The following is a 55893-nucleotide window of genomic DNA, read 5'->3' as shown; positions in this document are numbered from 1 at the left end:
CGATCGCGGTGACCTACAAGACCTACGACGTCAACACCGTCGAGGGCCTCGACCGTCGCCTCGGCACGGAGGCCGCGGCCCGGGTCGAGGCGCAGAGCCCCGGGGCCGTGCGGCAGGGCATCGACCCCGACCAGGCGACCGAGTGGCTCGAGGAGACCGGGAGCGGTCCGCTGGACGCGGCCGGAGTGCGGGCCATCATCGGCGACCGGCCGGTGCTCTCCGTCGACGACTACGGTCTCGACGTACGTACGGACAAGGGTGTCGCGTGGGCCAGCGGTCTGCGGACGGATCTGTCCGACCCCCTCGCCGCGGGCCTCACCAGGCTGACCGACGGACGGCTCCCGCAACACGCCGACGAGGTCGTGGTCAATGCGGCGCTCGCCGCGCGTGGCCCGGGTCTCGGCGAGGAGCTGCGGATCCCGAACGGCGGCGCCGAGGAGGTCCGCAAGGTCGTCGGGATCGTCGAGTCGGCAAGTGTGCGCAACGAGGCCTTCGTGGCGGGCGCGACGCTGCCGGAGTCGAGCTCCGGCACAACCTCGACCTGGCTGGTCGGCGGCGCTCCGGTGACCTGGGGCGACGTCGAGAAGCTGAACTCGAAGGGAGCGTTCGTGCTCTCCCGGTCGGTCGTCGAGGACCCCTCCGCGGCCGCCTTGGCCGCCGATCGTGAGCTCCGCTCGCCCGGGGGTGGGCCGGACGCCTCCGAGACCGTGATCGTCGTGCTCATCGTGGTCATGGTGCTCCTCGAGGTGGTCCTGCTGGCCGGGCCGGCCTTCGCGGTGGCGGCCCGGCGACATGCGCGCGACCTCGCCCTGATCGCCGCCTCGGGCGGCACGGCTCGCCAGGCTCGGCGCGCCGTCCTCGGGATGGCGATCGTCATCGGCGCGGTGGCCGCAGGTGTCGGCTCCGTGCTCGGGATCGGGCTCGCCCGACTGCTCCAGCCGCTCGCCCAGGATCAGGTCTCGGCCTGGTTCGGCCCGTTCGAGGTGCCGTGGTTGCAGCTCCTGACGATCGCCGTCATCGGGTTCGGCGCCGCGATCTGCGCGGCCATCGTGCCGGCCTGGATCGCGTCGCGACAGAACGTCGTCGGCGTACTGTCCGGGCGTCGCTCGGAGAGCCGCCCGTCGAAGCACTCGCCGGTCATCGGGCTGGTCCTGATTCTCGCCGGCGCCGCGTTGTCCGCCTTCGGGACGCGAGGAGCCTACGAAGGGATCCCGATCGCGCTCGGTGTGCTGCTGTGCGTGGCCGGTCTGCTGTTCATCCTGCCGGTGCTCGTCGCTCTGGCCGCCCAGTTCAGCGCCCGGCTGCCGCTGGTGGTCCGCTTCGCGACGCGCGACGCGGACCGGCACCGCACCCGGACGGTGCCGGCGGCCGGTGCCATCGCGGTGACCGTGGTCGGTGCGGTCACCCTCGGGATCGCCTTCGGCAGCGACCAGGAGCAGAACCAGGCGACCTACCAGCCGTCGTTCGCCTACGGAGACGGTGCCGTGCGGGTCGACGCGAGCATCGGCTCCTTGGGCAACCCGGACGCGGCGATGTGGCAGGGCGTCGCGGACCAGGTCGCGAAGGAGATCCCGACGGCGACGATCGCGCCGGTCTCGGCGGCCGTGTTCCCCGACCCCGGGACGTACTTCATGATCCAGACCGCAGACGGTGCCGACGTCACGCCGGGCGCCAGCAACGGAACCTTCGGCGAGGTCCTCGTCGCGGAGGCGGACGGCACGCTTCCGTCGGCCGTGACGCGCGTGCTCGGCGACGCGGATGCCGCGTCGGCCGAGCAGACGGTTCGCGCCGGTGGTGCGGTCGTGTTCACCGACGGCGAAGGACCGGTTTCGAAGGAGGCGCGGTTCGACGTCCAGAAGTGGGACGAGGAGGCGCAGTCCGAGCAGAAGCTGGCCTCGGTCACGGTGCCGGCGACGTACCTCCACGTCGAGGACTCGTACGCACCTGCGTACGCCGTCGTGCCGGCCTCCGTCGCGAAGAAGCTCGGTGCCGAGCCGCAGGTGAGTGGTCTCTACCTCGAGGATGCACGGATCAGCCCAGCCGCCGAGCAGGACCTCGCCGAGGCCCTCGCGGCCGGGCAGATCCCGACCTCGATCACGGTTGAGCGTGGGTTCCAGCAGGACGACGAGGCGGTGATCGTCTGGCTCCTCCTGATCACCCTGTCTGCGGTGCTGATGATCGGCGGCGCGCTGACCGCGACCTACCTCGCGCTCAACGATGCTCGCCCCGACCTGGCCACGCTGTCGGCCGTCGGTGCGCCGACGCGTACGCGTCGCGGGGTTGCTGCTGCGTACGCCCTGGTCATCGCGCTCCTCGGCGCCATCCCTGGAGCCTTGATCGGCTTCGTGCCGGGCATCGCGGTCAGCTTCCCGCTCACCGCCGAGGGCTGGCCCGAGCGCGAGAGCGTCGCCTCGCACTACCTCGAGGTGCCCTGGGACCTGGTCGGGATCGTGGTCGTCGGTCTGCCGCTGCTGATCGCGCTCATCGTCGCGGTCACCACCCGCAGCCGGCTCCCCATGGTCGCCCGCGTCGAATAGGGACTTCTGGCGCGCCGAATCCTCAGTTGTGGGTGACGAAACTCGAGTTTCGTCGCCCACAACTGCATTCTCGGCTCGCCACTTCTGCGGATTCGGCGGGGCTCGTCAGGCCTGGCAGAGGCAGAAGGGGTGACCGGCGGGGTCGAGGAAGACGCGGAAGGTCTTGCCGGGCTGGACCTCGTGCTTGGTGGCGCCGAGGGCGATGGTGGCCTCCTCGGCGGCGTCGAGGTCGTCGACCGTGACGTCGAGGTGGCTCTGCTGGGGTACGTCCTGGGACGGCCACTTCGGGGCGCGGTAGTCCTCGACGCGCTGGAAGTCGAGGGCGCCGCCCTCGCCCCAGGCGCTGGCCCAGCTGCCGTCGTCGTCGACCTTGGTCTCCCAGTCGAACAGCTTTGCGTAGAAGGTGGCCAGGGCTGCCGGGTCGGGGCAGTCGATGACCCATTGCGGATTGCGTGCGATAGCCATGCGTCCGACGTTAGAGCGGGTTCCGGACGTTCGGCTTCCGCCTGTCGTGAAGCCGTCTCAGAAATATACAGTCAGGGTTGACTGTTTGTTTCTGGCCCGGCAGAGTGCCTGCCTGTGAGCCAGGCCACCCGCGTACCCCAGGAGGAGCGCACCCGCGCGATGCGGGCGCGGCTCCTCGACGCCACCGTCGAGCTGCTGGCCGAGCGCGGCTTCGCCGGCACCTCGACCACGCTCGTCTCCCAGCGCGCCGGGGTCTCCCGCGGCGCGCAGCTGCACCACTTCCCGGCCAAGAACGACCTGGTCGTGGCGGCGGTCGAGCACATCACCGAGGCCCGCGGCGAGGCGCTGAAGGAGGCGGCCGGCGCGCTCCCGGAGGGCGGGCAGCGTACGCGGCACGTGCTCGCCATGCTCGCCGAGCAGGTCACCTCCCCGGTCTTCGCCGCCGCCCTGGAGCTGTGGGTGGCGGCGCGCACCGACCAGCAGCTCGCCGCTGCGGTGGGTCCGCTCGAGCAGCGGATCGGCCGCGAGCTCCACCGGGCCACGGTCGAGCTGCTCGGTGTGGACGAGAGCAAGCCGGGCGTACGCGAACTCGTGCAGGCCACGCTCGATCTGGTCCGTGGCCTGGCCCTGGCTGACACGATTACCGACGACGCCGCCCGACGCGAGCGGATCCTCGATCACTGGGCCGAGGTCCTGGAAAGAGAGCTGCGATGAGCCTGCTGGATCAACTTCTCGAGGACCTCTCCATGGAGGGGTTCGAGCTGCGCCAGGTGGTGGCGGGGCTGAGCGAGGCGGGCTGGCGCGAGCCGACGCCGGCCGAAGGCTGGGACGTCGCCGCCCAGATCGCTCACCTGGCCTGGACCGACGAGGCCGCGCTCGCCGCGACCGAGTGGGTGGCCGGTGACGCGACCGCCTGGGACGAGCTGGTCAACGAGGCCATCAAGAACCCCGAGGGCTACGTCGACGAGTCCGCCCTGGCGATGGCCGCGATGCCGGCGACCGAGCTGCTGCAGCACTGGGACGGCGTACGCGGCGAGCTCGCCGGTGCGCTCGCGAACGTCCCGGACGGGAAGAAGCTGCCCTGGTTCGGGCCGCCGATGTCGCCGGCCTCGATGGCGACCGCGCGGTTCATGGAGACCTGGGCCCACGGGCTGGACGTGCGTGAGGCGCTCGGTCACACGTACGAGCCCAACGACCGCATCAAGCACGTCTGCCACCTCGGCACCCGCACCCGCGACTTCTCCTACGGCGTGCACGGCCTGACGCCTCCTGCCGACCCGTTCCGGATCGAGCTCACCGCGCCGTCCGGCGAGCGGTGGGAGTGGGGGCCGGAGGATGCGGCGCATAGCGTCCGGGGACCGGCGTACGACTTCGCCCGCCTCGTCACCCAGCGCATCCACCGTGACGACACCGCCCTGGAGGCGACCGGCGACGACGCCGAGAAGTGGCTGACCATCGCGCAGGCGTTCGCCGGACCCACCGGGGGCGGGAGGCCCAAGAAATGATCACGATCGGCAACTGCTCCGGCTTCTACGGCGACCGGTTCTCGGCGATGCGCGACATGCTCGAGGGCGGTCGGCTCGACGTGCTGACCGGCGACTATCTCGCCGAGCTCACCATGCTCATCCTCGGCAAGGACACCCTCAAGGACCCGACGACGGGCTACGCCAAGACGTTCCTGCGGCAGCTCGCCGACTGCATCGACCTCGCCCTGCAGCGCGACGTCAAGATCGTTTCCAACGCCGGCGGCCTCAACCCTGCCGGGCTCGCGGCCGCCATCGAGGCGCTCGGGACCTCTGCGAAGGTGGCGTACGTCGACGGCGACGACCTCCGGGGTCGTCTCGACTCCCACCCCGACGCGCTGACCGCCAACGCCTATCTCGGCGCCTTCGGGATCGCGCACGCGCTCGACGCGGGCGCCGACATCGTCGTCACCGGCCGGGTGACCGACGCGAGCGTCGTCGTCGGGCCGGCGATCGCCCACCACGGGTGGAAGCGCGACTCCTACGATGAGCTCGCCGGCGCCGTGGTCGCCGGGCACGTGATCGAGTGCGGCGCCCAGGCCACCGGGGGCAACTTCTCCGGGTTCCTGACCATGTCGCCGCAGGCCCGGGCGCGCCCGCTCGGGTTCCCGGTCGCCGAGATCGCCGTCGACGGCTCCTCGATCATCACCAAGCAGGACGAGACCGGCGGCACCGTCACGGTCGACACCGTCACCGCGCAGCTGCTCTACGAGATCCAGGGGCCGCTCTACCTCGGCCCCGACGTGACCACCGACCTCACCTCGATCCGTCTCTCCGAGGTGGGGATCGATCGCGTGGCCATCTCGGGCGTCACGGGCACCCCGCCGCCGGCCACGCTCAAGGTCGCCGTCAACTCGCTCGGCGGCTACCGCAACGCCATCGAGTTCGTGCTCACCGGACCCGACATCGACGCCAAGGCCACCTGGCTGCGTGACCAGCTCGACGCCGAGCTGCCGATCGGGCCCGACTACACCTGGTCGACCTACCGCATCCCCGCACCCGACTCCCCGACCGAGGAGGGCGCCGCCTGCATCCTGCGGCTCAACGCCCGCGCCGCCGACGCCGACGCCGTCGGGCGTGCACTGACGGCCCCGGCCATCGAGCTTGCGCTCGCCTCCTACCCGGGCTTCCACGTCACCGCGCCCCCGGGACGGCCGACTCCGTTCGGCGTCTACAAGGCTGCGTACGTCCGGCGCGACCGCGCGCCGGAGACCGTCCATCTCCCCGACGGTTCGACCTACGAGGTTCCTGCTCCTCTCGCTTATGCCGAAGCGTCACGTACGTCGGCCGAGACGTCACGCGCGTCGGCCGAGGGGACCACTCGATCGACGGGAGCGACGCCTCGGCCGACGGGGGCGACGTCTCGGCGAGAGCTGGGAGAGCTGGTCTACGCGCGGTCCGGGGACAAGGGCGGCGACGCCAACCTCGGGCTCTGGGTGCCGCAGGAGCGGCCGGAGGCTGCCGTGGAGTGGCTGCTCGAGACCGTCACCCCGGAGTGGGTGCGGGAGCTGCTGCCCGAGGCCGAGGACCTGGCGATCGACATCACGCCGCTGCCGCACCTGCGCGGCGTGAACATCGTCATCCACGACCTGCTCGGCGAGGGCGTGGCCGCCTCGACCCGTTTCGACCCGCAGGCGAAGGGGCTGGGCGAGTGGGCGCGGAGCCGATTTGTCGACATTCCTGTTGAGCTCAGCCCGGAGGGAAGCCAGTGAGCGACGATCTTTTCCAGCTGGGCGCCGAGTTCGCCCGCCGCGAGATCTTCCCCGACCTCCAGGTCTGGGAGGACAACCAGGAGATCCCGCGCGAGGTCCACCAGGCGGCCGCGAAGCAGGGGCTGCTGGGGATCGGGTTCCCCGAGGAGGCCGGCGGCGAGGGTGGCGGACTGGCCGACACCGTCGCGGTGACCGAGGGGCTGATGTCCGAGGGCGCCTCGTCCGGCCTGCTCGCGGGCCTGTTCACCCACGGGATCGCGCTGCCGCACATCGCCAAGCACGGCTCGCCCCACCTCATCGAGACGTACGTCAAGCCGACCCTGGCCGGGGAGAAGATCGGCAGCCTCGCCATCACCGAGCCCGACGGCGGCTCCGACGTCTCCCACCTCCGCACGACCGCGGTCCGCGACGGCGACGAGTTCGTCGTCAACGGTGCGAAGACGTTCATCACGAGCGGCGTACGCGCCGACTTCGTCACCACCGCGGTCCGCACCGGCGGGCCCGGGGCCGGCGGCATCAGCCTGCTCGTGATCGACAAGGACACGCCGGGCTTCACGATCACGCGCAAGCTCGAGAAGATGGGCTGGAAGTGCTCCGACACGGCGGAGCTCGCCTTCGAGGACGTACGCGTCCCCGCCGAGAACCTCGTCGGCGAGGAGAACGCCGGCTTCGTCTACATCGCCGAGGCGTTCGTGACCGAGCGGATCGCGCTGGCCGTGCAGGGCTACGGCACCGCCGCCCGCTGCCTGGCGCTGACCGCCGACTACGCGCGCCAGCGGCAGACCTTCGGTGAGTCGCTGATCAAGCGCCAGGTCGTACGCCACAAGCTCGTCGAGATGCACCGTCAGATCGAGGTGGCCAAGGCCTACACGCACGCGGTCGTCGCCCGCTACGACCGCGAAGGGTCGACACAACAGACGATCGCCGAGGCGGCGCTGGCCAAGCAGACAGCGGTCGAGGCCTGCTCCTGGGTCGTCGACCAGGCCGTCCAGCTCCACGGCGGGACGGGATACATGCACGGGACCGAGGTCGAGCGGCACTACCGCGACGCCCGGATCCTGCCGATCGGAGGAGGAGCCACCGAAGTGATGACGGACCTGGCCGCCAAGCTGTTGGGACTGGACCGATGAACAACCGAGAAGCTCTCCTCGAGAAGATCGAGGCCCTCGACGCCGAGCACGCGAAGGCGGCGGCCGGCGGCGGCGAGAAGTACGTCGCCCGCCACAAGGCCCGCGGCAAGCTGCTCGCCCGCGAGCGGATCGAGCTGCTGCTGGACGAGGGCAGCCCGTTCCTGGAGACCCAGCCGCTGATCGGCTGGGGCAGCGACTTCCCGGTCGGCGGCTCGATCATCACCGGCATCGGTGTGGTCGAGGGTGTCGAGTGCATGATCGTCGCCAACGACCCGACGGTGAAGGGCGGGGCGCTCAACCCGTACTCCCTCAAGCGCTCCTTCCGGGCGGCCGAGATCGCGGAGAAGAACGGTCTCCCGACGATCAACCTGACCGAGTCCGGCGGTGCCGACCTACCGACCCAGAAGGACATCTTCATCCCCGGTGGCAAGGGCTTCCGCGACCTCACCCGCGCCTCTGCCCGCAAGCAGCCGACCATCTCGGTGGTCTTCGGCAACTCCACCGCCGGCGGTGCGTACGTCCCCGGCATGAGCGACTACGTGATCATGGTCAAGGAGGGCGCGAAGGTCTTCCTGGCCGGCCCGCCGCTGGTGAAGATGGCCACCGGCGAGGACACCGACGACGAGTCGCTGGGCGGCGCCGAGATGCACTCGCGCATCTCCGGCTCCTCCGACTTCCTCGCCGTCGACGAGCACGACGCGATCCGGCAGGCACGACGGGTCGTCGCCCGGCTCAACTGGCGCAAGCGCGGTCCGCAGCCGAAAGCCGTCTATGAGCCGGACGCAGACCCTGAGGGCCTGCTCGACCTCATCCCGACCGATCTCAAGGAGCCCTTCGACCCGCGCGAGGCGATCCTGCGGATCGTCGACGGGACCGGGCCGGACAACGAGGTGCCGTTCGACGAGTTCAAGCCGCTCTACGGATCGAGCCTCTGCGTCGGCTGGGCGCGACTGCACGGCTACGAGATCGGCATCCTCGCCAACGCGCGCGGCGTGCTCATGTCGGAGGAGGCCCAGAAGGCGGCGCAGTTCATCCAGCTCGCCAACCAGAAGGACACCCCGCTGCTGTTCCTGCACAACACCACCGGCTACATGGTCGGCACGGAGTACGAACAGGGCGGCATCATCAAGCACGGTGCCCTGATGATCAACGCGGTCTCCAACTCGACCGTCCCGCACCTGACCGTGATCATGGGCGCGTCCTATGGCGCGGGGAACTACGGCATGAACGGCCGAGCCTATGACCCGAGATTCCTCTTCACCTGGCCCTCGGCCAAGTCGGCGGTGATGGGGCCGCAGCAGCTCGCCGGGGTGATGGAGATCGTCGCCCGCGAGTCCGCCGAGAAGAAGGGCGAGATCTTCGACGCCGAGGGGTTCAAGGGCGTCAAGGACATGGTCGAGGCGATGGTCGAGGAGCAGTCGCTGCCGATGTTCCTCTCCGGCCTCGGCTACGACGACGGGGTCATCGACCCGCGCGACACCCGCACCGTCCTCGGCCTCTGCCTCTCCGCCATCGCGACGAAGGAAATCGAGGGGGCGATGAACTTTGGTGTCTTCCGCATGTGACCAGCCACCGTTGGTCGAGCCCGCGAGCGCAGCGAGCGGTGTCGAGACCAACACAGTCGACTCTGTTGGTCTCGACACGCCTCCGCCTAGCGGCTCCGGCGGCTCGACCAGCGAAAGGGAATGTCCATGATCAACCGACTGCTAGTCGCCAACCGTGCCGAGATCGCCTCGCGCGTCTTCCGCACCGCCCGCAGGCTCGGCATCGAGACCGTCGCGGTCCACTCCGACGCCGATGCGGCCCTGCCGTTCGTGGCCGAGGCGGACCATGCCGTACGCCTCCCCGGCAACACCCCTGCGGAGACCTATCTCCGTGCCGACCTGGTGATCGAGGCGGCCAAGGTGGCCGGTGCCGACGCGATCCACCCGGGCTACGGGTTCCTGTCGGAAAACGCCGACTTCGCCCGTGCCGTCGAGGCGGCCGGGCTGGTCTGGATCGGGCCCGCGCCCGAGTCGATCGAGCAGATGGGCTCGAAGATCGAGGCCAAGAAGATCATGGCCTCCGCGGGGGTCCCGGTCCTGGAGGCTCCGGCCTCCCCGGCCGAGTCCGACCTGCCGCTGCTGGTCAAGGCCTCTGCGGGCGGAGGTGGCCGCGGGATGCGGATCGTCCGGACGCTCGACGCGCTCGCCGCGGAGATCGCCGCCGCCGAGGCCGAGGCCGCCTCGGCGTTCGGCGACGGCACCGTCTTCGTCGAGCCGTACGTCGAGGCCGGCCGTCACGTCGAGGTCCAGGTCGTCGGCGACGGTGCCGGAGGTGTCGCCGTCTTCGGTGAGCGTGACTGCTCGGTGCAGCGCCGCCACCAGAAGGTCGTCGAGGAGTCTCCGGCGCCGCTGCTGCCTGACCCTGTCCGCGAAGCACTCCACGAGGCGGCCCGGAACGCGGCCGCCGCGATCGACTACCGCGGGGCCGGGACCGTCGAGTTCCTCTATGACGCGGCCTCGGAGCGGTTCTGGTTCCTGGAGATGAACACGCGGCTCCAGGTCGAGCATCCTGTCACCGAGCTGGTGCACGGGGTGGATCTGGTGGAGCTGCAGATCGCGGTGGCAGAAGGTCGATGTGTTGGTTTCGACACGCCTTCGCCTAGCGGCTCCGGCGGCTCAACCAGCGGGGTCGATGGGCATGCGATCGAGGTGCGGCTCTATGCCGAGGACCCGTCGGCGGACTATCAGCCGCAGTCGGGGACGCTGACGAAGCTCGAGTTCGCGGGCGACGCCCGGATCGACGCGGGTTACACCTCCGGCTCGGAGGTCAGCACCTTCTACGACGCGATGCTGGCGAAGGTGATCGTGCACGCGCCGACGCGCGAGGGGGCGATCCGGCGGCTGCTCTCGGTGCTGCGTACGGCCAAGATCCACGGCCTGGTGACCAACCGGGAGCAGCTGATCGGGATCCTCGGCTCGGACGCGTTCCGCAGCGGAGAGGTCACCACGTCTCTGCTCGCGGACGAAGCCTTCCTCTCGTCCGTCGACGACCCCGGCGCCGCCGTGGCCGCCGCGGTCGCCCTGGCCGAGCGGACCCGCCGCCCCGGGATCCCGGTCGCCTGGCGCAACGTCACCAACCAGCCCCAGCGGACCGTCTTCGAGGACGGGTCCGAGGACGGCCTGACCGTCGAGTGGTACGGCACCCGCGACGGCTACCGCATCGACGGCTTCGAGGTCATCGAGGCGGGTCAGAGCCGGGTCGTGCTCGAGAAGGACGGTCTGCGCACGACGTACGAGATCGCCGTCGACGGCGACCGGGTCGATGTCGACTCGGCCTTCGGGCACACCGCGCTGCGGAAGCGTCCGCGGTTCGTGGACCCGGCCGACCAGGTCGCCGAGGGGAGCCTGTTGGCGCCCATGCCGGGCAGCGTCGTCTCGGTCCACGCCGAGCCCGGTGAGAGCGTCACCGCAGGTCAGAAGCTGATCGTGCTGGAAGCGATGAAGATGCAGCACACGGTGACCGCACCCACCGCGGGCACGGTCACCGAGATCGACGTCAGTCCCGGAACACAGGTCGCCGCGGGTCAGGTGCTCGCGGTCGTAGAGGAGGAGACCGCATGACCGCGAATCCATTCACGGAGCCCGAGGAGCGGACCGCGCTGCGCGAGGCGGTGGCGAAGCTGGCCGGGAAGTACGGTCACGACTTCGTCGCCAAGCAGGCCCGCGAGGGCGGCAAGATGACCGAGATGTGGCTGGAGATGGGCCGCAACGGGTTCCTCGGCGTCAACATCGCCGAGGAGTACGGCGGCGGTGGCGGCGGTATGAGCGACCTGGCCGCGGTGCTCGAGGAGGCCGCGACCGCCGGTGCCCCGCTGCTGATGATGGTCGTCAGCCCGGCGATCTGTGGCAGCATCATCGGCCGCTGCGGCACCGACGAGCAGAAGAAGCGCTGGCTTCCCGCCATCGCGGACGGGTCCCACCTGATGGCCTTCGGGATCACCGAGGCCGACGCCGGCTCCAACTCCCACAAGATCACCACCACCGCGTGCCGCGACGGCGACGAGTGGATCCTCAACGGCCAGAAGACCTTCATCTCCGGCGTCGACGAGGCCGACTCGGTCCTCATCGTCTCCCGCACCGAGGATGCCAAGACGGGCAAGCTCAAGCCCGCGCTCTTCGTGGTCCCGACCGACGCGCCGGGATTCGAGAAGCAGGTCATCCCGATGGCCTGGGAGGCGCCGGAGAAGCAGTTCACCCTCTTCATCGACGACGTACGCCTCCCTGCCGACGCCCTCGTCGGTGACGAGGACGGCGGTATCTGGCAGCTCTTCGCCGGCCTCAACCCCGAGCGGATCATGGGCGCCGCCCTGTCCTGCGGGATGGCGCGCTTCGCGCTCGGCAAGGCCGTGGAGTACGCCGCCAACCGCTCGGTCTGGAAGGACGCCCCGATCGGCTCCCATCAGGGCATCGCGCACCCGCTGGCGAAGGTCAAGATCGAGCTGGAGCAGGCCCGCCTGCTGTGGCAGAAGGCCGCCGCCCTCTACGACGCCGGCGACGACGCCGGTGCCGGGGAGTACGCCAACATGGCCAAGTACGCCGCCGGCGAGGTCGCCTGCAACGCCACCGACGCCGCGGTGCACACCCACGGCGGCAACGGTCTGACGGTGGAGTACGGGCTGGCCAACCAGCTCGTCGCCGCCCGTCTGGGCCGGATCGCCCCGGTCAGCCGGGAGATGATCCTCAACTACATCGCCATGCACACGCTGGGGCTCCCGAAGTCCTACTAAAACGTCGGTCGAGCCGCGAGCGCCAGCGAGCGTGTCGAGACCAACACGGTCGCCTATCGCACACGATGGGGCTGTGTTGGTCTCGACACGCCTCCGCCTAGCGGCTCCGGCGGCTCGACCGACGGGATTACTTCTTCGGCTCGACGACCACGATGGTGCTGAGGATCTTGTCGGCGAAGGTCTGACGCTTGTCGTCCCACAGCGGCCACAGGTAGCCGATGTAGCAGGCGAGCTGGTCGAGGTAGTGGACGAAGAAGCGTCCGATCGAGAGCCAGGTGCCGAGGACCTGGCCGTCGGCCTCCTTGACGACCTTGATACCGAGGACGCCCTTGCCGATCGAGTAGCCGGTCTTGCCCTGCTTCAGGCCGTAGTTCCAGTACAGGAAGGCGAGGGACACGAGGAAGCCGATGAACATGAGCAGGCCGCCGATGGCCATGAGTGCCCCGTTGGGCTCACCGGCGGACGTGTACATGCCGGTGTTCGGGTCGTACTCCGAGACTCCGCCCGCGGCGGCCCCGCCGATGAGCAGGCCGTAGCCGATCCAGAACGGGATCATCGCCACCATCGCGACGAGACCGTCGATGATGGCGGCACCGACGCGCGCACCCCAGGAGGCGTACGGACGGGTCGGGGCGCCGTAGCCGTAGCCGGCCGGGGCGGCGCCGTAGCCGGTGGGAGCGGCGGGAGCGCCGTATCCCGATGCCGGCGGAGGCGGAGGAGCGCTGGGCTGGCCATAGGCCGGCGTGGGCGGCGGGGTCGGCGGCAAGGGCTGACCGGAGGGGTCCTGCGGGGCGCCAGGAGGCGGGCCGTAGTTAGACATGGGGCAGAGTATGGCGACAACGCAACGTAAAAGTCAGCCCCCACGCCTTGGGCGCGCCGCGGCAGCGAGCGCGGCTACGAGCGCGGCTCGACGACGACCACGGTGCCGACGATCTTGTCGGCGAAGGTCTGCCGCTTGTCGTCCCACAGCGGCCACAGGAAGCCGACCATGCAGAACCCGTCGAGGACGTGGAGAAACTGCCGCGCCAGCGCGACCGGGACGCCGACCGTGGCCTCCGAGTCGCGGCGGACCAGCTTGATCCCGACGACGCCCTTGCCGATGGTGTAGCCGGACCGGCCCTGCTTGAGGACGTGGTTCCAGACTGCGAAGACCACGCCGCCGACCCACCCGGCCAGGGTCACCAGGAGCCCGAACGCGGTGACGAAGAAGCCGGACTCCTGCGCCAGCCCGCCGCCGACGCCGGCGACCAGGTAGAACGGCAGCAGCAGCGCGACGTCGATCAGGGCACCGCCGGCACGGCGGGCCCAGGTCGCGAGCGGCGGCCCGGAGGGGACGTACGACTGCTGTGCCCAGGGTGGCATCTGGGGCTGCTCGCCCGGTCCACGAGCGGGGTCCTGCGGTGCGCCTGGCGGCGGCCCGGTCGGCGGGCCGAAGTTGGACATGTGGTGGGTCATCTCCTCGAGTGTGCTGGCCTGCTGACCTGACCGACGTTCAATCTATAGGGTCACGCAGGGGTTAGCCTGACCCTTATGGCTGGAGCGGCGAAGGCGATGGATCGGGCTCAGCGCCGGTTTCCGCCGGTCGCGTTCCCGATCGCCGTCATCTACAAGTTCTACGAGGACCAGGGCAACAACCTCGCCGCGATCATCACCTACTACGCCTTCGTCGCGGTCTTCCCGATCCTGCTGCTCGCCTCCTCGATCCTCGGCTTCGTGCTGGAGGGCAACCCGGCCCTGCAGGAGGACGTGCTCGACACGGCGCTGGCGCAGTTCCCGATCATCGGCGACCAGCTCGGCCGCAAGGAGCTCACCGGATCGACCGGCGCGATCGTCGTCGGTGGTCTGGCGGCCCTCTATGGTGCGCTCGGCCTCGGCCTGTCGATGCAGAACGCCGTCAACACCGCCTGGTCGGTGCCGCGCAACAGCCGGCCCAACCCGATCCTGCTGCGGGTGCGGTCGCTGTTCATGCTCGCCGCCGGTGGCCTGGCCATCCTCTCGGTCACCGCGCTGTCGCTGGTGCTGAGCCACACCGACTTCCTCGGCTTCAAGGCGGTCGACGTCGGCTACTGGCTGGTGATCTTCGGCACCGTCCTGATCGTCACCGGGATGCTGTGCGTCGTCTTCCGGATGGCCACGACCCGCGACCACTCGCTCGCGCACGCCCTCCCGGGGGCGTTCACGTTCGGCCTGCTGTGGCAGGTGCTGCAGTACTTCGGCGCGGAGTTCGTCCAGCACGTGCTCGCCGCCACCCGCGGCATGAACCAGACCTTCGCGCTGGTCCTCGGTCTGGTCGCGTTCCTCTACATCGCCGCGCTGATGGTGGTGATCTCGATCGAGGTCAACGTCGTCTACTCCCGCCACCTGTGGCCGCGGGCGCTGCTCACCCTCTTCACCGACGACGTCGAGCTGACCGAGGCCGACCGTCGCGCGTACGCGAGCTATGCCCTCATGCAGCGCCACAAGGGCTTCGAGACGGTCGCAGTCACCTTCGACGGCCCCGACGGCAACACCCACGAGATCGTCATGGACCCCTCCTGGCTCCGCAAGACCGCGCGGAGGATCCGGCGCCGCGACGAGTTCAGCCGCCCGCTGCCGCCGACCAAGCCGCCGCCTCCGGTGCCGCCGGGCAAGCTGCGCGCGGTGCCGCACCCTGACGAGGGCGAGCGGCAGCGGCGTACGGGGCCTTAAGGCCTTCTCCGCAGCGGCACGAAGCGATACCAGCCGTGGCTGCTGAGCCGCACCGTGCCCGTCGGGTTCCTCTCGGCCAGCATCATCAGGCCGGCGACCGGCACCACCATCCGGCCAGGAGCGGCGAGCTGCTCGATCAGCTCCTCTGGCAGCGCCTGGGCCTCGGCGGAGACCAGGATGCGGTCGTACGCAGCGTCTTCGGGCCACCCGAGCACGTCGGGTTTCGCCTGCTCGATGCGGGCCCACGGTTGGTCGGTCGCGGCCAGGTTCCGGCGGCCGAACCGGACCAGGGACGGCTCCAGCTCGACCCCGACGACCATTCCCTCGGGGCCGGTCAGATGCGCGAGCAGCGCAGTGGTCCAGCCCGATCCGGAGCCGACGTCGAGCACCTTGTGGCCCGGTGCGACCTCGAGGAGACGGAGCATGTCCGCCACGGTCCGCGGCTGTGAGTTGGTCTGCCCGTGGCCGATCGGGAGCGGCTCGTCGAAGCCCGCGAAGTCCCGCTCCTCGGGCGGCAGGAAGCCCTCCCGGGGAATGGCGGAAAATGCAGAGCGGACCGCGTCCACGTACCCCAGTCAAGCACGTATGGTCTGCCCCATGACTGAGTCGCCTGAAACCCCCGCTGAGCTCGTCCACCTCGACGTCGTCGACGGAGTCGCCACCATCACCCTCGACTCGCCGGCCAACCGGAACGCGCTCTCCCGCCAGCTTGTCACGGAGCTGTTCGAGGCTCTGCACGCGGCCGACAAGGACACCTCGGTCAAGGCGGTGGTGCTCCAGGCGACGGGCACCGTCTTCTGCTCCGGCGCCGACCTCTCCGAGGCCGCGACGGTGCCGATGGAGGAGGGCACCCGCGGGATCGTACGTCTCCAGCGCACCATCGTCGCCCTGACCAAGCCCGTGGTGGCGAAGGTCCAGGGACCTGTGCGGGCCGGTGGCCTCGGGCTCGTCGCCGCAGCCGACATCGCGATCGCCGCCGACACCGTCTCCTTCGCGCTCACCGAGGTCCGCCTGGGCCTGGCCCCCGCCGCCATCTCCCTCTCGATCCTGCCCCGGATCGACTCGCGCGCCGCCTCCCGCTACTTCCTCACCGGCGACAAGTTCGACGCCGCCGAGGCCGCCCGCATCGGCATCCTGACCGCCGCCGTCCCCGCCGACTCCCTCGACGACGAGGTCGCCGCCATCACCTCCTCGCTGCTGGAGGGATCGCCTCAGGGCCTGCGCGAGACCAAGCGCCTCATGGTCCGCGGCCTGGTCGAGCACATCGACGCCGGCGGCGAGGAGATGGCCGCCCTCTCCGCTCGCCTCTTCGGCTCCGACGAGGCCCGCGAGGCGATGACCGCCTTCCTGACGCGGAAGAAGTAGTCCAAGAAAATGAGAACGGCGTGAGGCAACCATCCTGGCCTCCCACATGGTCAGGGTGGGCATGACGACGGATGCCATCGTGCCGACCCGGCGTGAGCGTGAGGTGAGCGTCGCGGCGGTCGACTTCGACGACTTCGTCGCGGCGCGCTCGGGTGCGCTGCTGCGTACCGCGTATCTCCTCACACGTGACCACGCGCTCGCCGAGGATCTGCTCCAGACGGCGCTGACCAAGGCGTGGTTCGCCTGGTCGAAGATCGAGAATCACGAGGCGTACGTCCGCAGGATCCTCGTCAACACCTACACCTCGTGGTGGCGACGGAAGTGGAACGGTGAGCAGGCCGTCCTCGAGTTCGTCGAGAACTCCGTAGATCATCCCGAAGAGGGCGCCCACGATCTGTGGACCGCGCTCGGGAGGTTGCCGCGCCGCCAGCGCGCGGTCGTCGTCCTCCGCTACTTCGAGGACCTCACCGAGGCCCAGACCGCCGATCTGCTCGGCTGCTCCGTCGGGACCGTGAAGTCCCAGACCTCCAAGGCCTTCGCCAAGCTCCGCATCGACCCCGCCCTCGCTCCGGTGCAGGAGGAGAACTGATGAACACCATCGAAGACCTCCGTACGATGCTGGCCGCTCACGCCGACCAGGCCGGCGCTCCGACGGTGGCGCGCAGCGTGGCTGTTCGTGTGCGGATCCAGCAGGTTCGTACGCGGCGGGCGGCCGCAGCGGCCGTCGTCGCCGCCGTGGTCGTGGCCACTGGCCTGGTGGCGCTGATGCCCGGCTTCGCCCGCGTACCCGTGGCGGGGCTGCCGGGGGAGGTGAAGGCCCTGCACTTCACCTACCAGCTCGCCGATACCGAGGCGCTGGAGGTCGGTCCCGATCATGATCAGATCGAGGTGCCCACGCCGAGCGACGACGGACAGTGGGGAGTCGTCGTACGAGGAACCGGCCTGGGCGCAGGCACCGCCACAGTCTTCATCAACGACGAGCCGGTGCTGCGGATCAGCGGCGACGAACGCTCGGCGCTGCACCCGATCCCGTTCCATGCGGGCGGACACATCACCGTGAAGGCGACGAACGCTCCTGACGGTGGCGAGGTGTCACTGGGCCTCTACGAGAGGACCGGGGGCATCGCGGGCGATGCGGTGAGCCACGCAGGACGGATATTTCCGGCTACCTACGGCGGCGCGTCGCTCCTCGGCGGCGAGTTCGGCGATCCGGACGACACGGTGGTCCGCTACTCGTTCTACGCCAGTGGCCGACCGATCGTGGTGGCACCGGTCTGCATGGACCCGACGGGCATGTTCGAGGTCAGCTATCAGATCGACGGGAAGACGGTCGGAAGCGGCGGCTGCAGCGCGGACTCGTTCGTCATGCCGACGCCTGATCTGGCGATCAGCCAGCTGTGGCAGCCGGACGGATCGCTGTCGCCCGGCCGTCACACCGTGAAGCTGGTCGCCATGCGCCGGGACGGATCGACCAACCCACCGGAGCATGTCGCCGTCCTCATGGGGATCGCGGTCTACGAGGCCGGGGAGCAGATTCAGGTGGGTGCCACGAAGATCGACGAGATCACCGAGCACGACGGTCGGCGCTGGCAGTTGGACCGGGTCATCCCGATCTCGAAGACCCGTGCGTTCTCGACCGAGATCGCCACCGGCGATCGCCCTGCCCTGGTCGGCTATCAGACCTGTGGCGGGTCCGTCACGATCCGCGCGACGTCCCGAGAGCTCGGTCGACGCACGGACGGTTCGACCTCCACGGACAACGCCGGGGGCTGCGGCTTTCTGGTCGGCGACCAGCTGTTGGCGTACGACACGTACGACGTCGCTCTGGAGACGGCCGAGGACGACCTCGCGAGGAGCGGCAACAGCCACGGCACCTTCGACGGAGCACTGGTGGTCTACCGTCCGGTCGACTGATGGCACCTGTGCCCGCGTTACCCCACGTCGGGGTAGAGTTGTCTCCTTGCCGTGCGCCATGGGGGGCGCACGGCGGGTGTGGATCTTTGTGACGGGGGAACATCCAGTTGAACGACAAGCTGGCTGAGCGCGAGATCGCTCAGGAGCAGGGGTTCGTAGATCGTGTCTACCTCCAGCTGGGGGAGTCGGCGCGCGCTGCGCAGGAGCTGGCCAACGAGGGCCGCGACCGTGGGCGCCTGGGACACGAGGGCGGGCTGGTCGAGCGCGACGCGTTCGCCTTCCAGGCGGCGCGACGGATCGCGCAGCTCGACGCTGCCCACGAAGGGCTGGTCTTCGGCCGCCTCGACCTCGACCCGGAGGTCGACCCCGAGCCTCGTTACGTCGGCCGCATCGGCCTGCGCAACGCCGAGCGCGACTCGCTGCTGATCGACTGGCGTGCCCCGGCGGCCGCGGTGTTCTACCAGGCCACCGCGGTCGAGCCGAAGTCGGTGATCCGGCGCCGCGTGCTCCGCTCCGAAGGCCAGACCGTCGTCGGGATCGAGGACGAGCTGCTCGACGCCGAGGCGCTGGAGCGTTCCGGCGCCGACCTCCCGATCGTCGGCGAGGGTGCGCTGATCGCCCAGCTCAGCCGTGCCCGTGACCGCACGATGCACTCCATCGTCGCCACCATCCAGGCCGAGCAGGACAAGGCCATCCGGGCGCCCGGCAAGGGCGTGACCACGATCTCCGGTGGTCCCGGCGTGGGCAAGACCGTGGTGGCCCTCCACCGCGCGGCGTACCTGCTCTACACCGAGCGCCGCCGCTACGAGTCCGGCGGCGTGCTCATCGTGGGCCCGTCGGGCGTCTTCATGCGCTACATCGAGCGCGTCCTGCCCAGCCTCGGCGAGACCGCGGTGGCGCTGCGTTCGCTGGGCGAGGTCGTGGACGGCGTACGCGCGACCTGGCACAACGATCCCGCCGTCGCCGACGTGAAGGGCTCGATCCGGATGGCCGAGGTGCTGCGTCGGGCGTCGCGCCAGCAGGCGCCGGGCTCCCCGCGTGAGTTCAAGGTCTTCTACCGCGACGACTCGCTGCGGCTGGACGGCAAGCGGCTCGGTGAGCTGCGGCGCCAGCTGATGAGCCAGGGTCGCCGCAACCAGCAGCTCCGTCGCGTACCCCAGATGCTCCTCGACATCCTCTGGCGTCAGGTACGCGGTGAGCGCGGCCGCGAGCGAGGCCGCGAGGTCTTCAACGACGAGATGCTCGACAACCCCGCCTTCCTCGAGTTCGCCGCCGCCTGGTGGCCGGCACTCGAGGCGCGCGAGGTGCTCGGCTGGCTGCGTGAGCCCGAGTTCCTGGCTCGCGTCTCCGAGGGGATCCTGACGTACGACGAGCAGCAGCTGCTCCTCAAGTCGTGGGCCGGCCGTGGTCTGACCGACGCCGACCTGGCGATCGAGGACATCCCGCTGCTCGACGAGCTCCGCTACGCGATCGGCGACATCCCCGAGCAGGTCGCCGACGAGCGCGACGCCGACCAGAGCGGCATCGACATCGCCGAGTTGATGACCGCCTCCGACCGTGAGTTCTCCTCGGGTCGGGGCTGGCGGCCGCCGACCTACCGGATCGACGACGACCCGTTCGCCCACATCCTCATCGACGAGGCCCAGGACCTCACCCCGATGCAGTGGCGGATGGTCGGTCGCCGGGGACGTACGGCCTCCTGGACCATCGTCGGCGACCCGGCCCAGTCCTCGTGGCCGGTGCCCGCAGAGGCGGAGGAGGCGCGTGCCAAGGCGCTGGAGGGCAAACCGGTCCATTCCTTCCACCTGTCCACGAACTACCGCAACTCGGCCGAGATCTACGCCTTCGCCGCCGCGTACGCCGAGCGGGTCGGGCTCGACGCCGACCTGCCGACCGCGGTCCGCTCCACCGGCGTCGAGCCGCAGGTCATCGAGCACGCGGTCGACCTGGAGAAGGCCACCCGCGAGGCGGTCGGCGAGATCGCGTCCCAGGTCGGCGGCACCGTCGGCATCGTGGTCCCGGTCGCCCGCCGCTCCGAGGTCAACTCGTGGCTGGCGTCGTGGACGGAGTTCGCGGCCGACGCTCCATCGGCCGCTGCGTCCGCCGCCGACCCCACCTCGGTGCCCTCCGGCGAGGACCGCATCGTCGTCCTCACTGGCCTGGACACCAAGGGCCTCGAGTTCGACGGCATCGTCGTGGTCAGCCCCGACGAGATCGAGCGCGAGTCCGCCACCGGCCGAGCCACGCTCTACGTCGTCCTCACCCGCGCCACCCAGCTGCTGACCACCGTCTCCTGACCTCTGGCCGAGTCGGCGCGTCTGCCCCAAGAACAATCGCCGAGTCGGCGCATCTGTCTCAGACCGTTGAGACAGATGCGCCGACTCGGCGGGCTTCGGCGGGACAGTTGCGCCGACTCGGCTCAGCCGTGGGACGGCTTGGCGTCGGCGGTGACGTCGATGCCCTCGGCGAACTCGACGAGCTGCTTGTCGGTGAGGTCGATGCTCTCCCACACCTGGATGACGACGGTGAGGTCGCGGTAGGCGTACTTGAGCGTCGTCGTGCCTTCGGAGTTGGTGACGATGGTGGCCGGCTGGCCGTTGACGGTGGTGTCGGTGGCGCCCTCGGTGGGCGACGAGGGCGCCTCCAGCATCACGACGATCTTGTCCTGGAAGTCGCTGATGGAGGACGTGTCGTCGGGTCGGGCGACGGCGAGGACGTACTGGTCGGAGCCCTGCAGGACGAAGCCCTCGGGCACCTTCGCCACGGTGTAGCCGGGCACCTGGGTGCCGTCGTAGTCGACGAGGCGTACGTTGTCAGCGGCCTGGGTGATCGGCGTGACCTTGTCGTCGGAGGTCAGGGCGATCCCGCCGAACGCGCCGCCGACCACGAGGGTCAGGGCCGCGCCGCCGAGGGCGGCGCGCTTGATCCGGCGGCGGGAAAGGGCTCGGTGGCCGCGGCGGAGGTCGGCGGCGGTGGCGTCCGTCGGCGAGGCGGCGGGAGTCAGGCGGGCGAGGCGGTCGATCACGTCGTTCATCGGGAGTCTCCTGTCAGTTGGGTGGGGGTGAGCAGCGCGCGGAGCTTGTCCAGGCCGCGCGCCGTCTGGGACTTCACGGTTCCGGTCGAGCAGCTCAATGCGTCGGCGACGTCGTCGACCGAGAGGTCGTGGACATGGCGGAGCACGACCGCTGCACGCTGCCGGGGTGGGAGCTCGGCCAGTGCCGCGACCAGCTCGGGATCGACCATCGCCGGGTCCTCGACCGCAGCCTCGGGCAGCGTGACCGCGCCGTGCTCCCGTCGGAAGAACGGCCGCCTGCGGTGGTCGGTCAGGCAGTTGACCAGGGTGCGCCGAGCGTACGCAGCGGGCTGCTGCGACGCTCGCCCCCAGGCCAGGTAGACCTTGACCAGGGTCGTCTGGACCAGGTCCTCGGCCAGGTGGGCGTCGCCGGCGGTCAGCAGCCGGGCGGTGCCGACGAGCTGCGCTCGGTGGCGGCGTACGAAGGCCTCGAATTCGGCGTCTTGGGAACGTCTCACGCTCTCTCAACGGATCGGGAGCGCCCCCGGGTTGCACGTGGCCCACCATCCGAATCGAATGGGTCGCGCGCGAGCCTGCGGATTAGGCTCATCCCATGACGACCAAGAGCCCTGCCAAGACCGCGATCGAGGAGATCACGGGGCACGAGGCCTGGGCGATCATCCGACGCTCCTCGCGGGCCGGCGACCGGGACACCGTCGGGGTGCTCGCGGGCACGCGATCGGTGGTCGAGTCGCTGCTCGACGTACCTCTCGAGGAGGGCACTCCGGAGCCGGGCAAGGTCGCCGATCGCCTGCTCGCGGTGCCGTTCCGGCAGGTGCGTGAGCGGGGCTTCGAGGCGCACGACGACGGCACCCCGCTGGTGGTCGTCGACGTCGAGCGCGAGTGGGAGTTCTCGGTCGCCGAGGTGATCGAGGCGCTGCCGGACGTGCCGGTCGAGTTCACTGACCGCGGTGGGTTCGACGTGGACGACGACACCTATGCCGACCTGGTCAAGACCGTCATCGAGGACGAGATCGGCCAGGGCGAGGGCGCCAACTTCGTGATCGGCCGCCACTACCGCGCGCAGCTCGACGACTGGAACCACGACCGCGCGCTCACCGTGCTTCGTCGGCTGCTGGAGCGCGAGCGCGGGGCGTACTGGACCTACTGCTTCTTCACCGGCGACCGCTACCTGATCGGCGCCTCGCCCGAGCGGCACGTGAGCGTCCACGGCGGCGACGTACGGATGAACCCGATCTCCGGCACGTTCCGGCTGCCGCGCGACCTGGAGGGGACGCCGGAGAAGATCGCCCACGACCTCAAGGGGCAGCTGACCGACTTCCTGACGGATCAGAAGGAGGTCTACGAGCTCTTCATGGTGGTCGACGAGGAGCTCAAGATGATGTGCGACATCTGCGACCAGGGTGGCCAGGTGCTCGGGCCGTTCCTGAAGCCGATGTCGCGGCTGATCCACACCGAATACCTGCTCGCCGGCCGCTCCGGGCGTGACCCGCGCGAGATCCTGCGCGACACGATGTACGCCGCCACCGTCACCGGCTCGCCGGTCGAGAACGCGTGCCGGCTGATCAAGAAGTACGAGCCGGAGGGCCGTGGCTACTACGGCGCCGCGCTCGCGCTGCTCGGGCGTGACGAGTCGGGCGCGCCCACCGTCGATTCGCCGATCGTGATCCGCACCGCTGATGTTTCTGTCGACGGCCGGCTGAAGGTGAGCGCCGGGGCGACCCTGGTGCGCGACTCCGACCCCGACTACGAGGTCGCCGAGACGCACGCCAAGGCCGGCGGGATCCTGTCGGCCTTCGGGCTGGTCCCGGCCGCGCCCGCACTCGCGCAGGACGTCTCCGAGCTGGTCAACGACGAGGACCTGCTGCTGACCCTGGCTGCCCGCAACCGCCGGCTGTCGTCGTTCTGGCTCACCGACCAGGCCGACGAGGAGCCGTCCGCCCACCTGGCCGGCAAGCACGCGGTGATCCTCGATGGCGAGGACGACTTCGTACGCATGCTGCGCCACATCCTCCGGGTGCTCGGCATGACGTCGTCCGTGGTCCGCCACGAGGACTATGTCGCCGGGGCCTTCGAGGGTGCGGACCTGGTGATCGTCGGACCCGGGCCGGGTGACCCGCGCGATGGTGCCGATCCGAAGATGGCCAAGCTGCGTGCCGCTGTCGCGTCGCTGCTCGACAGCGGGCAGCCGTTCCTGGCGGTGTGCCTCGGCCACCAGGCGCTGTGTCACCAGCTCGGGATCGGGCTGCACTACAAGGACATCGTCTTCCAGGGCACCCAGACCCGGGTCGGCCTCGGGTTCGGCGGGCGGCCGCGGCGCGAGCGGGTCGGGTTCTACAACACCTTCGTGGGGCGGCTGGGATCGACGGAGCTGCCCGCAGGTGTGTCGGTGGACGCCGATCCCGAGTCGGGTGACATCCACGCGATCTCCGGGCCTCACTACGCCGGCATCCAGTTCCACGCGGAGTCGGTCCTCACCGAGCGCGGGTACGACCTCATCCACGACGTCGTCAGCGACCTTCTCGCCCAATGAGCACGCGGGTGGTGGTGGTCGATCACCACGACTCCTACGTGTGGAGTCTCGTCCACATGATCGCGCAGGTCACCAGGGAGATGCCGGATGTCGTCGAGCACGACGAGGTGAAGCTCGACGACCTCGCCGGCTACACCCACGTGGTGCTCTCGCCCGGGCCCGGCCACCCGGCTGATCCGGCGGACTTCGCGGTCGGGCGTGACGTACTCCTGGCGGCGGGGCGGCCCGTCCTCGGGGTGTGCCTGGGGATGCAGGGTCTGGTGACCGCCTACGGCGGCGTCGTCGACCGGGTCGAGCCCGCCCACGGCGAGGTCGCGCAGGTGACCCACGACGGACGCGGGGTCTTCGCGGGCCTCCCGTCCCCGCTCGAGGCGGTGCGCTACCACTCCCTCGCAGCCGTCTCCGTGCCGGAGGTCCTGGAGGTGACGGCCCGGTCCGAGGACGGCGTCGTGATGGGCGTACGCCACCGGTCGCTGCCGCTGGAGGGCGTGCAGTTCCACCCCGAGTCGGTGCTCTCCCAGCACGGTGCGGCGATGGTCGCGAACTTCTTGAACCAGCAGAGCCTGAACCGACAGGGCCTGAGGCAGCGGTGAGCGTCGAGGACCTCTTCGCCGAGGTGGCCGCCGCGCACCCGCGCTGCGTCTGGCTCGACGGCGGTGGCGCGCGCGAGTGGTCCGGCACCCGGTCCCTGATCGGCTGGCTGGAGGACGACGACGTCTCGCTGACGTACTCGGCCGCGCGGCGTGAGGTGCTGCGCCACACCGGCGGCCGTTCCGAGGTCGTCGGCGACGACATCTGGGAGGCCCTCGAGCGTGAGGTCGGCCCGGGGGAGCAGTGGTTCGGCTACCTCGGCTACGCCTGCCGTACGGATCTCCCCGCCGCTCCGTCGCAGGACGTTCCGGACGCGGTCTGGATGCGGCCGTCGCACATCCGCCTCTTCGAGCACGAACTTCTCGGGCAATCCCTGCACTTCTCGGGTGTTGCAATGCCAGAGAAGTGCAGCGATACCCGGTTAACCGGGTATCCCTCCCCGCCGTCCCCCGCCTACCGCGCCGCCTTCGCCCAGATCCAAGAGGCCCTCCATGCCGGCGACACGTACGAGGCCAACCTGACCTACCGCACCACGGTCGAGGCCGAGGCCGACCCGGTGACGACCTATCTGCGGCTCAGAAGCATCAACCCCGCCCCGTACGCCGGGTTCCTCCAGCACGCCGTCGCGGGTCATGCGGCGTGGTTGCTGAGCTCGAGCCCGGAGCGGTACGCGGTCATCGACGAGGACCGCACGATCGAGACGAGGCCGATCAAGGGGACGACCCCGCGGGGCGCCACCGTGGAAGAGGACGCCGCCAACGCGGAGCTGCTGCGGACGGATCCCAAGCTCCGCAGCGAGAACCTGATGATCACCGACCTGCTCCGCAACGACCTGGCGATGGTGTGCGAACCGGGAACGGTGGCGGTGCCGGGCCTGATGCAGGTGGAGTCCTACGAGACCGTGCACCAGCTCGTCACCACGGTCCGAGGACGCCTCAGCGACGGGATCACCACGATCGAGGCGCTGCGCAGGCTCTTCCCCGCCGGGTCGATGACCGGTGCGCCGAAGCTCCGCACCATGGAGGTCATCGAGCGGGCCGAGCGCGACCTGGGCGGCCCGAGGGCGGCGTACGCCGGGGCCTTCGGCTGGATCTCGGGCGACGGCCCCGCTGACCTGGGCGTCGTCATCCGCACCCTGACGACCCACGACACCCGCACCTGGCGCATCGGCACCGGCGGCGGGATCACCGTCAGATCGGATGTCGACGCGGAGGCCGCCGAGGCGCGGTTGAAGGCCGATCGTGTGCGTGCTTCCCTCGGTAGATGATCAATCAGGTGAAAAGACGGCGACACGTTGAGACGGCGGTCGTTGTCTATTGGATCGTTCATAAAACGAGGACTACCGTGGACTCATCATGGCGACCATCGACGACAAAGCCCTGCCACATGTGATCGTGCTCTTCGGTGCGACGGGTGATCTGGCGCGCCGCAAGCTCCTGCCCGGCCTGCTCCGGCTCAACGAGGCCGGGCTGATGACGGATGCCCAGATCGTCGGCACGTCCCTGGAGGAGATGTCCGACGAGCAGTTCGTCGCCTTCGCTCGCGAGGCGTGCGAGGAGTTCGGCAAGGGGGACATCACCGACGAACGGTGGAAGGCGTTCGCGGGGATGCTCTCCTACGTCTCCACCAAGGAAGGCCCGCACGCGCTCGCCGACGCGGTGAAGCTCGCCGAGAAGAAGCTCCAGGGGGTCGCCAGCGACGTACGCCGCCTCCACTACCTCAGCGTCCCGCCCAAGGCCGCCCAGGACGTGATCCGCCAGCTCGAGGAGGCCGACCTCGTCGAGCGCGCCCGGATCATCATGGAGAAGCCGTTCGGCACCGACCTCGAGTCGGCCAAGGAGCTCAACGCGAAGATCCACGAGGTCTTCACCGAGGAGCAGATCTTCCGGATCGACCACTTCCTCGGCAAGGAGGCCGCGCAGAACATCCTGGCCTTCCGCTTCGCCAACGGTCTCTTCGAACCGATCTGGAACCGCAACTTCATCGACCACGTCCAGATCGACATCCCCGAGACGCTGGGCCTGGAGGGACGCACCGCGTTCTACGAGAGCACCGGCGCCTACCGCGACATGGTCGTCACCCACCTGATGCAGGTGCTGGCGTTCATGGCGATGGAGCCGCCGACCACCCTGGCTCCCGGCCCGATCAGCGAGGAGAAGAACAAGGTCTTCCGCTCGATGCAGCCGATCAAGCCGAAGAACGTCGTGCGCGGTCAATACTCCGGCTACCGCGGCAAGAACGAGGTCGCCGACGACTCCGACACCGAGACCTTCATCGCGCTCAAGGTCACCATCGACAACTGGCGCTGGGCCGGCGTGCCGTTCTTCCTGCGCACCGGCAAGAAGCTCGCCGAGGGCGCGCGGATCATCTCGATCGCGTTCAAGGAGCCCCCGCTGACCATGTTCCCGGCCAACTCCGGCGCCGGCACCCAGGGTCCCGACCACCTCACCTTCGACCTGGCCGACCAGTCGAAGATGTCGCTCTCCTTCTACGGCAAGCGCCCCGGCCCCGGCATGAAGCTCGAGAAGCTGTCCATGCAGTTCTCCACCCAGGACACGACCTCCTCGACCAGCGTCCTGGAGGCGTACGAGCGTCTCATCCACGACGCCATGCGCGGCGACCACACGCTCTTCACGACCGCCGAGGGCATCGAGACGCTCTGGGAGATCTCCCAGCCGCTCCTCGACAACCCGCCGCCGGTGCGCCTCTACGCGCCGGGTTCGTGGGGTCCCAACTCGATCCACCAGCTGATCGCCCCGCACGCCTGGCGGCTGCCGTTCGAGCGCTCCTGGCGGGAGACGAAGAAGAGCTAGCTGGCTACGGCGCGTTGGCGCTGAGCTGCTCGAGCAGAGCCTGGGCGGCTCGGTCCATGGCCTTACCGTCGTAGGGCTCCAGGTCCACCGAGTTGAAGCTCTGGATCAGTGCGCCGTTCTGGACGAATCCGGTGACGGCGTACGAGCTGACGCCCTGCTGCTTGACCAGCCGGGCGTCGTCGGCCCCCGAGACCTCGGGCTCGCTGACCTCGCCCGACTGCACGTCCATGGTCTTCCACGCGTCCGCGAGGGTGCCCTTGAAGGGCAGGTAGTTCAGCTCGTACGCGGTCCCACCCGACTCCTCGGGCAGCAGCGCACAGCGGGGTGCCGCCGAGGTGCCCTTCTCGACACGGAGCTGGGCGCCGAGGGCCTTCTCGACGGGAGCGATGTCGAGCCCGTCGCACGGGTTGAACGTCTCCTGGGCGGAGTGGTCCGAACCTGATGCCGACGCGGACGCGGAGGGGGCGGCGGTGGGCTCCCCGGTTCCGCAGGCAGCGAGAGACAGCAGCGCCAGCAGACCGGGCGCCAGGACGGCGTATCTCAATGGTCCAACCCTTCATTCTTCGACACGGCCGCGGGCGGTTCGGTCGGCCGGGGTGAGGCCGAGCCGGGCAGACGGAGGGTCATCCGTGCGCCCCCGTACGGTGAGCGGGCCGCGGAGACGGACCCGCCGGTGCGCTCGGCGACCTGACGGACGATAGCGAGGCCGAGCCCGGACCCGGGCATCGAGCGTGCCTCGGTGGAGCGGTAGAACCGGTCGAAGACGTACGGGATGTCGTCGTCGGCGATGCCCGGTCCCTCGTCGTCGACGCTGAGCACGCCGTTGCGGAGCGAGACGTGCACCGTGCCGGACGCCGGCGACCACTTGGCGGCGTTGTCGAGCAGGTTGGTGACCGCACGCTCGAGCGAGCTGGCGTCGCCCATGACCCACCACGGCGTCATCTCCTCGGAGAAGGTAACCGACGGCGCCCTCAGGCGCACCCGCGAGAGCGCCCGGTCGACCACGTCGGAGAGGTCGACCGTCTCCAGCGTCGGCTCGGCCGGCTCGTCGCGGGCCAGCTCGACGAGGTCGCCGATCAGGTTGGTGAGCTCCTCGATCTGGGCGCGGATGTCGCCGAGCAGGTCGGCCCGCTGCTCGCCCGAGATCGAGGCGTCGGCCTGGGTGAGGAGCTCGACGTTGGTGCGGAGTGAGGTCAGCGGCGTACGCAGCTCGTGGGAGGCGTCCGCCACCAGCTGCCGCTGCCGGTCCCGGGACGCGGAGACCGCGGACAGCATCCGGTTGAACGAGGTCGCCAGCCGGGCGATCTCGTCGTCGCCCTCGACCGGGAGCGGGGTCAGGTCCTCGGTGGTCGCGATCCGGTCCACCGACGCGGTCAGGCGCCGCACCGGACGCAGACCGCCTGCTGCCACGACCCACCCGGCGAACGCTGCCGCGACTACTCCGGCGCCGCCGAAGAAGAGCACGACGAATCCGAGCCGTTTGTACATCGCCTGCTGCGGCTCTAGTGATTGCGCCAGCATCAGCGCCTCGTCCGTGCCCGAGATGGGCACCGTGGCAGCGCGGAACACCTCGCCTTTGTCGGTGGTGATCGTCCGGACGGCGTAAGGCTCCTTCCTCTGCGCGACGTACGCCTCCGCTGCGCCGGGGACGGGGAAGTCGTCATCGGCTCGCTTCTGAGGATTCCAGTAGTCGCCGTTCTGGCCGACCGACATGAGCGCGATGTCGCCAGCGTTGAGTGCGAAGACCGGGAAGTAGCTGCCGTCCCGGGCATCGTGGATGTACTGCGGGTTCGAGGCAGCGGCGTGCGCCCGCTTCAGCAGCGACTCATCCATGTTTGCCTGCAGCTGGATGCGTACGACGAAGTAGAGCCCGATCGCGATCATCGCGATCGAGCCCGCGACGGCGAGGGTGGTCAGCAGGGTGACCCGGCCCGCCAGGGAGCCGCGGTAGCGCGAGCTGGTGGCCGTCGCGGTCACGGCGCTGCTCACGGCTCCTTCAGCACGTAGCCGATGCCGCGTACGGTGTGGATGAGCCGGGGCTCGCCATCGGCCTCGGTCTTGCGGCGCAGGTAGCCGACGTAGACCTCCAGCGAGTTGGCCGTGGTCGGGAAGTCGTAGCCCCAGACCTCCTCGAGGATGAACGACCGGTCGAGTACGCGGCGGGGCCGGCGCAGGAACATCTCCAGGAGCGTGAACTCGGTGCGGGTGAGCTCGATCGCCCGATCGCCCCGAGTCACCTCGCGGGTGGTGGTGTTCATGGTGAGGTCGGCGAAGGACAGGGTCTCCTCGTCCTCCTCGCCGATCGGGGCGGCGCGGCGCAGCAGCGCACGCAGCCGGGCGAGCAGCTCCTCGAGCGCGAACGGCTTGGTGAGGTAGTCGTCGGCGCCGGCGTCCAGGCCGTCGACCCGGTCACCGACGGCGTCGCGCGCGGTCAGCACCAGGATGGGTACGTCGTTGCCCGCCGCCCGCAGCGCCTTGGTCGCCTCGATCCCGTCGAGGCGCGGCATCATCACGTCCATCACGACCACGTCAGGACCGTGGTTGGCGATGCCGGCCAGTGCCTCGGCGCCGTCGCCGGCCAGGGCGACCTGGTAGCCGTTGAACTCCAACGACCGGCGCAGCGACTCGCGCACGGCCTTGTCGTCGTCGACGACCAGCACGTGCGGCTTCTCGCCGGGGCCGTCGCTCGGGGTGGCAGGGCTGTTCACACTCCTACCCTGCCACCCCTCGCTGAGCCGCCGCTGAGAGACGGCCCGTGTCTTGCTAAGCGTTCTCCTTGCGGAACGTGGAGATGCCCCACCACACCGACAGCGCGAACAGGACCAGGGTCCAGCCGACGCCCCAGCCGATGTCGGCGATGCCGAGGTCACCGAAGAACGAGGCTCGCACCGCGTCGACGATGTGCTTGGTCGGGATGATGTCGGCCAGCGTCTCGAGCCACTGGGCGCCGAAGCTCATCGGCAGGAAGATGCCGGAGAGCAGCAGGATCGGCATGAGCAGCATGTTGGTCACCGGCGCCATCACGTCCTCGCTCTTCACGAGCAGCGCGAACGCGTTGGAGGCGGCGGCGCCGGCGCCACCGATGAGCACCGTGATCGCGATGCCGACGAGGATCCCGACAGGCTTGAAGTCCATGCCCATCACCAGGCCGAGGACGACCAGGATGATCGCCTGCACCAGGATCTGCAGCAGGTCGCGGTAGAGGCGGCCGAAGAGCAGCGCCCCGCGCGAGGCGGGGGTGACCCGCTCCGCCTCGATGACGCCCTCGCGCCACTCGCCGATGAGCGAGAACCCGGCGAACATCGCGCCGAAGACGCCGAGCTGGACGAGCATGCCGGGGACGAACCAGTTGTAGGCGTTGCCACCGAGCTGCTCGATGAGCGGCTCGAGCAGCGGGCCGAAGAGCACGAGGTAGAGGATCGGCTGCATCACGCCGATGAGCACCCAGGCCGGGTTGCGGAGGTTCATCCGCAGCTGCCGGTTGAAGACGACCAACGACTCCCGCAGGAAGCCGGACTTGAGGACGGGCTGCTGGAACTCGGTCATGCCGTGGCCTCCTGGCTCTCGTTGTCGGCCTCGGGTGCGCCCGCCTCGGCGTCGCGCAGGGTGCGACCGGTGAGCGTCAGGAAGACGTCGTCCAGGGTGGGACGGGCGACCTCGATCGACTCCAGCGAGACGCCGTTGGACTCCAGGTCGCGCAGCAGGCCGGGGACTGCCTTCCCGGCGCGCGGCACCCGGCCGCTGACCAGTCGCTCGTCGACCTCGACGTTCTCCGAGATCGAGCCGAGCTTCTCGCGCGCGATCGCGACCTGCTCGTCGGTGGCGACCTCCAGGGAGACCAGGTCGCCGGAGACGGCCGCCTTGAGGTTCTCCGGGGTGTCGTCGGCGACGATGCGGCCCTGGTCGATGACCATCACCCGGTCGGCGAGGGTGTCGGCCTCGTCGAGGTAGTGGGTGGTGAGGAAGACCGTCGCCCCGTGGTCCGTACGCAGCGAGGCGATGTGGTCCCAGAGGTTGGCCCGCGCCTGCGGGTCGAGGCCGGTGGTGGGCTCGTCGAGGAAGACCAGCCTGGGGGCGTGGATGAGCGCCATCGCGATGTCGAGGCGGCGCTTCTGGCCGCCGGACATATTGCGCGGCTTGCGGCGCCACAGCCCGTCGAGCTGGAGCCGCTCGAAGAGCGCCTGCCCGTTCGCGGTGGCGTCCTTCTTGGACATCCCGTAGAGCATCCCGTGGTCGACGACTTCGTCGCCCGCGTAGGCCCCGGAGAAGGTCGATCCGACCTGGGAGCAGTAGCCGATGCTGCGCCGGACCTCGACGGACTGCGTGGCGACGTCGAAGCCGGCCACCGTGGCGGTGCCGGCCGTGGGCTTGAGGAGGGTGGTGAGGATGCGGAGGGTCGTGGTCTTGCCGGCGCCGTTCGGCCCCAGGAAGCCGACCACCTCACCCTCGTCGACGTCGAGGTCGACCCCGTCGACCGCGACGACTTCTTTCTTCTGCTTGCCATGGCCGGAGGCGAAGGTGTGCCTCAGGCCGCGTGCGTGAATCATGTGTCACTCCCTTGTGCGTGCGAGTCCAGACAAGCACGGACCACGGACAACAATCACCCGATTTACCGGGCTATTCAAAGTTGAATACCCGGAGTGCTCAATTTTGATCACCAGTTGTCAAACCAGTTCCGTCCGACCGCCCCGGCTCAGCGGCGCAGCATCTCCCGGTAGCGCTTCCGGTCGGCGTCCATCTGCCACCCGGGGTCGTCATCGGCAGGCGTCCAGCCGGGAGAGTCGCCGGCGAAGAAGTGCTTGCCGCTGCGTACGTCGTCCAGCACCTCCACCAGCCACGACCGCTCGGCGCGGAGCTTGTCGATCTGGAGGTGCAGGCCGGCGACGGTGTGGGGCGGCGCAGTTCGGACGTTCACCCGGGCGGCCGCGTCGAGCTCCTTGATCGTGCGCTCGAGGTTCTTCAGGCGGACGCTCAGGTGCCGGACCGCGGCCGGCCGCTCCAGCAGCGGCATCAGCGAGAACCCCGCGTAGAAGGAGACGCCGTGGTAAGCGTCGACGGCCTCCAGGGATCGGGTGACCAGGCGCTCCAGCTCCGCGCGGCCGCTGTCGCTGATCTCGTAGACCGCGACCGTACGCCCGTTGTCGACCAGGTCGTGCCTGGTCAGATGGCCCTTCTCGGAGAGCGAGGTCAGCGCGTGGTAGATCGAGCCCGGGTTGATGTTGGCCCACTGGTCGACCTGCCACGACATCAGCTCGCGCCGGATCTGGTAGCCGTTGACGGGCTCGAACAGCGCCACCGCCCCCAGCAGCAGCATCCGTGTGTCGTCTCCGGCCATAGGGAGATTCTAGGGGCGGCACGACCGGGCCTCAGTGGGACGTCAGCTGCCAGAGATGGCCGTCGGGGTCCGCGACGACCGCGCGGTACTCGCCCCAGGGTGCCGCCTCCGGCCCGAGCACGCCGCGGCCGAGAGCCGTCGCGGCCGCATAGCGATCCTCGACCTCCTCGCGCGAGCCGAGCTGGATGGTGACCAGGCACTGCTTCAGATCCTCGGGAGCGGGCAGGGTCGCTGCGTCCATCGGCTCGTCCCCGAGCTGGCCGGTGACCCACTTGAACCCGCCGGTCGGGATCATCATCACCTCGCACGTCTCCGACAGCGTGGCGCGGAGCGGCTCGGGGACTCCGTCCTCGGCGGGGTCGCCGGGAGTCTCGAGGCCGAGGCCGTCGCGGAGGAAGACGTGCGACCGGGTCCGGTCGCGGGTGGGCAGGGCGATCGTCGTACGCATCCGGGTTCTCCTCAGTGGCAGCAGCGGTCGGCGGCGAGGGCGTCTCCGGCACGGGTGTGCGCCTTCTCGCGGTCGAGGAGCGCGTTGCGCTCGTGCAGACAGGTCGTCCGGTCGGTGACCGGCGGAAGCGGGATGGACATGCGCACTATGTTAAACATAGTTGGTACTCTTGTGAAGAGAGTTGGGAGGATCGATGCCGAAGAAGCGGACGTACGCCGACCTGGGCGATGCCTGCGCGACCGCGCACGCGATGGATGTCATCGGCGACCGGTGGAGCATGGTGATCGCGCGCGAGCTGCTGCTCGGTCCGCGCCGGTTCGCCGACCTGGCCTCGGCCGTCGTCGGGATCACGCCGGCCGTGCTCACCTCCCGGCTGAGGGCGCTACGGGACAGCGGCGTCGTCGAGCAGGCCCAGCTCGACGACCTCGGGCAGACTCGCGTCTACCGGCTCACCGAGTGGGGGCAGGGGCTGGAGGACGTGATGCGGTCGCTCGGCCGCTGGGCCCAAGGCTCGCCAGGCTTCCCGGTGCCGGAGGGCAGCATGACCCCCGACGGAGTGATCGTCGCGATGCGCACCATGGCTCCCTACGCCGCCGCGCCGGAGTGGGACGACGGCCCGGTCCGGATCGCGATCCAGCTGCACGACGAGCGGCGTCCCGCCGCAGGCGTACGCCGCTACCGGCTGCACTGGGACGAGGACCGTTTCGAGCTGACCGAGGGCGCGGACGATGCGCCCGAGGTGACCGTCTCCGGCGACTCCTCCGCGTGGGCCGGCGTGGTCTTCGGCGGGGAGCCGGTCGGGACGATGAGCGTCGAGGGCGACCGGCGTGCGGTGGAGCGGGTCGCTGCTGCGTACCAGGCCATCGCGTAGCGCCGGATTTCACCGGGACGCCGGGACTTCTGGCACTGACGACGTGTAGTTCGGGCTCACTACTCTCGATGGGATCGAATGACTCGGAGAGGATCGACGTGACCCTGAACCTGACCTACGGGGACCTCGGAGACGCGTGCGCAGCCGCGCACGCACTGGACCTGATCGGCGACCGGTGGAGCCTGATCGTCGTGCGCGAGCTGATGTTCGGGCCGCGCACCGCGCGTGACCTGGAATCATCCGTGATCGGGGTCAGCACCGACGAGCTCAAGGACCGGTTGCAGTTCCTCGAGCACGCCGGTGTCGTGGTCGAGACCGAGCTCGGTTACATCACCAAGACGACGGCCTACGCGCTCACGCCGTGGGGCCGCGAGCTCGAGACCATCCTCGGCGCGCTCGGACGCTGGGCCCACGGCTCGTCCCGCTTCCCCGTCATGTCCGCCGGGATGACGCCGAGCGGCGTGATGGTGGCGATGCGCACGATGGTGCCCGCCGGCAGCGCGACGACCTCCGAGCCGATCAGCGTCGCCTGGGAGCTCACCGACGTACGCCGCCCCGACGCCGACCCGCAGCAGTTCCGGCTGATCTGGAAGGGCAACGACTTCGACCTCGCCGAGGGCACGCTCGAGGACGCCGACGTGACCATCGCGGGCGACTCGACCGCGTGGACCGGTGTCGTCTTCATGGGTTTCCCGGTGGATGCCGCGATCGCCGAGGCCGGGCTCGAGGTCGAGGGCGACCGCGCCGCGCTGGACCGCGTGCTCGGGCTGTTCGCGAACACCCTCGCCGAGGCCAGCTGACCCCGCGCGGCGACCTCTTAGGGGGTCGCCGCGACCGGATCGGCGCAGAAGGCGACCAGCTCGCCGCGGGCCTCGCCCTTCTCGATCATCTGGCCGACGTCGAGGGTGACGTGCTTCAGCTCGCCGAGGGGCGAGCGGATGATGGCGCTCTCCCGGCGCCAGGGCGCGATCGTCGGCGGCGCCACGCAGTGGTGCTGCTCGAGCATCGCGGCGAGTTCGGGCTGCTCCCGCTTCGCCAGCGATCGCGGCTCGGATGGCGTGGTGATGGCAACCAGACAGAAGGCTGCGAGCGCCGTCAGCGCGCAGACCTTCATGGCGACGGCGACCAGCGTGAGCGATCGCGGCGTGTCCGAGTGCACGACGTACCTAACGACCGATCGGTGCCACGGTGACGGCCCCGACCGACACTATGACGAAAGTCCCACCCGGACACCGGGAGCGCACTCGGAGCAGACTCGCTAGTGTCGCGTCATGCCTTCGCGTACGTCGTCCTGGTTCTCCTCGCCCACCGAGGCCGTCACTCGCCTGGGGGACGTCGGCTACCTCGCGGACGACTCGACGGCGCTGACGACCTACCTCGCCGGGGCGCTGGAGAAGCCGGTGCTCATCGAGGGGCCGGCCGGGGTGGGCAAGACCGAGCTCGCCAAGGCGATCACCCGGGCGACCGGGGCTGAGCTGGTGCGGCTGCAGTGCTACGAGGGTCTGGACGAGGCCCGGGCGCTGTACGAGTGGAACTACAAGAAGCAGCTGCTCCGCATCCAGGCGGCCGGTGACGGTCAGGCGTGGGAGGAGACCCACGACGACATCTTCTCCGAGGAGTTCCTGCTGACCCGGCCGTTGCTGACCGCGATCCGCCGTTCGGAGCCCACTGTTCTGCTGATCGACGAGGTCGACAAGACCGACGTCGAGGTCGAGGGTCTGCTGCTCGAGGTGCTCTCCGACTTCCAGGTGACCATCCCCGAGCTCGGCACGATGGCCTCGACCCGCCGTCCGCTGGTCGTGCTCACCTCCAACGCCACCCGCGAGCTCTCCGAGGCGCTCAAGCGACGCTGCCTCTACCTCCACCTCGACTACCCCGACGCCGACCGGGAGCGCGAGATCGTGCTCTCCCAGGTGCCGGGGCTCGACGACAAGGTGGCCCGCCAGCTGGTCGCGGTCGTCGGAAGGCTCCGGGAGCTCGAGCTCAAGAAGTCGCCCTCGATCGCCGAGTCCGTCGACTGGGCGCGCACCCTGATCGCGCTGGAGATCACCGACCTGTCCGACAAGGCCGTCGCCGACACCCTCGGCGTCGTCCTCAAGCACTCCTCTGACGTCGACCGTGCGGTCCGAGAGCTGCGGTTGAAGCGGTGACCCTTCTCGACCGGCACATCGAGTTCCTCGAAGCTCTTCGGGGAGCCGGGCTGCCGGTGTCGCTCTCCGAGGGACTGGACGCGGTCACCGCCCTCGGTCTGATCGGCTGGAACGACCGCACCCAGGTCAAGGAGGCGTACGCCGCGACCCTGGTCAAGCGCGCCAACCAACGGGCCACCTTCGACGGTCTCTTCGAGCTCTACTTCCCGCGGATGGTCGGGTCGGGCGTCGACGCAGACGCCGAGGCCGCCGGGGTGGCGAAGGACGGGCCCGAGGCGCTGGCCGAGTTCACCTCGCGATTGGCCGAGGCCTTGGAGGCCGACGACGTCGAGCTGCTCCGTCAGCTGGCCGCCGAGGCGGTGGCGCGGTTCGGGGCGATGCCCGGACGCGGTCCCGGACTGAGCTCGTGGTCGTCCTACACGGCGTTGCGCCGGCTCTCGACCGACGAGCTCACCGCGCGGCTCATCGAGGGCCTCCAGCAGGGCGGATGGACCGAGGAGGAGGCGGCGCGCGTCGGCACCCGCCGCGTGGACCGGTTCAGCGGCCTGGTCGAGGCCGATGCCCGCCGCCGGATCGCTGAGGAGAAGGGCCCCGAGCAGATCGCCAAGATCGCCGTACGCCCCACCATCGAGAAGCTCGACTTCCTGCACGCGCGGCGCACCGACCTGGAGGCGCTCCGGCGCGAGATCTACCCGTTGGCGCGCCGGCTGGCGACGCGGCTCACCCAGGAGCACCACGCTCGCCGGCGAGGAGCGGTGGACCTGCGGCGTACGCTCCGGTCCTCGATGTCCACCGGCGGCGTGCCCGTCGACCTGAGGTTCCGGCCCAAGCGGCCGCACCGCACCGAGCTGGTGATCCTGTGCGACGTGTCGGGGTCGGTGTCCAACTTCGCGACCTTCACGCTGATGCTCGTCTTCGCGCTGCGCGAGCAGTTCGGCAAGGTGCGTGCGTTCACGTTCGTCGACGAGATCCACGAGGTCACCTCCTACTTCCGTCCCGGTGCCGACCTGGTCGACACCATGACCGAGCTGACGAAGGCGACCGAGCACGCGGCACGCATGGGGCGCACCAACTACGGCCGGGCCTTCTCCCTCTTCCAGGAGCGGCATGCCGACGCGCTCGGTCCGAAGTCGTCGCTGCTCATCCTCGGCGACGCCCGGTCCAACTACTCCGACCTGGCCGTCGACTCGCTGCGCGCGATGGCGGATTCGGCGCGGCACTCCTACTGGCTCAACCCCGAGGTGCGTACGCAGTGGGACGCCGGTGACTCCGAGGCCACGCGCTACGGGTCGATCATCGAGATGCGCGAGTGCCGCAACCTCACCCAGCTCAGCGAGTTCGTCCACGACCTCGCCTGATCGCACCCGCTGGTCGAGCCGCGAGGCCGTCCGCGGCCGAGCGTGTCGAGACCAACACAGTCCCATCGAGCGCGACAGGAGACTGTGTCGGTCATCTCGACAAGCTCGATACACCGCTCGACACGCCTACGCCTAGAGGCTCCGGCGGCTCGACCAGCGGGGGTCACTGCAGCTTGAGGTCCAGCCCGTAGATGATCCGGTCGGCGACGCCGACGGAGTCGGTGATGCACACGACTCGGTCGTCAGCGAGGAAGCGACGCCGGTCGGAGAGGACCGGGGTGCCGTCGGGGATCTGCAGGTCGAAGGTCTCCTGCGGGGTCGGCATCCGCGACTCGATGTCCATGGCGACGGTGGTGACCTTGATGCCGACGGTGGCCAGCATGTCCTTGATCGGCGGCTGCGGCCAGTCGTCGGTCGGGGTGGCCAGCGGGGTGTCGATGACCAGCGGATACGGGATGTAGGCCGTGGTGCGGTATTCGGCGGTGTCGCCGCTGATGAAGAACGTGTAGGTGGTGCTGAGCAGCTCGCTGCGCGGGTCGAGGTCGAAGGCCTCGCCGAGCTTCTCGCCGGCCGCGATGACCTCGTAGGAGTGCTCGACCGAGATGCCGTCGTCCGGGCCGCGCGGCGGCTGGTGGTAGGCCGCGTCCGGCTTCGCCGGGTGGCTGGGGTCGGTGATCAGCATGCTCATCAGGTCGTAGCGGGTCTTGGTGGCGTCGCGTACGAAGACGCCGCGGCCCTGCTCGCTGGTGATGAGGCCCTCGTTGCGCAGCACCGCCAGGCCTCGCCGGATCGTGGCGCGGTCGTAGGGGAAGGTGTCCATCAGCTCGGGTTCGGTCGGTAGACGCTCGCCCGGCAGATAGGTGCCGTCGTCGATCTGGGCCCGCAGATAGTCGGCCACGTGAAGGTATTTCGGCAGGCCGCGCGGACGGGGGTTGCTCATAGAAGAACACGTTACTGAGCCGTACAGATCCCGAATAGCCGCATAGCCCCACCCTTTCCGCCTTGACCCGTTGCAATGAGTGGACATATGGTCGAAGCCGTCTCGGGGCGCTGGGCGCATGGCCCAGCTGTGACACCGGCGTCTCGGGGCACTCAACGACGAGAGCCATCGACATTCCTTGGGGGGAATTCGTGTTCGTAGACGACCGACTCAGCATGGGATCCAGCGAGAGACCACCGGTCCTGGCCAAAGACCCGCTGGTCTACCGGACCGACCGGGGCAGCTTCTGGCACCTTCGCTCGGCCAAGAGGAGCAACGGGTACGTCCTGACCGTGTGTGGCCGCCGGCTGGGCACGTGGCACGTGCTGCCGCCGCGTCGGCTCAGCAAGGTCGCGCCCGACCAGGTCTGCGTCGGGTGCCTGCGCAAGATCCCGATCGGGGAGGTGAAGCGCCCGAGCGGGTCAGGCAACCTCGAGCAGGCTCAGGTCGGTGAGCCACTCGACCGGCGCGATGTCGTCCGTGTAGACCGTCCCGCCCCGGAGGCCCGGCTCGAGCCGGGACGCGGAGTCGGTGAGGGTGTCGGCCAGGTCGGCGGGCTGCGACTCAGCGGTGGCGGTGAGGTTCGCAGCGGGATCGGCTTCAGGATCGACCGTCGCGATCAGGTGGGTGTTGGTCGGGCCGGAGTCCGACCGCCAGACGGCCTCGCCGAACGAGGTCCGCAGCGTTGCGGTGAGGACCTTCTCCAGCGCTGTCGAGCCCTCCGGGTGGGCTGAGTTCACGACGAGCACCCCGCCCGGGTTCAGGCGGGCCTTCGCCAGCGCGAAGAACTCCTTCGTGGTCAGGTAGAAGGGGATGTAGGGCTGGTGGTAGGCGTCGACCATGATCGCGTCGTACTTCCGGGTCTGCTTCTGCAGCCACGGGCGGGCGTCGGCGGTGTGGAGGTGGAGGTTCGGCTGGTCCTTCAGGTCGAAGAGCTCTTGGCCGACCTTGGTGACCTCCTCGTCGATCTCGACGGCGTCGACCCGGGTGTCGGGGGCGAAGTGGCCGAACTGGCGCGCGGTCGTCCCGGCGGCCGAGCCCAGGATCGCCACCGACTTCGGGGCCTCCGCGCCGGCGTACGACAGCGAGAGCATCTCGTCCCAGTAGGCGCCGGTGAGCCACTCGCCCTCGGTGTAGACCGAGTGCACCGCGTGGCCCTCGTTGAGCTCGAGATAGCGGGTGCCGTCGTCGTACTCGACCACACGGGCGTACTGGTACTCCGTCTCCTTCTCCCAGATCACCTCGCCGCCGTTGCTGGTCAGGGTCTTGATCGAACCGGTCGGGAACGCGATCAGGGCGAGGATCGCCACCGGGACGACCGCAGCCGGCAGGCGGCCCTTGACCAGGTGGGGGATCGCGCAGACGGCCATGCAGAGGGCGAAGATCAGGAACGTACGCCGCGTCCCGACGACCGGGATGAGGAACAGCGAGGCGGCGAAGGTGCCGACCAGCGAGCCGACCGTCGAGATCGCGTAGAGTCGTCCGGCCGCGTGGCCGGCGTCCTCGACGGCCTCGACGCTCAGCCGGACGGCGTAGGGGCTGACGATGCCGAGCAGGAACAGCGGGATCGCGAGCAGGACGCCGACCCCGACCAGGGATCCGGCGAAGGTGGCGACGCTGAGCTGGTCGACCGCCTTGACCGCGAGCGGGAGGAACGGGTCGGCGATGAACGGCACCGCGGCCAGGAGGGCTGCCGCGATCAGCACGATCTTGGCGAGGCCCGAGGGATGCGGGTTCCGGTCGGCGATCCGGCCGCCGACGGAGTAGCCGATCGCGAGCGCCACCAGCACCGTTGCGATCGTGTTGGCCCACACGATCGTCGAGTCGCCGAACCACGGAGCGAGCAGCCGCGCCGCGGCCATCTCCGATCCCAAGGTGCCGGCACCGACGGTGAAGACGAGCAGCTCGAGCGCACGCGCACGCAGTTTCATGGAGGTGAACTTATCCGGCGACTCCAACGTCCGCACACGGATCCGGTTGAGCCGTACGCCGCGCCCTGATCCGGTCGAGCACCGCAGGCTGTCCGAGGAGCACGCCACCGAGCACCAGGGCCATCCCGAGGGCACTCACCGGAGTGAGTTCCTCGCCTGCGAACGCGAGGCCGATGAGGATGCCGGAGACCGGGTTGAGCAGGCCGATCAGCGACACCGCGGCCGCGGACAGCCGGCGGGCGCCCCGGAACCAGACGGCGTAGGCGGCGACCGTGCCGACGATGCCGATGTAGGCGTAGCCGCCGACGGCCGACAGGTCGAGCGCGGGCGGCGGGCCTTCGACGAGGAGGGCCACCGGAGCGAGGACCAGGCCGCCCAGGACGAGCTGCCAGGCGGTGAAGGTGAGCAGTCCGACCGGCGGCTGCCAGATCTTGACGAGGATGAAGCCGGTGGCGAACACGGCCACCGAGGCGAAGGCGGCCAGCACACCGACCAGGTCGAGGCTCGCGCCGCCGCGGAGTACGAGCAGGGCGACGCCGATGGCGCCGACGACGCAGGCCACGAGCGATCCGGCACGCGGCCGCTCGCCGGCGAAGGCCCAGGCCAGCAGCATCACCACGATCGGCGCGACCGCGGTCAAGGTCGCGGCGAGGCCACCGGGGAGCCGGTAGGCGGCGACGAAGACGAGGGTGAAGAACGCCGCGAAGTTGAGCAGTCCGAGCGCGGCCGTGCGCCACCACCAGGAACCGTGGAGCAGGCCAGGCCGGAGCGCCAGGAGCAGCAGGCCGAAGGGCAGCGCGCGGACCACCGCGCCGAACAGCGGTCGGTCCGGCGGCAGGAAGGTGGCGGTGACGAAGTAGCCCGACCCCCAGGCCACGGGAGCGATCGCGGCCAGCGCGAGGGTGGCGAATCTACTTTCCATGGAAGGGATAATATCTTCCACGTCAGATATATTCCCGAGTCATGGCAGACCATGTCTCGACCGTGATGGCGCAGTGGGAGCAGGAACGTCCCGACCTCGACGTCACGCCGCAGGCCGTCATCGGCCGGCTCCACCGCCTCGCGCTGCGGCTCACCGACGAGCTCGTGGCGGTCTATGCCCAGCACGGGCTCGGGGAGGGGGAGTTCGACGTGCTCGCGACGCTGCGACGGCAAGGTGCTCCGTACGCTCTCACTCCGAAGGAGCTCGGCGAGCAGACGATGGTCTCCTCGGGAGCGGTCACCAAGCGCGTCGACCGCTGCCTGGCCCAGGGCTGGGTCAGCCGAGGTCGTCGTGACGAGGACGGGCGCGGGCGCCGGATCGCCCTGACCGAGAGCGGACGCGAGCTGATCGACGCCGCCTTCACCGACCACATCGCCAACGAGCACCGCCTGCTCGCCGTCTTCACAGCCGCCGAACGACGCTCGCTCGCCCGGCTGCTGGAGAAGTGGGCCGAGCAGACCGGGGCTTGAGCTTGCCCCAAGGGCAGACACCAATCTGATGACACCGGTGACCATCACCGGGGAGGATGGTGAGCATGAGCGAGCGTCAGCGAGCGACCACAAGGCTCAGGCGACCGCTCTCGTATTCTGGCGCTTGCGCCACGGGAGCGGTCGCATGAGCGGCGTGGAGGGGCTTGTGAACATCGGCGATTTCGCCCGGGAGACCGGGCTGACGCCGAAGGCTCTGAGGTTGTACGACGACCTGGGTCTGCTTCCGCCTGCCGAGGTGGACGCGCACTCGGGCTATCGGCGCTACTCACCGGATCAGGTGGGACTCGCCCGTCTGGTGGCGACGCTGCGCCTGGTCGGGATGCCGTTGGCCCGGATCCGGGAGGTCCTCGACATGCCGGCCACCGCCGCGGCGGCCGAGATCGAGAGGTACTGGCGCCAGGTCGAGGCCGACACGGCCACCCGCCGCACCATGGTCTCCATCCTCGTCCACGCGATGAGGAACGAGGCACCACCGATGACAACCACCACCGAGAGACTGCACGCCGAGCTCGGCGTCAGCCACGAACAGGGTGGCCGCGCCACCCAGCAGGACGCGCTCCTGGTCACCCCCGAGCTGATCGCCGTCGCCGATGGTTTCGGGGATCGCGACGACCTCGCCGGGGCGGTCCTGACCGCGTACGCCGCCGGCGGGCTGACCGCGGCGATCCACGAGGTCTTCGGCGAGGTGCCGAAGTCGGGCACCACCCTGACCGCGGTCGACCTGCACGGCTCGACCGCGAGGATCACCCACATCGGCGACGCGAGGGTCTACCTCGTACGCGACGGAGACGTACGCCAGGTCACCCACGACCACACGGTCGTCGCGGCCATGGTCGAGGCGGGCCAGCTGACCCTCGAGGAGGCTCGCTCCCACGAGCACCGGGCGCTGCTCAACCGCGCCCTCGTCCCGGGAGTCGTCGCCGACGAGATCACGCTCGACCTGCTGTCGGGCGACCGGCTCGTGCTGTCCACGGACGGGGTCCACTCCTACGTGGACGACCTGGCCGCCCTGATCACCGCCGAGGCCGGTCCGCAGGAGGTCGCGGATGCGGTCGCCGCCGCTGTCGTCGCCGCTGGGGAGCCGGACAACCACACCATCGTGGTCGCCGATCTGGCCTGACTTCTCAGGCAATCCCTGCGCCTAGCGCCGCCACCACCAACGCCGACGCCCCGCGGCCACGGTCTCCTCGTCGAGCTCCGCGGCCGCGGCGGCGAACGAGTCGCGCAGCGACGGGTAGACCAGCTCGATCTCGGGGTGCTCGGCGAGGATCTGGGCGATCCGCCGGGTGAGCCGCTTGCCGACGGCGGCGATGTGCCGGACGACGGCGTCGACCTCCTCCTCGGTGAGCGCCTGGGGGTGGAAGGGCTTCTGCGGCTTGTCACGCAGCAGCTCCCGCATCGGCTCGAGGGAGTCGATGTCGTACTTCAGTGCCAGCGCGTGCAGCTCGTCGTCGGCGACCTTGCGGAGCCGTTCGTAGTCGGCGGGAGGAATCAGCGTGTAGTTCGTGGGACCCAGCGGGCAGGACTGGAGGTGGACGTCGAGACGCTCCTGGAGCTGCTCCCCGAGCGGAAGCGCGTTGAGCGCACGCTTGATCTCGAGCGCGTGCAGCGAGTAGGAGAGGTTGACCTGCCGCAAGGACAGGTCACCGAGCTCGGTGGTGTCGATCCCGGCGGTGTCGAGCAGATCGGTGAGCAGGTTGCCGCCGACGAAGAGCTCAGGAAGGTAGGGCCGGAGCACCAGCCGGGACCGCACGGACTCGGTGTCGAGCGCGCGGTAGAGGTGCTCGTGGCCCAGCCACCCGCCGTACGCCTCAGGCACCGGCTCGAACGGATGGAAGTGCGGGAGCCGCTTGACCCGCTGGTTGTAGTCGGACTCCATGAAGGCCAGGGGATCGCGGACGTACAGGACGAACCGTGCCTCGGGCGGCATCTCCGCGGCGATCCCGGACAGCTCGGGCAGGAACGCCTCGGAGGACAGCAGCAGCGTGTGGCAGCCGCTCGCCTCGAAGTCCGCGAGCGTGTCGGCGATCGCGCGGGGTGAGGCCACGAACAGATGCCCGGAGCGCTCCATGAGCGACCCGGCGTTGCCGGCACTGATGCCGTTCCTGTCGACCCGGTGCTGGGGGTAGTGGATACCGGCGCGTGCGAGCTTCTCCACGTTGGTGCTGAAGAACGCCTGGACCGCGGAGGTGCCCGTCTTGGGGAGGCCGGCGTGGATGACGATGGACTTCACTGGGACCGATCGGGTAGGCGTCAGAGTGCCCACCGCGATCGACCAACCGGTGACGGGCACAGGTTCGCCGGGGATGGCGCAGAGGGCGACCTACACCGTATCGACTCAGATCCTCATCGCAACCCCGTCATACCAGGCCGTGTATCCCGGATCCACGCCCGCTACGCGGCGTTTCGCATCCGATCTGGCCGCGTTGGCGCCGCTCGACAGCCTCCAGGATGCCTTCACGGCGCCGCCTTGCCAGATCGGCCCGAAACGCCGCTCGCGGCCGCCGTGTCTCCGGGCTACACGGCCTAGGCCAGGTATCCCAGCTCGCGGATCCTCCCGATCTCGTCCCGCAGCTCGTCGTGGCTGGCGTTGTCCGCGGCTCGCCCGCCGGCGATGTAGTGACCGTCCTCCGCCGCGGTGCCGTCGTAGACGACCGTGAACCGGTGTCCGACGCTCGCGTTGACGAGCCCGCCGAGGAGCGCCACCGGGTCGGAGCGGTCCTCGAGCGACAGCACCCGGGTGGTCTCCGGAACCCGCGGCGCTGCCGCGCCCGGAGCACCCACGGTGACCACCTGATCCACCGCGTACGCACCACCGGCTGCCGCCGCGATCGCGGCCGCCGCGGTGCCGCCTGCCGCGGCACCGACGAGCATCACGTGCGAGCCCGGCTCGACCGCGTCCTCGATGGTCCGAGAGGCGGTGGCGATGTAGTCGGAGAGGTCGCCGGAGACGAGCCGCAGACGCCGGCTGCCGACGTAGGGGCCCGGGAGGTAGGCGATGTAGCGGCCGGGGGCCGCCTTCTGGACCGCGACACCGGCCTCGGTGGCCTCGAGGGTGCGGATCAGCTCCTCGATGGTGGCCGGGGTGGCTGCGGTGACGTCGCCTGCGCGGGTCTCTTCCTCATCGGTGGCGGCCAGCGCCCCGCCGACGTCACGCAGCGCATGGCCGGCGTCGGTGGTGAACGCGTCGATGCCCGCGGCGCGCCGGGCGCCCGCGGTGGCCGCCGCGGCGTCGTCGCCGCGCGGGAAGTCGGCGGTGAGCAGCGAGCGCAGCTCGAGCGACTCGAGCAGTCCCCCGCCGGTGGCGATGTGGTCCATCAGCTCAGGGTGACCCTGGGCGAGCTCGCCGAGGTAGGCGCTGACGCCCTCACGGTCGAGTGCGTCGGTCTCGATCAGCCCTGCGGACAGCAGCGATCCGCCGAGCTCGACCTCGGGGGCGAGGTAGTCGAGCGCGTTGGCGGCGATCGCACCCAGCGAGCGGCGAGCCGCTGCCTGCAGCTCGTCGATCCAGCGGTAGGTCTCCACCGTGGCGCGCACCGAGACGGCATCGGCGTCGAGCGCCTGCCCGAGCCCGAGGATGCCGCCCTTCTCGGAGATCGCGGCGCGGATGTCGTCCTCGGCCGGCTCCCAGGTCTTCGCGGAGAGCTCGGCCGAGTCGGTGACGTCGTCGTCGTTCAGGATCTCGGCGCCGAGCTCGGCCCACTCGCGCAGCTGGGCGCCGGCGTCGCCGATGGAGCTCGCCAGGCCGAGGATCTGGGCGTACTTGTCCTCCGGGCCCGCCGGTGCGGGCGCCGAGTCGGGGGCACCGCCCGGGACCGGTCCCAGGCGATTCGCAGGATCGTTGTTTCCGGCACCGTTCATCGGGCCACCTCCGCAAGAACAGGGGCAAGGTCTGCGGCGAGCTCGGACGGCTCCACGCTGGTGATCAGCAGCGTCAGCTCACCGTCGAGCGACACCGTACGCAGAGACCGCCAGCCGTCGTTGACCAGCGTCCAGGAGACCGTGCCGATCAGCGGGTTCTCCGGATCGGCGGTCGTCGCGACGACGGCACGGAGGCGGCCGTGGGTCTCGTTGGAGAGGGCTTCGAGGGCGCTCGAGACGACGACGTCGCCTGCGGTCAGCACGGGCACCAGGTCGGCGCGGCCGGTGCGCAGCGCCTCGAAGACGGCGTCGGCGGTCGCGAACGGGACCTCGAGCTGGTCGGGAACCGCCGAGGTCAGCCGGGCGGTGTCGCTGGGCAGCGTGGCGGTGCGGCCGAGCTCGGTCGCCCAGGCAGCGGAGGGATACCAGGAGAGCTCGAAGACCAGCCCGTCCACGGTGGCGAGCGAGGCGGCCGCCTCGCCCTTCTGCCGGTGCCAGGCCCGGCCACGCAGCCCGTCGACGACGACGTCGAGGTCGATGACCACCTCCGGGGTCGCCAGCAGTCCGAGAGCGCCGGCGATCCCGGCGTCGAGGGTGCCGTCGGCGTCGAGGAGGTCGCGCCGCTGCAGCGAGGCGCTGCCCTCACCGAAGCCGTCGACGGCGCGGGCCAGGGCCTCGGCCTCGGTCGCCGAGCGCGTACGCCCCAACCGGGCGTCGAGCCCCTCCTCGCGATGCGTGGCGACCTCGAAGGGGAGCGGCGCCCCGATGGCCTCGCAGGCATGGGTGAGCTCGGGAAGGGTCAGGCCGACCCGGCGAGGCACTCCTGCCCACGGCTCGGACGGCGCCGCCGGAGCGGGGCCCAGGTCGATCGTGGTCATCGAAGGGTGACCTCCAGCCAGTCCTTGTGGCCCGGCTCAGGGGCCTCGAATCCGTTGAGCTTGCCGTCGGCGACGAGCGCCTCGGCGCGTGCCTCGGCCTCGGCGATCTGCTCCTTGAGCAGATCGACCTGCTTGAGGTGCTTGGCCAGGGTGTCGGCCGCGCGGTCGTGCTGCTCGGCCGAGATGCGCAGCGCGGTGGCACGCTCCTTCATCCGCCCGCGAAGGGACTCGGCCGCCCGGCCGTGCCACGGCACGGCCTCGGCCTGCACCACCAGCTTGTCGGCACTTGCGCGGATGTCGTCCGCCTGCTCGCGCAGACGGTTCACCCGACGACGGATCACGTCGCTGTCGCCGTACATATCCCTCCTCGGACAGGTCTCTGTGATGGTCCTACCCCGCTGGAGCGGTTTCTAAACGTAAAATCCTGAACTTTCTCAAAATCGCCTGGATCGACTCAGCGAAGGACGGTGGAGAGACGGTCGAGGCCCTGCTCGATCTCGGCGGTGGAACCGGCGAAGGAGAGACGTACGAAGCGGTGGCCGTCGACGGGATCGAAGTCGACACCCGGGGCCATCGCGACGCCGGTGCGGTCCAGGACCTCGTGGCACCAGGCCATGGTGTCGTCGGTCCAGCGGCTGACGTCGGCGTACACGTAGAACGCGCCGTCGGCCGGAGCCATCTCGGTGACGCCGAGGGAGCGGAGGCCGTCGAGGAGCACGCCGCGGTTGGTCGAGTAGCGGGTCACATGGCTGTCGAGCTCGGCGTACGCGTCCGGGGTGAAGGCGGCGACCGCGGCGTGCTGGGCGAGCGCGGGCGGGCAGATGGTGAAGTTGCCGACCAGGACGTCGATCGCGCGCCGCAGGTGGGCCGGCGCGAGCAGCCAGCCGATCCGCCAGCCGGTCATCGAGAAGTACTTGGAGAACGAGCCGAAGACGACGGCGTCGCGCGAGGTCTCCCAGGCGCTGCGGCCACGGCTACCGTCCCCGCCGTAGGTCAGGCCGTGGTAGATCTCGTCGGAGATCAGCTGGATCCCCGCCTCCTCGCAGTAGCGCGCCAGCGCCGCCAGCTCCTCCGGGAGCAGCATCGTCCCGGTCGGGTTGGCCGGGCTGGCCACCACCAGCCCCTTCAGCCCGACGCGCTCGTGCAGCTCCTGGACCTGCTCGACGGTCGGCTGGAAGCGCTCGGCCGCGCCGGTCGGGATCTCCACGACCTCGCAGCCCAGGGCGGCGAGCACGTTGCGGTAGCAGGGGTACGACGGCCGGGCCATCGCGACCTTGTCGCCGACGTCGAAGGCTGCCAGGAAGCTGGCCAGGAAGCCGCCGCTGGCGCCGGTCGTGACGATCACGTCGTCGGGGGAGATCTCGATCCCGTGCCAGGCCCGGTGGTGCCCGGCGATCGCCTGCCGCAGCTCCAGGATCCCGGTCGCCGGCGTATAGCCCAGCGGGTCACCGCTCTGCAGCAGCCGCACTGCCTCCGTACTGACCGCCTGCGGCGCCCCCGTGGACGGCTGCCCCGAGGTGAGCGAGATGAGGTCCGCGTACGTCCGCTGCCGCTGCGCCGCCCGCTCGAGCATGTCCATCACGTGAAAAGGAGGCACGTTCGCGCGTTGGGCAGCAGTCAGGCGGTTCATGGAGCAAACACTAGGGCGCGCCATAAGATGCAGACCCAGAGGTCGGAGGGGGGCCCGACGTACATGAGCTTCGACGTCCATCAGCTCGACATGTTCGTGCTGATCGGCTCCCTGGTCACGCTGCTGGCGATCCTCGCGGTGCGGGTCTCGACGAAGGCCGGCCTGCCGTCGCTGCTGATCTACCTGCTGATGGGCGTGCTGCTCGGCGAGTCGGTGCTCGGGATCCGGTTCGACGACGCCGCGGTCGCGCACGCGATCGGCTTCGGGGCGCTCGCGCTGATCCTGGCCGAAGGTGGTCTGACCACGTCGTGGAAAGACGTACGTCCCGCCTTCGGCCTCGGCCTGATGCTGGCCACGGTCGGCGTGGTGGTCTCGATCGGGATCGTCGCGGTCGGGGCCCACTACCTGCTCGGGCTCCCTTGGCAGCTCGCCTTCCTGCTGGGAGCGGTGACGTCGCCGACCGACGCGGCCGCGGTGTTCTCGGTGCTGCGGGTGGTGCCGCTGCCGAAGAGGCTGACCGGTGTCCTCGAGGCGGAGTCGGGGCTCAACGACGCCCCGACCGTGGTGATCGTGACGCTCATCGCCAGCGGTGCGATCGGCGAGAACCATCCGACCGTGGTGGCCGGGATCGTGGTCGGTGAGCTGCTGCTGGGCATCGTGATCGGTCTGCTCGTCGGTTTCGGCGGCGCATGGATGATGCGCCGGGCCGCGCTGCCGTCCGCCGGGCTCTACCCGCTGGCCGTGATGACGCTGGCCTTCCTCGCGTACGGCGGGTCGGCCTGGCTGCACGGATCCGGGTTCGCGGCGATCTACGTCGCCGCGCTCGTGCTCGGCAACGCCGAGCTTCCCCACCGCGGCGCCACCAGGTCGTTCGCCGAGGGTGTCGCCTGGTTGGCCCAGATCGGGCTCTTCGTGATGCTGGGACTGCTGCTCTCCCCGGGACGTATCGACGTCGAGACGATCGGCCTCGCCCTGGCCGCCGGGCTGATCCTCACCTTCCTCGCGAGGCCGGCATCCGTGCTGATCAGCACGGTGGTCTCGCGGATGTCGTGGCGCGAGACCGTGTTCGTCTCCTGGGCCGGGCTGCGCGGGGCCGTACCGGTCGTGCTCACCACGATCCCGCTGGCCGAGGGTGTCGACGGCGCCGAGGAGCTCTTCGACCTGGTCTTCGTGATGGTCGTCGTCTACACCCTGCTGACCGGTCCGACGTTGCCGTGGGTCGCGCGGGTGCTCTCGGTCGCGCGCCCCAACGACCCGCGCTCTCTCGATCTCGACGTCGCGCCGCTGGAGCAGATCGCGGCCGACCTGATCCAGCTCCGGATCCCGCGCGAGTCGCGGCTCCACGGCGTCGAGGTCGGCGAGCTCCGCCTGCCCACAGGGACGTCGGTGTCGCTGCTGATCCGCGACGGGCAGACCATGGTGCCGGACAGCACCACCGTCCTCAGGGCCCGCGACGTGATCCTGGTCGTCGTGCCCCGCAACCTGCGCGAGCAGGCCGAACGCCGCCTCGAGATGGTGAGCAGGAAGGGCCGCCTGGCCGGCTGGCTGCGGTGAGCCCTACTCCACCGGCGGGCTGCAGATCGTGCCGTCCGCCTTGGCGGTGACGGTCTTCTCGCCGCCGGCGACCTCGGGGAAGTTCTCGCCGGTCACGACCACGATGCCGGGGATGTCGATCTTCTTCTCGACGATCTTCGCATCGCCCAGCCAGCTCGCGACGAGCGTGGCGGAGGGGGCGTTCTCGTCCGGCGTCCACACCTCGACGGTCTTCAGCTTGGTGCCGCTGGGCGCGTTGCCGGTGCGACCCTTGACGAAGCCCTCGTCGACGAGGTCCGTCATCGCCCGGGTGGCGAGCCCCGCCCGCGTGCTCGCGTTGAGGACGCTCACGACCACCTGCGACGGGTAGACCTCGGAGCCCTTTTTGACCGGGGCGTCCACGCACGGCCCGACATCCACCTTCTGCGGGAAGGGCGCGGTCATCGCCTTCCATCCCCAGGCACCGGCCAGAGCGACCGCGGCCGCGAGGACGGCGAGGATGATGAACGTACGAAGTCCCGTGAGGGCCGAGTCGAGCATGATGCCGAGCCTAACCGCTCGAGAGGCTAGCCGAGCGTGTGCACGCGAGCGTGGAGCACGTTGCGCTGCTGGAGCGCCGCGCGGAGCGCCCGGTGGAGCCCGTCCTCGAGGTAGAGCTCGCCGTTCCACTCCACGACATGGGCGAAGAGGTCACCGAAGAACGTCGAGTCCTCGTTGAGCAGAGCCACCAGCTGGAGGGTGTCCTTCGTGGTCACCAGCTCGTCGAGACGGACCGTCCGAGGAGGCAGCGCAGCCCACCCCTTGGTCGTCAGACCATGGTCAGGGTAGGGGCGAGAATCGCCGACACGCTTGAAGATCACCCTCGTGACTGTATCGCCCTCGGGACAAAACCCAACATAGAGTCGGCCCATGACGGATGCTGCTGCTCTTTCGGAAGCGGTCGGGCCCGGCTACCAATTCGAGGGTTCTGCCCTCGAGCTCGGGGGGCTGATGGCGGACGCTGAGACGTTGACGGAGACGCCGATCCGCATTCCTTTGGGGATGCTGAACAGGCATGGCCTGGTCGCTGGTGCGACCGGCACGGGAAAGACGAAGACCCTGCAGCTGCTGGCCGAGCAGCTCTCCGCAGCCGGGGTCCCGGTGTTCGCCGCCGACATCAAGGGCGACCTCTCCGGCCTCTCGGCCCCGGGCGAGTCGAGCGAGAAGCTGACCGCACGAGCAGCATCCGTGGGGCAGGCCTGGCAGGGCCGCGGGTTCCCGGTCGAATACTTCGCTCTCGGCGGCGAGGGCACCGGCATCCCGGTCCGGGTCACGGTCGACGCCTTCGGCCCGACGCTGCTGTCCAAGGTGCTGGGGCTCAACGAGACGCAGGAGTCCTCGCTCGGGCTCGTCTTCCACTACGCCGAGAAGGCCGGTCTGAAGCTGGTCGGGCTCGACGACCTGCGAGCGGTGCTGCAGTGGCTGGTCTCCGACGAGGGCAAGGCCGATCTCAAGGGCCTGGGCGGCCTCTCCTCCGCGACGACAGGGGTGATCCTGCGTACCCTCATCGCTTTCGCCGACCAGGGCGCGGACGAGTTCTTCGGTGAGCCGGCCTTCGCGGTCACGGATTTCGTACGCAACGACGGCGACGCCGGGATCATCTCGCTGCTCGAGCTTCCCAACCTGCAGGACCGGCCAGCGATCTTCTCGACCTTCCTGATGTGGCTGCTCGCCGAGCTCTTCCGGGCGCTTCCCGAGGTCGGCGACGCCGACAAGCCCAAGCTCGTCTTCTTCTTCGACGAGGCCCACCTGCTCTTCAACGACGCCTCCGACGCGTTCCTCGACCAGATCACCAACACCGTCCGGCTGATCCGTTCCAAGGGGGTCGGCGTCTTCTTCGTGACCCAGAAGCCGACCGACGTACCCGAGGACGTGCTCGGCCAGCTCGGCTCCCGCATCCAGCACCAGCTCCGGGTCGCGACGCCCAACGACGCCAAGGCGCTCAAGGCCAGCGTCAACACCTACCCGACCTCCTCCTACGACGACCTCGGCGCGGTCATCCAGACGCTCGGGATCGGCGAGGCGATCGTGACCGTCATGAACGAGCGCGGTGCGCCCACGCCGGTCGCCTGGACCCGGCTGCGTGCCCCGGAGTCGCTGATGGGTCCTGCGGAGGCTTCGGCGATGGAGGCTGCCGTGGCGGCCTCGCCGCTGGCGCCGAAGTACTCCACGGCTGTCGAGGTCGAGTCCGCCGCCGACCAGATCGCGGCGAAGACGGAGGCTGCGGCTGCTGCGGCGAAGGCCGCGGAGCAGGCCGAGGCCGAGGAGAAGGCGGCCAAGAAGACCGCTGCGAAGAAGCCCTCGGGTTCGCGGTCGCGGTCGCGGGACGATGACGACTCGATGATCGAGACGGTCGTGAAGTCGACCGCGTTCAAGCAGGCCGCGCGCACCGCCGCGCGGGAGCTCGTCAAGGGACTCTTCAAGCGCCGCTGAGCTGTCCCGATATCTGATTGGCCCGGGCATGGGCAGACTCCTTATCGTCTGCTCATGCCCGACCTGCTTCTCCGGAACGTACGCATCGTTCCGCTCTCACCTCGGGCAGCCGTGCCCACCGGGGTGGTCGACGTCCTCGTCGCCGACGGTCTCGTGTCGGCGGTCGGGGAAGGTCTGTCCCGGCCGGAGGGTGTCGAGGCGTACGACGCGGGTGGCCGCTGGCTCGTCCCGGGGCTGTGGGACGCCCACACCCACCTCGGCCAGTGGACGCTACGAGCGAGCCGGCTCGATCTGCATGGCACCCGCTCGCCCGCCGAGGCGCTGGCTCGGGTGGCCGCGGCCGCGCGGGCCCTCGACGGGCAGGGTGGGCCCGGCGAGGCGATCGTCGGGATGGGTCACTCGGCCGGCACCTGGGACCGATGGGGCACCGTCTCTGAGCTCGACTCGGTCACCGGCGGCATCCCCGCGATCCTGGTCAACCACGACTTCCACCATGCCTGGCTGAACACGGCCGCCCTCGACGCGCTCGAGCTGCCACGGCGCGAGGACATGGTGCAGGAGACGGAGTGGTACCAGGCCTACCCGCGGGTCGCGGAGCTCTTCGAGACCAGCGGGAGCACCCCGGCGGCCTACCGTCGGATGCTGACCCGGACCGCCGCGCTCGGCGTGGTCGGGATGACCGACTTCGAGGTCGGGATCCGGCTCGACGACTGGCGCTCGCGGTGGGCGGCCGGCTGCGATCTGGTCCGGATCCGGGTCGCGACGTACGCCGACCAGCTCGACGAGGCGATCGCCTCGGGTCTGCGCACCGGCGAGCCGCTGATCCCGGGCGAGGACCGGCTGACGATGGGTCCGTTGAAGATCATCAGCGACGGCTCCCTCGGCACACGCACCGCCTGGTGCTGCGACCCGTACGCCGACGACCCGGACAGCTGCGGGGCGCCCAACCAGTCGCCCGACGAGCTCAAGGGACTCCTCGGGAAGGCCCACGCGGCCGGCCTCGAGGTGGCCACCCACGCGATCGGCGACCGGGCGGTGTCGGAGGCGCTGGCGGCGTACGCGGCGACGGGGGCGCGGGGCAGCATCGAGCACGCCCAGCTCGTGCGCCGCGAGGACCTGCCGCTGATGGCCCGGCTCGGGATCACCGCGTCCGTGCAGCCGGCGCACATCCTCGACGACCGCGAGATGACCGAGGACGTCTGGCCGGGGCGGGAGGAGCGCTGCTTCGCGACCCGCTGGATGCTCGAGGAAGGCGTGCGGGTGGCGCTGGGGTCGGATGCCCCGGTCGCGCCCCTGGACCCGTGGCTGGCCATCGCCGCCGCCGTCGGTCGCTCGCGTGACGGCAAGGAGCCGTGGCACCCAGAGCAGGCGCTGACCGCGCAGGAGGCGCTGGCGGCCTCGGTGGACGGTCAGCCCACGGTCGCTCCCGGGTCCCGCGGGGACCTGGCCGTGCTCGAGGTCGACCCGCTCCGGGCCTCGGTCGAGGAGCTCGCGGCCATCGCGCACGGGGGCGTCGCGCTGACTGTGGTCGGCGGGCGGATCGCCCACCGCGGCGCTTAGACGGTCCCCAGAAGTCGCGGAGGCCCGGCCGTCATCGGCCGGGCCTCACGCAACGGGATCGTGGATCCCCCCATTTAGTTGCCGGTCACGCGGACCAGCGCACCGAGTCGTCGACGAAGTCGGCGAACACGTGAACACCGCGCAGGTCCTGTCGCTCGTCCATGAGCTTGGTCAGGGCACTGGCGTGCCGGAACTTGAGGCTGCGCTGCTTGGCGGTGCTGGTCGCCTCAGGCTCGGTCGCGGTGAGTGTTTCCATCGAGGTCCCCCCTACAACGGATAGATGGTGTGCATCGTGGTTTGTCGTGCTCATCAAGCATCCCGCGCGCAAGTCGCGTGCAGGTTGTTTGAACGTTACAAGCCGGTTTCGGTAAAAGAAATGGCTGACGATGCCTGACGCGGTATCTGCCGGGCGATAGGGCCGAATCTCGCTAGACAAAGACGACGGAACCCTCAGTCGGAGGCTGTCCTAAGCGTGTCGACGGCCTTCCGGGTCTGCTCGAGGAGCCGCAGCGCCGCGCTCGCGTCGGGCAGGTTCGGCACCGGAGACCAGAGCTGGTCGGCGTCGGCGATCGGGCCGGCTCCGTCGACGATCGGGTCGAGGTCGGTCACCAGCGCCCCCTTCGACGGGTCGCCGGCGAGCGCAGCACGGATGGCGTCGACGTCGATCGGCGAGTCCGAGGCGATCAAGGTGGCGTTGCCGAACCTGGCGCCCGCGAGCGCGGACCCCTGCACGATCATCGCGACATGCTCGAAAGTCGTACGCAGCGTCGCGAGCTCGCGACGGGTGAAGAGCAGCTCGGGGCCGGCGACGGAGTTCAGGATCAGCCGACCGCCCTCGCGCAGCGCATCCCGCGCGGCGGTCATGCACTCCAGCGATGTGAACGCCGGCGGGATCCGGTTGCCGACGAAGATGTCGATGACGACGGCGTCGAGCTCCGACCCCGGATGCGCGACGAGCCACGAACGCGCGTCGGCGGTCTCCATGGTGATCCCCTCGGGCAGCGGAAACCGTGACCTGGTCAGCTCGACCAGGGCGGGCTCGAGCTCCACGACAGTCTGTCGGGCCCCCGGCCACCGGTGGGCGACCGCCCGGGGGAGGGCGAGCAGCGCCCCGCCGAGGTGGGCGACCGCCTGCGGCGCCTGAGCTCCGAGCGCGGCCAGCATCCACCGGATCGAGGCGAGCTTCGGTGGCTGGGCGGGATCACCGAGATGGGACTGCGCGACGCCGTTGATGTCGATGACCCAGCCGTCCTCCTTGCGTACGAGGTCGGCGGTGCTGCCGTCGGAGAAGACGATGCGCTCGCGGCTTCCGGATCGTCCGGCGGGTGTTGACATACGCAGATCCTCCCAGACACCATCGCGCCCGAGCCGGGACATTCCGGTAGCCTTCTGGCGTTGCTGGGTCAGCGCCGAAAAATACTCGGACATCGGGCGTGAGGAGTTCTTGCGGTGGAGATATGGGAGGTCGCCGAGAATGACGACCGGATCGAAGGTCTCACCGCAGATGGCAAGCCGGATCCTGCCTACGCTGCCTCGCTCGGGCTGAAGGACGCGCCGCTGGGCCGTCGGGCGCTCGCCGCCGGTGTCGACATCGTCTGCTACGCGATTCTGCAGGTCCCCTATCTCGTCTTCACGCTCCCGCTGCTGCTCAAGCTGGCGCAGGGCAAGTTCGGGTTCGCCCGGTTCATGTCCCACCCCGACTTCATGCTGGCCGTGATCGCGGGCGGCGCGACCGTGCTGCTGACGCTGATCTACGCGATCCTCCAGATCGTCTTCCACGGCCGCCGGGGCGTCACGCTGGGCAAGTCCATCGCCGGGATCCGCTCGGTCAACGTCAAGACGCTGGAGCGTCCCGGCATCGGCCGCGCGTTCCTCCGCGCCTTGGTGCTGTGGGGTTCCGGGATCGTCCCGATCGCGCCGATCGTCTTCCTGGCCTCTCCGCTGTTCGACAAGGAGAAGCGGGGCCGCGGCTGGCACGACAAGGCCGCCGAGATCTGGATGGTCGACGTCCGCGAGGGCCTCGACCCCTACGACGAGAAGCGCATGCGCATCGCCCGGAAGACGGTCGCGGCTGCGCCCGTCGCGGAGCGGAAGTCGCTGCCCTCGCTCAGCACCCCGCACGACCACGACGCCGGCAGCTACCGTCCTGCGGGCCGGGTCAGCGCCGGTGTGCTCGGGGTGTCCCGCCCGAAGGCGAAGCGCGACGAGCCCGGCGCGTCCCCCGGCGGTGCGCTCGCGACCCCGCCCTCGGGCCCGGTGGCCCCGAAGCCGGTGACGCCGACGATCCCGCCGTCGCGCGGTGCCTTACCCAACCAGGGCCAGACGGTGCCGCCGCCCC

General features: G+C 70.0%; 54 protein-coding genes (1 of these 54 only partly in view). 27 read left to right on the top strand and 27 right to left on the bottom strand.

The annotated features are described in order from the left end of the window. Window positions 1-2537 carry the 3' portion of an ABC transporter permease gene (locus tag G5C66_RS05730; protein ID WP_165110007.1) on the top strand. 136 nt of this gene lie to the left of the window's left edge, so only the last 2537 of its 2673 coding nucleotides appear in the window; the start codon falls outside the window, past its left edge; it ends in the stop codon at window positions 2535-2537. A gap of 105 nt (window positions 2538-2642) precedes the next feature. On the opposite strand, the gene G5C66_RS05725 is transcribed toward G5C66_RS05730, so the two are convergent. Further along, window positions 2643-3002, bottom strand: a complete 360-nt coding sequence (locus G5C66_RS05725; RefSeq protein ID WP_165110006.1) for a VOC family protein — start codon at window positions 3000-3002, stop codon at window positions 2643-2645. Between the two features lie 114 nt (window positions 3003-3116). Between G5C66_RS05725 and G5C66_RS05720 the strand changes: the two genes are divergently transcribed. The 7 genes from G5C66_RS05720 (at window position 3117) to G5C66_RS05690 (ending at window position 12138) form a co-directional block, all read left to right on the top strand. After that, on the top strand, window positions 3117-3716 hold the full coding sequence (locus G5C66_RS05720) for a TetR/AcrR family transcriptional regulator (RefSeq protein ID WP_338144076.1): 600 nt from the start codon (window positions 3117-3119) through the stop codon (window positions 3714-3716). Next, window positions 3713-4507: a TIGR03084 family metal-binding protein gene (locus tag G5C66_RS05715; RefSeq protein WP_165110005.1), complete on the top strand. Its 795-nt coding sequence runs from the start codon at window positions 3713-3715 to the stop codon at window positions 4505-4507. Before G5C66_RS05720 ends, G5C66_RS05715 begins: the two co-directional genes overlap by 4 nt. Beyond that, window positions 4504-6237 carry an acyclic terpene utilization AtuA family protein gene (locus tag G5C66_RS05710; protein ID WP_165110004.1) on the top strand — a complete coding sequence of 578 codons (1734 nt, stop codon included), beginning with the start codon at window positions 4504-4506 and terminating at the stop codon, window positions 6235-6237. Before G5C66_RS05715 ends, G5C66_RS05710 begins: the two co-directional genes overlap by 4 nt. After that, on the top strand, window positions 6234-7367 hold the full coding sequence (locus tag G5C66_RS05705) for an acyl-CoA dehydrogenase family protein (protein ID WP_165110003.1): 1134 nt from the start codon (window positions 6234-6236) through the stop codon (window positions 7365-7367). Before G5C66_RS05710 ends, G5C66_RS05705 begins: the two co-directional genes overlap by 4 nt. Further along, window positions 7364-8932, top strand: coding sequence for an acyl-CoA carboxylase subunit beta (locus tag G5C66_RS05700; protein WP_165110002.1), 1569 nt, complete (start codon window positions 7364-7366; stop codon window positions 8930-8932). Before G5C66_RS05705 ends, G5C66_RS05700 begins: the two co-directional genes overlap by 4 nt. A gap of 126 nt (window positions 8933-9058) precedes the next feature. After that, window positions 9059-10972, top strand: a complete 1914-nt coding sequence (locus G5C66_RS05695; protein ID WP_165110001.1) for an acetyl/propionyl/methylcrotonyl-CoA carboxylase subunit alpha — start codon at window positions 9059-9061, stop codon at window positions 10970-10972. Further along, window positions 10969-12138, top strand: a complete 1170-nt coding sequence (locus tag G5C66_RS05690; protein ID WP_165110000.1) for an acyl-CoA dehydrogenase family protein — start codon at window positions 10969-10971, stop codon at window positions 12136-12138. Before G5C66_RS05695 ends, G5C66_RS05690 begins: the two co-directional genes overlap by 4 nt. 127 nt (window positions 12139-12265) lie before the next feature. Here G5C66_RS05690 and G5C66_RS05685 read toward each other — a convergent pair whose 3' ends face one another. Continuing rightward, complete coding sequence (locus tag G5C66_RS05685) at window positions 12266-12958, bottom strand: RDD family protein (protein WP_165109999.1); 693 nt, start codon at window positions 12956-12958, stop codon at window positions 12266-12268. A gap of 74 nt (window positions 12959-13032) precedes the next feature. Then, entirely contained in the window at window positions 13033-13593 is a 561-nt protein-coding gene (locus G5C66_RS05680; RefSeq protein ID WP_165109998.1) for an RDD family protein, read from the bottom strand. Window positions 13594-13668: 75 nt separating this feature from the next. Between G5C66_RS05680 and G5C66_RS05675 the strand changes: the two genes are divergently transcribed. Then, entirely contained in the window at window positions 13669-14826 is a 1158-nt protein-coding gene (locus G5C66_RS05675; protein ID WP_241248272.1) for a YihY/virulence factor BrkB family protein, read from the top strand. Here G5C66_RS05675 and G5C66_RS05670 read toward each other — a convergent pair. Beyond that, entirely contained in the window at window positions 14823-15392 is a 570-nt protein-coding gene (locus G5C66_RS05670; RefSeq protein ID WP_165109997.1) for a methyltransferase domain-containing protein, read from the bottom strand. The genes G5C66_RS05675 and G5C66_RS05670 overlap by 4 nt on opposite strands. 31 nt (window positions 15393-15423) lie before the next feature. Between G5C66_RS05670 and G5C66_RS05665 the strand changes: the two genes are divergently transcribed. From G5C66_RS05665 to G5C66_RS05650, 4 genes are all read left to right on the top strand, one after another. Continuing rightward, on the top strand, window positions 15424-16191 hold the full coding sequence (locus tag G5C66_RS05665) for an enoyl-CoA hydratase family protein (protein ID WP_165109996.1): 768 nt from the start codon (window positions 15424-15426) through the stop codon (window positions 16189-16191). A gap of 61 nt (window positions 16192-16252) precedes the next feature. Continuing rightward, window positions 16253-16780 (top strand): SigE family RNA polymerase sigma factor, encoded by a 528-nt coding sequence (locus G5C66_RS05660; protein WP_165109995.1) that lies wholly within the window; start codon window positions 16253-16255, stop codon window positions 16778-16780. Beyond that, window positions 16780-18105, top strand: coding sequence for a hypothetical protein (locus G5C66_RS05655; RefSeq protein WP_165109994.1), 1326 nt, complete (start codon window positions 16780-16782; stop codon window positions 18103-18105). The genes G5C66_RS05660 and G5C66_RS05655 overlap by 1 nt, the downstream gene beginning before the upstream one ends. Before the next feature lie 107 nt (window positions 18106-18212). Next, window positions 18213-20402, top strand: coding sequence for a HelD family protein (locus G5C66_RS05650; RefSeq protein WP_165109993.1), 2190 nt, complete (start codon window positions 18213-18215; stop codon window positions 20400-20402). Window positions 20403-20524: 122 nt separating this feature from the next. Here G5C66_RS05650 and G5C66_RS05645 read toward each other — a convergent pair whose 3' ends face one another. Beyond that, window positions 20525-21139, bottom strand: a complete 615-nt coding sequence (locus tag G5C66_RS05645; protein WP_165109992.1) for a hypothetical protein — start codon at window positions 21137-21139, stop codon at window positions 20525-20527. Further along, entirely contained in the window at window positions 21136-21636 is a 501-nt protein-coding gene (locus tag G5C66_RS05640; RefSeq protein WP_165109991.1) for a SigE family RNA polymerase sigma factor, read from the bottom strand. Before G5C66_RS05640 ends, G5C66_RS05645 begins: the two co-directional genes overlap by 4 nt. Before the next feature lie 95 nt (window positions 21637-21731). On the opposite strand from G5C66_RS05640, the gene G5C66_RS05635 reads away from it, so the two are divergent. From G5C66_RS05635 to zwf, 4 genes are all read left to right on the top strand, one after another. Then, window positions 21732-23672, top strand: coding sequence for an anthranilate synthase family protein (locus G5C66_RS05635; protein WP_165109990.1), 1941 nt, complete (start codon window positions 21732-21734; stop codon window positions 23670-23672). Beyond that, a complete protein-coding gene (locus tag G5C66_RS05630) occupies window positions 23669-24265 on the top strand; it encodes an anthranilate synthase component II (protein ID WP_165109989.1) in 597 nt (198 codons plus the stop codon). The genes G5C66_RS05635 and G5C66_RS05630 overlap by 4 nt, the downstream gene beginning before the upstream one ends. Beyond that, complete coding sequence (locus G5C66_RS05625) at window positions 24262-25530, top strand: chorismate-binding protein (protein ID WP_165109988.1); 1269 nt, start codon at window positions 24262-24264, stop codon at window positions 25528-25530. The genes G5C66_RS05630 and G5C66_RS05625 overlap by 4 nt, the downstream gene beginning before the upstream one ends. An 88-nt stretch (window positions 25531-25618) precedes the next feature. Further along, entirely contained in the window at window positions 25619-27076 is a 1458-nt protein-coding gene (gene zwf, locus G5C66_RS05620) for a glucose-6-phosphate dehydrogenase (RefSeq protein ID WP_165109987.1), read from the top strand. 4 nt (window positions 27077-27080) lie between these two features. Here zwf and G5C66_RS05615 read toward each other — a convergent pair whose 3' ends face one another. From G5C66_RS05615 to G5C66_RS05580, 8 genes are all read right to left on the bottom strand, one after another. Next, window positions 27081-27620: a hypothetical protein gene (locus G5C66_RS05615; protein WP_165109986.1), complete on the bottom strand. Its 540-nt coding sequence runs from the start codon at window positions 27618-27620 to the stop codon at window positions 27081-27083. After that, window positions 27617-29065 carry an ATP-binding protein gene (locus G5C66_RS05610; RefSeq protein WP_338144075.1) on the bottom strand — a complete coding sequence of 483 codons (1449 nt, stop codon included), beginning with the start codon at window positions 29063-29065 and terminating at the stop codon, window positions 27617-27619. Before G5C66_RS05610 ends, G5C66_RS05615 begins: the two co-directional genes overlap by 4 nt. After that, on the bottom strand, window positions 29062-29784 hold the full coding sequence (locus G5C66_RS05605; RefSeq protein WP_478354314.1) for a response regulator transcription factor: 723 nt from the start codon (window positions 29782-29784) through the stop codon (window positions 29062-29064). Before G5C66_RS05605 ends, G5C66_RS05610 begins: the two co-directional genes overlap by 4 nt. A 55-nt stretch (window positions 29785-29839) precedes the next feature. Next, entirely contained in the window at window positions 29840-30622 is a 783-nt protein-coding gene (locus G5C66_RS05600) for an ABC transporter permease (RefSeq protein WP_165109985.1), read from the bottom strand. Further along, the gene (locus G5C66_RS05595) at window positions 30619-31623 is read right to left on the bottom strand and encodes an ATP-binding cassette domain-containing protein (RefSeq protein WP_165109984.1); all 1005 of its coding nucleotides are present in this window, start codon (window positions 31621-31623) and stop codon (window positions 30619-30621) included. The genes G5C66_RS05600 and G5C66_RS05595 overlap by 4 nt, the downstream gene beginning before the upstream one ends. Before the next feature lie 146 nt (window positions 31624-31769). Then, the gene (locus tag G5C66_RS05590) at window positions 31770-32411 is read right to left on the bottom strand and encodes a PadR family transcriptional regulator (RefSeq protein WP_241248271.1); all 642 of its coding nucleotides are present in this window, start codon (window positions 32409-32411) and stop codon (window positions 31770-31772) included. 31 nt (window positions 32412-32442) lie between these two features. After that, the gene (locus tag G5C66_RS05585) at window positions 32443-32859 is read right to left on the bottom strand and encodes a VOC family protein (protein WP_165109983.1); all 417 of its coding nucleotides are present in this window, start codon (window positions 32857-32859) and stop codon (window positions 32443-32445) included. Window positions 32860-32870: 11 nt separating this feature from the next. Further along, on the bottom strand, window positions 32871-32999 hold the full coding sequence (locus G5C66_RS05580; protein ID WP_206443776.1) for a DUF899 family protein: 129 nt from the start codon (window positions 32997-32999) through the stop codon (window positions 32871-32873). A 53-nt stretch (window positions 33000-33052) separates the two neighbouring features. Here G5C66_RS05580 and G5C66_RS05575 point away from each other — a divergent pair, with 53 nt between their 5' ends. Together G5C66_RS05575 and G5C66_RS05570 are read left to right on the top strand one after the other, a co-directional pair. Next, window positions 33053-33730, top strand: a complete 678-nt coding sequence (locus tag G5C66_RS05575; protein WP_165109981.1) for a winged helix-turn-helix transcriptional regulator — start codon at window positions 33053-33055, stop codon at window positions 33728-33730. 98 nt (window positions 33731-33828) lie between these two features. Further along, window positions 33829-34530, top strand: a complete 702-nt coding sequence (locus tag G5C66_RS05570) for a winged helix-turn-helix transcriptional regulator (protein ID WP_165109980.1) — start codon at window positions 33829-33831, stop codon at window positions 34528-34530. Window positions 34531-34547: 17 nt separating this feature from the next. Here G5C66_RS05570 and G5C66_RS05565 read toward each other — a convergent pair whose 3' ends face one another. Beyond that, on the bottom strand, window positions 34548-34889 hold the full coding sequence (locus G5C66_RS05565) for a hypothetical protein (RefSeq protein ID WP_165109979.1): 342 nt from the start codon (window positions 34887-34889) through the stop codon (window positions 34548-34550). Between the two features lie 112 nt (window positions 34890-35001). Between G5C66_RS05565 and G5C66_RS05560 the strand changes: the two genes are divergently transcribed. Further along, a complete protein-coding gene (locus G5C66_RS05560; RefSeq protein WP_165109978.1) occupies window positions 35002-35880 on the top strand; it encodes an AAA family ATPase in 879 nt (292 codons plus the stop codon). Continuing rightward, a complete protein-coding gene (locus G5C66_RS05555) occupies window positions 35877-37238 on the top strand; it encodes a VWA domain-containing protein (RefSeq protein WP_165109977.1) in 1362 nt (453 codons plus the stop codon). Before G5C66_RS05560 ends, G5C66_RS05555 begins: the two co-directional genes overlap by 4 nt. Window positions 37239-37401: 163 nt before the next feature. Here G5C66_RS05555 and G5C66_RS05550 read toward each other — a convergent pair whose 3' ends face one another. The 3 genes from G5C66_RS05550 to G5C66_RS05540 all read right to left on the bottom strand — a co-directional run bounded on the left by G5C66_RS05550 (window position 37402) and on the right by G5C66_RS05540 (window position 41070). Then, entirely contained in the window at window positions 37402-38178 is a 777-nt protein-coding gene (locus G5C66_RS05550; protein WP_165109976.1) for a GntR family transcriptional regulator, read from the bottom strand. A gap of 461 nt (window positions 38179-38639) precedes the next feature. Further along, on the bottom strand, window positions 38640-40148 hold the full coding sequence (locus tag G5C66_RS05545) for a spermidine synthase (RefSeq protein ID WP_241248270.1): 1509 nt from the start codon (window positions 40146-40148) through the stop codon (window positions 38640-38642). A gap of 10 nt (window positions 40149-40158) precedes the next feature. Beyond that, window positions 40159-41070 (bottom strand): EamA family transporter, encoded by a 912-nt coding sequence (locus G5C66_RS05540; protein WP_165109975.1) that lies wholly within the window; start codon window positions 41068-41070, stop codon window positions 40159-40161. 41 nt (window positions 41071-41111) lie between these two features. Here G5C66_RS05540 and G5C66_RS05535 point away from each other — a divergent pair, with 41 nt between their 5' ends. Further along, window positions 41112-41600, top strand: a complete 489-nt coding sequence (locus G5C66_RS05535; protein WP_165109974.1) for a MarR family winged helix-turn-helix transcriptional regulator — start codon at window positions 41112-41114, stop codon at window positions 41598-41600. A 166-nt stretch (window positions 41601-41766) separates the two neighbouring features. After that, the gene (locus G5C66_RS05530) at window positions 41767-42741 is read left to right on the top strand and encodes a MerR family transcriptional regulator (RefSeq protein ID WP_165109973.1); all 975 of its coding nucleotides are present in this window, start codon (window positions 41767-41769) and stop codon (window positions 42739-42741) included. Window positions 42742-42762: 21 nt separating this feature from the next. Here the strand turns inward: G5C66_RS05530 and G5C66_RS05525 are convergent, their stop codons facing one another. The 5 genes from G5C66_RS05525 to G5C66_RS05505 form a co-directional block, all read right to left on the bottom strand. Next, entirely contained in the window at window positions 42763-43854 is a 1092-nt protein-coding gene (locus G5C66_RS05525; protein ID WP_165109972.1) for a hypothetical protein, read from the bottom strand. Window positions 43855-44147: 293 nt separating this feature from the next. Next, window positions 44148-45482, bottom strand: a complete 1335-nt coding sequence (locus G5C66_RS05520; protein WP_165109971.1) for a hypothetical protein — start codon at window positions 45480-45482, stop codon at window positions 44148-44150. Further along, the gene (locus G5C66_RS05515) at window positions 45479-46360 is read right to left on the bottom strand and encodes a hypothetical protein (RefSeq protein ID WP_165109970.1); all 882 of its coding nucleotides are present in this window, start codon (window positions 46358-46360) and stop codon (window positions 45479-45481) included. Before G5C66_RS05515 ends, G5C66_RS05520 begins: the two co-directional genes overlap by 4 nt. Beyond that, on the bottom strand, window positions 46357-46719 hold the full coding sequence (locus tag G5C66_RS05510) for a hypothetical protein (protein WP_165109969.1): 363 nt from the start codon (window positions 46717-46719) through the stop codon (window positions 46357-46359). The genes G5C66_RS05515 and G5C66_RS05510 overlap by 4 nt, the downstream gene beginning before the upstream one ends. Before the next feature lie 95 nt (window positions 46720-46814). Then, on the bottom strand, window positions 46815-47990 hold the full coding sequence (locus tag G5C66_RS05505; protein ID WP_165109968.1) for a pyridoxal phosphate-dependent aminotransferase: 1176 nt from the start codon (window positions 47988-47990) through the stop codon (window positions 46815-46817). A 63-nt stretch (window positions 47991-48053) separates the two neighbouring features. On the opposite strand from G5C66_RS05505, the gene G5C66_RS05500 reads away from it, so the two are divergent. Continuing rightward, window positions 48054-49544 (top strand): potassium/proton antiporter, encoded by a 1491-nt coding sequence (locus G5C66_RS05500; protein ID WP_241248268.1) that lies wholly within the window; start codon window positions 48054-48056, stop codon window positions 49542-49544. Window positions 49545-49547: 3 nt separating this feature from the next. Here G5C66_RS05500 and G5C66_RS05495 read toward each other — a convergent pair whose 3' ends face one another. Together G5C66_RS05495 and G5C66_RS05490 are read right to left on the bottom strand one after the other, a co-directional pair. Continuing rightward, window positions 49548-50063: a LytR C-terminal domain-containing protein gene (locus G5C66_RS05495; protein WP_165109966.1), complete on the bottom strand. Its 516-nt coding sequence runs from the start codon at window positions 50061-50063 to the stop codon at window positions 49548-49550. Between the two features lie 26 nt (window positions 50064-50089). After that, the gene (locus tag G5C66_RS05490; protein ID WP_008356154.1) at window positions 50090-50383 is read right to left on the bottom strand and encodes a type II toxin-antitoxin system VapB family antitoxin; all 294 of its coding nucleotides are present in this window, start codon (window positions 50381-50383) and stop codon (window positions 50090-50092) included. A 49-nt stretch (window positions 50384-50432) separates the two neighbouring features. On the opposite strand from G5C66_RS05490, the gene G5C66_RS05485 reads away from it, so the two are divergent. Further along, on the top strand, window positions 50433-51995 hold the full coding sequence (locus G5C66_RS05485; protein WP_165109965.1) for a helicase HerA-like domain-containing protein: 1563 nt from the start codon (window positions 50433-50435) through the stop codon (window positions 51993-51995). 54 nt (window positions 51996-52049) lie between these two features. After that, window positions 52050-53555, top strand: coding sequence for an amidohydrolase (locus tag G5C66_RS05480; RefSeq protein ID WP_165109964.1), 1506 nt, complete (start codon window positions 52050-52052; stop codon window positions 53553-53555). Between the two features lie 85 nt (window positions 53556-53640). On the opposite strand, the gene G5C66_RS05475 is transcribed toward G5C66_RS05480, so the two are convergent. Further along, window positions 53641-53811 carry a hypothetical protein gene (locus G5C66_RS05475; protein ID WP_165109963.1) on the bottom strand — a complete coding sequence of 57 codons (171 nt, stop codon included), beginning with the start codon at window positions 53809-53811 and terminating at the stop codon, window positions 53641-53643. Window positions 53812-54005: 194 nt separating this feature from the next. Further along, window positions 54006-54890, bottom strand: a complete 885-nt coding sequence (locus G5C66_RS05470) for a spermidine synthase (protein ID WP_165109962.1) — start codon at window positions 54888-54890, stop codon at window positions 54006-54008. Window positions 54891-55004: 114 nt separating this feature from the next. On the opposite strand from G5C66_RS05470, the gene G5C66_RS05465 reads away from it, so the two are divergent. After that, on the top strand, window positions 55005-55893 hold an 889-nt coding region (locus G5C66_RS05465; RefSeq protein WP_165109961.1), incomplete at its 3' end, for an RDD family protein.

The sequence above is a fragment of the Nocardioides turkmenicus genome, assembly GCF_011045035.1.
In the GTDB taxonomy this organism is placed as follows: Bacteria; Actinomycetota; Actinomycetes; order Propionibacteriales; family Nocardioidaceae; genus Nocardioides; species Nocardioides turkmenicus.
Note: the sequence above shows the minus strand (reverse complement) of the source record. Positions and strands in the feature narration are given on the sequence as shown.

Bases quoted from the DNA above. Each gene is read 5' to 3' on its own strand.
- G5C66_RS05725 (WP_165110006.1), bottom strand. From the start codon at position 3,002: ATGGCTATCGCACGCAATCCGCAATGGGTCATCGACTGCCCCGACCCG.
- G5C66_RS05715 (WP_165110005.1), top strand. From the start codon at position 3,713: ATGAGCCTGCTGGATCAACTTCTCGAGGACCTCTCCATGGAGGGGTTC.
- G5C66_RS05710 (WP_165110004.1), top strand. From the start codon at position 4,504: ATGATCACGATCGGCAACTGCTCCGGCTTCTACGGCGACCGGTTCTCG.
- G5C66_RS05700 (WP_165110002.1), top strand. From the start codon at position 7,364: ATGAACAACCGAGAAGCTCTCCTCGAGAAGATCGAGGCCCTCGACGCC.
- G5C66_RS05695 (WP_165110001.1), top strand. From the start codon at position 9,059: ATGATCAACCGACTGCTAGTCGCCAACCGTGCCGAGATCGCCTCGCGC.
- G5C66_RS05690 (WP_165110000.1), top strand. From the start codon at position 10,969: ATGACCGCGAATCCATTCACGGAGCCCGAGGAGCGGACCGCGCTGCGC.
- G5C66_RS05685 (WP_165109999.1), bottom strand. From the start codon at position 12,958: ATGTCTAACTACGGCCCGCCTCCTGGCGCCCCGCAGGACCCCTCCGGT.
- G5C66_RS05680 (WP_165109998.1), bottom strand. From the start codon at position 13,593: ATGACCCACCACATGTCCAACTTCGGCCCGCCGACCGGGCCGCCGCCA.
- G5C66_RS05675 (WP_241248272.1), top strand. From the start codon at position 13,669: ATGGCTGGAGCGGCGAAGGCGATGGATCGGGCTCAGCGCCGGTTTCCG.
- G5C66_RS05665 (WP_165109996.1), top strand. From the start codon at position 15,424: ATGACTGAGTCGCCTGAAACCCCCGCTGAGCTCGTCCACCTCGACGTC.
- G5C66_RS05660 (WP_165109995.1), top strand. From the start codon at position 16,253: ATGACGACGGATGCCATCGTGCCGACCCGGCGTGAGCGTGAGGTGAGC.
- G5C66_RS05655 (WP_165109994.1), top strand. From the start codon at position 16,780: ATGAACACCATCGAAGACCTCCGTACGATGCTGGCCGCTCACGCCGAC.
- G5C66_RS05645 (WP_165109992.1), bottom strand. From the start codon at position 21,139: ATGAACGACGTGATCGACCGCCTCGCCCGCCTGACTCCCGCCGCCTCG.
- G5C66_RS05635 (WP_165109990.1), top strand. From the start codon at position 21,732: ATGACGACCAAGAGCCCTGCCAAGACCGCGATCGAGGAGATCACGGGG.
- G5C66_RS05630 (WP_165109989.1), top strand. From the start codon at position 23,669: ATGAGCACGCGGGTGGTGGTGGTCGATCACCACGACTCCTACGTGTGG.
- zwf (WP_165109987.1), top strand. From the start codon at position 25,619: ATGGCGACCATCGACGACAAAGCCCTGCCACATGTGATCGTGCTCTTC.
- G5C66_RS05600 (WP_165109985.1), bottom strand. From the start codon at position 30,622: ATGACCGAGTTCCAGCAGCCCGTCCTCAAGTCCGGCTTCCTGCGGGAG.
- G5C66_RS05595 (WP_165109984.1), bottom strand. From the start codon at position 31,623: ATGATTCACGCACGCGGCCTGAGGCACACCTTCGCCTCCGGCCATGGC.
- G5C66_RS05590 (WP_241248271.1), bottom strand. From the start codon at position 32,411: ATGGCCGGAGACGACACACGGATGCTGCTGCTGGGGGCGGTGGCGCTG.
- G5C66_RS05585 (WP_165109983.1), bottom strand. From the start codon at position 32,859: ATGCGTACGACGATCGCCCTGCCCACCCGCGACCGGACCCGGTCGCAC.
- G5C66_RS05580 (WP_206443776.1), bottom strand. From the start codon at position 32,999: ATGTCCATCCCGCTTCCGCCGGTCACCGACCGGACGACCTGTCTGCAC.
- G5C66_RS05575 (WP_165109981.1), top strand. From the start codon at position 33,053: ATGCCGAAGAAGCGGACGTACGCCGACCTGGGCGATGCCTGCGCGACC.
- G5C66_RS05560 (WP_165109978.1), top strand. From the start codon at position 35,002: ATGCCTTCGCGTACGTCGTCCTGGTTCTCCTCGCCCACCGAGGCCGTC.
- G5C66_RS05550 (WP_165109976.1), bottom strand. From the start codon at position 38,178: ATGAGCAACCCCCGTCCGCGCGGCCTGCCGAAATACCTTCACGTGGCC.
- G5C66_RS05545 (WP_241248270.1), bottom strand. From the start codon at position 40,148: ATGAAACTGCGTGCGCGTGCGCTCGAGCTGCTCGTCTTCACCGTCGGT.
- G5C66_RS05540 (WP_165109975.1), bottom strand. From the start codon at position 41,070: ATGGAAAGTAGATTCGCCACCCTCGCGCTGGCCGCGATCGCTCCCGTG.
- G5C66_RS05535 (WP_165109974.1), top strand. From the start codon at position 41,112: ATGGCAGACCATGTCTCGACCGTGATGGCGCAGTGGGAGCAGGAACGT.
- G5C66_RS05520 (WP_165109971.1), bottom strand. From the start codon at position 45,482: ATGAACGGTGCCGGAAACAACGATCCTGCGAATCGCCTGGGACCGGTC.
- G5C66_RS05515 (WP_165109970.1), bottom strand. From the start codon at position 46,360: ATGACCACGATCGACCTGGGCCCCGCTCCGGCGGCGCCGTCCGAGCCG.
- G5C66_RS05510 (WP_165109969.1), bottom strand. From the start codon at position 46,719: ATGTACGGCGACAGCGACGTGATCCGTCGTCGGGTGAACCGTCTGCGC.
- G5C66_RS05505 (WP_165109968.1), bottom strand. From the start codon at position 47,990: ATGAACCGCCTGACTGCTGCCCAACGCGCGAACGTGCCTCCTTTTCAC.
- G5C66_RS05500 (WP_241248268.1), top strand. From the start codon at position 48,054: ATGAGCTTCGACGTCCATCAGCTCGACATGTTCGTGCTGATCGGCTCC.
- G5C66_RS05495 (WP_165109966.1), bottom strand. From the start codon at position 50,063: ATGCTCGACTCGGCCCTCACGGGACTTCGTACGTTCATCATCCTCGCC.
- G5C66_RS05485 (WP_165109965.1), top strand. From the start codon at position 50,433: ATGACGGATGCTGCTGCTCTTTCGGAAGCGGTCGGGCCCGGCTACCAA.
- G5C66_RS05480 (WP_165109964.1), top strand. From the start codon at position 52,050: ATGCCCGACCTGCTTCTCCGGAACGTACGCATCGTTCCGCTCTCACCT.
- G5C66_RS05475 (WP_165109963.1), bottom strand. From the start codon at position 53,811: ATGGAAACACTCACCGCGACCGAGCCTGAGGCGACCAGCACCGCCAAG.
- G5C66_RS05470 (WP_165109962.1), bottom strand. From the start codon at position 54,890: ATGTCAACACCCGCCGGACGATCCGGAAGCCGCGAGCGCATCGTCTTC.